55 protein-coding genes, 1 tRNA gene and 2 pseudogenes (1 of these 58 cut by a window edge) are annotated in these 54,979 nt (G+C 69.0%); 26 read left to right on the forward strand and 32 right to left on the reverse strand.

What is annotated here, in order from left to right; genetic code table 11:
- From GZ67_RS0115980 to GZ67_RS0115990, 3 genes are all read left to right on the forward strand, one after another.
- A partial coding sequence (locus tag GZ67_RS0115980) for an endo alpha-1,4 polygalactosaminidase (protein ID WP_029273942.1) occupies window positions 1-735 on the forward strand: 735 nt, incomplete at its 5' end.
- Between the two features lie 160 nt (window positions 736-895).
- Window positions 896-1,951 carry an iron-containing redox enzyme family protein gene (locus GZ67_RS0115985; RefSeq protein ID WP_029262218.1) on the forward strand — a complete coding sequence of 352 codons (1,056 nt, stop codon included), beginning with the start codon at window positions 896-898 and terminating at the stop codon, window positions 1,949-1,951.
- Window positions 1,948-2,154: a CDGSH iron-sulfur domain-containing protein gene (locus GZ67_RS0115990; protein WP_029262217.1), complete on the forward strand. Its 207-nt coding sequence runs from the start codon at window positions 1,948-1,950 to the stop codon at window positions 2,152-2,154. Before GZ67_RS0115985 ends, GZ67_RS0115990 begins: the two co-directional genes overlap by 4 nt.
- A gap of 22 nt (window positions 2,155-2,176) precedes the next feature.
- Here GZ67_RS0115990 and GZ67_RS0115995 read toward each other — a convergent pair whose 3' ends face one another.
- Complete coding sequence (locus GZ67_RS0115995) at window positions 2,177-2,956, reverse strand: YggS family pyridoxal phosphate-dependent enzyme (RefSeq protein ID WP_136025861.1); 780 nt, start codon at window positions 2,954-2,956, stop codon at window positions 2,177-2,179.
- Between the two features lie 77 nt (window positions 2,957-3,033).
- Between GZ67_RS0115995 and gabT the strand changes: the two genes are divergently transcribed.
- From gabT to GZ67_RS0116010, 3 genes are all read left to right on the forward strand, one after another.
- Complete coding sequence (gabT, locus tag GZ67_RS0116000; RefSeq protein WP_029262215.1) at window positions 3,034-4,371, forward strand: 4-aminobutyrate--2-oxoglutarate transaminase; 1,338 nt, start codon at window positions 3,034-3,036, stop codon at window positions 4,369-4,371.
- 63 nt (window positions 4,372-4,434) lie between these two features.
- Entirely contained in the window at window positions 4,435-5,445 is a 1,011-nt protein-coding gene (locus GZ67_RS0116005; RefSeq protein WP_029262214.1) for a type I glyceraldehyde-3-phosphate dehydrogenase, read from the forward strand.
- A complete protein-coding gene (locus GZ67_RS0116010) occupies window positions 5,442-6,182 on the forward strand; it encodes a glutamine amidotransferase (protein WP_029262213.1) in 741 nt (246 codons plus the stop codon). The genes GZ67_RS0116005 and GZ67_RS0116010 overlap by 4 nt, the downstream gene beginning before the upstream one ends.
- Window positions 6,183-6,237: 55 nt before the next feature.
- On the opposite strand, the gene GZ67_RS0116015 is transcribed toward GZ67_RS0116010, so the two are convergent.
- Window positions 6,238-6,783 (reverse strand): carboxymuconolactone decarboxylase family protein, encoded by a 546-nt coding sequence (locus tag GZ67_RS0116015; protein WP_029262212.1) that lies wholly within the window; start codon window positions 6,781-6,783, stop codon window positions 6,238-6,240.
- Between the two features lie 121 nt (window positions 6,784-6,904).
- Here GZ67_RS0116015 and GZ67_RS0116020 point away from each other — a divergent pair, with 121 nt between their 5' ends.
- Window positions 6,905-7,756: a helix-turn-helix transcriptional regulator gene (locus GZ67_RS0116020; RefSeq protein ID WP_029262211.1), complete on the forward strand. Its 852-nt coding sequence runs from the start codon at window positions 6,905-6,907 to the stop codon at window positions 7,754-7,756.
- Window positions 7,757-7,777: 21 nt separating this feature from the next.
- On the opposite strand, the gene GZ67_RS0116025 is transcribed toward GZ67_RS0116020, so the two are convergent.
- From GZ67_RS0116025 to GZ67_RS0116065, 9 genes are all read right to left on the reverse strand, one after another.
- Window positions 7,778-8,890: a DegT/DnrJ/EryC1/StrS family aminotransferase gene (locus GZ67_RS0116025; RefSeq protein WP_029262210.1), complete on the reverse strand. Its 1,113-nt coding sequence runs from the start codon at window positions 8,888-8,890 to the stop codon at window positions 7,778-7,780.
- Window positions 8,891-8,935: 45 nt separating this feature from the next.
- A tRNA-Cys gene (locus GZ67_RS0116030) sits at window positions 8,936-9,006 on the reverse strand.
- Between the two features lie 13 nt (window positions 9,007-9,019).
- The gene (locus GZ67_RS0116035; RefSeq protein ID WP_029262209.1) at window positions 9,020-10,255 is read right to left on the reverse strand and encodes an aminotransferase class I/II-fold pyridoxal phosphate-dependent enzyme; all 1,236 of its coding nucleotides are present in this window, start codon (window positions 10,253-10,255) and stop codon (window positions 9,020-9,022) included.
- An 11-nt stretch (window positions 10,256-10,266) separates the two neighbouring features.
- A complete protein-coding gene (locus GZ67_RS0116040; RefSeq protein WP_029262208.1) occupies window positions 10,267-11,628 on the reverse strand; it encodes an aminotransferase class I/II-fold pyridoxal phosphate-dependent enzyme in 1,362 nt (453 codons plus the stop codon).
- 104 nt (window positions 11,629-11,732) lie between these two features.
- A complete protein-coding gene (locus GZ67_RS0116045; protein WP_029262207.1) occupies window positions 11,733-13,112 on the reverse strand; it encodes a flavin monoamine oxidase family protein in 1,380 nt (459 codons plus the stop codon).
- A 124-nt stretch (window positions 13,113-13,236) separates the two neighbouring features.
- Complete coding sequence (locus GZ67_RS0116050) at window positions 13,237-14,049, reverse strand: ABC transporter permease (protein WP_029262206.1); 813 nt, start codon at window positions 14,047-14,049, stop codon at window positions 13,237-13,239.
- Between the two features lie 7 nt (window positions 14,050-14,056).
- A complete protein-coding gene (locus tag GZ67_RS0116055; protein WP_029262205.1) occupies window positions 14,057-14,884 on the reverse strand; it encodes an ABC transporter permease in 828 nt (275 codons plus the stop codon).
- A gap of 73 nt (window positions 14,885-14,957) precedes the next feature.
- Window positions 14,958-16,145, reverse strand: a complete 1,188-nt coding sequence (locus GZ67_RS0116060) for an extracellular solute-binding protein (RefSeq protein WP_029262204.1) — start codon at window positions 16,143-16,145, stop codon at window positions 14,958-14,960.
- Between the two features lie 73 nt (window positions 16,146-16,218).
- Window positions 16,219-17,286: an ABC transporter ATP-binding protein gene (locus GZ67_RS0116065; protein ID WP_029262203.1), complete on the reverse strand. Its 1,068-nt coding sequence runs from the start codon at window positions 17,284-17,286 to the stop codon at window positions 16,219-16,221.
- A gap of 117 nt (window positions 17,287-17,403) precedes the next feature.
- Between GZ67_RS0116065 and GZ67_RS0116070 the strand changes: the two genes are divergently transcribed.
- The 6 genes from GZ67_RS0116070 (at window position 17,404) to GZ67_RS0116095 (ending at window position 21,508) form a co-directional block, all read left to right on the forward strand.
- Entirely contained in the window at window positions 17,404-18,195 is a 792-nt protein-coding gene (locus GZ67_RS0116070) for a FadR/GntR family transcriptional regulator (protein ID WP_029273944.1), read from the forward strand.
- 37 nt (window positions 18,196-18,232) lie between these two features.
- Window positions 18,233-18,934 carry a cache domain-containing protein gene (locus GZ67_RS0116075; RefSeq protein ID WP_029262201.1) on the forward strand — a complete coding sequence of 234 codons (702 nt, stop codon included), beginning with the start codon at window positions 18,233-18,235 and terminating at the stop codon, window positions 18,932-18,934.
- A gap of 108 nt (window positions 18,935-19,042) precedes the next feature.
- Window positions 19,043-19,411, forward strand: a complete 369-nt coding sequence (locus GZ67_RS0116080) for an ArsR/SmtB family transcription factor (protein WP_029262200.1) — start codon at window positions 19,043-19,045, stop codon at window positions 19,409-19,411.
- A complete protein-coding gene (locus GZ67_RS0116085) occupies window positions 19,408-19,899 on the forward strand; it encodes an SRPBCC domain-containing protein (protein WP_029262199.1) in 492 nt (163 codons plus the stop codon). Before GZ67_RS0116080 ends, GZ67_RS0116085 begins: the two co-directional genes overlap by 4 nt.
- Window positions 19,900-19,960: 61 nt before the next feature.
- A complete protein-coding gene (locus GZ67_RS0116090; RefSeq protein WP_029262198.1) occupies window positions 19,961-20,746 on the forward strand; it encodes a DNA/RNA non-specific endonuclease in 786 nt (261 codons plus the stop codon).
- Between the two features lie 27 nt (window positions 20,747-20,773).
- Window positions 20,774-21,508, forward strand: a complete 735-nt coding sequence (locus GZ67_RS0116095; protein ID WP_051662589.1) for a hypothetical protein — start codon at window positions 20,774-20,776, stop codon at window positions 21,506-21,508.
- Here GZ67_RS0116095 and GZ67_RS0116100 read toward each other — a convergent pair.
- The 5 genes and pseudogenes from GZ67_RS0116100 to GZ67_RS20880 form a co-directional block, all read right to left on the reverse strand.
- Window positions 21,472-22,560: an alkene reductase gene (locus GZ67_RS0116100; protein ID WP_029262196.1), complete on the reverse strand. Its 1,089-nt coding sequence runs from the start codon at window positions 22,558-22,560 to the stop codon at window positions 21,472-21,474. The genes GZ67_RS0116095 and GZ67_RS0116100 overlap by 37 nt on opposite strands.
- A 38-nt stretch (window positions 22,561-22,598) precedes the next feature.
- Window positions 22,599-23,096, reverse strand: a complete 498-nt coding sequence (locus tag GZ67_RS0116105) for a MarR family winged helix-turn-helix transcriptional regulator (protein ID WP_029262195.1) — start codon at window positions 23,094-23,096, stop codon at window positions 22,599-22,601.
- Between the two features lie 53 nt (window positions 23,097-23,149).
- Entirely contained in the window at window positions 23,150-23,605 is a 456-nt protein-coding gene (locus tag GZ67_RS0116110) for a MarR family winged helix-turn-helix transcriptional regulator (RefSeq protein WP_029262194.1), read from the reverse strand.
- Window position 23,606: 1 nt separating this feature from the next.
- Window positions 23,607-25,520, reverse strand: a complete 1,914-nt coding sequence (locus GZ67_RS20875) for an MDR family MFS transporter (RefSeq protein WP_269319691.1) — start codon at window positions 25,518-25,520, stop codon at window positions 23,607-23,609.
- Window positions 25,518-26,417: pseudogene (locus tag GZ67_RS20880) on the reverse strand (DMT family transporter); the annotation flags it as partial. The gene GZ67_RS20875 and the pseudogene GZ67_RS20880, both read right to left, overlap by 3 nt.
- Between GZ67_RS20880 and GZ67_RS0116125 the strand changes: the two are divergent.
- Window positions 26,416-27,030, forward strand: coding sequence for a TetR/AcrR family transcriptional regulator (locus GZ67_RS0116125; protein WP_029262192.1), 615 nt, complete (start codon window positions 26,416-26,418; stop codon window positions 27,028-27,030). The pseudogene GZ67_RS20880 and the gene GZ67_RS0116125 sit on opposite strands and share 2 nt — an antisense overlap.
- A gap of 33 nt (window positions 27,031-27,063) precedes the next feature.
- Here the strand turns inward: GZ67_RS0116125 and GZ67_RS0116130 are convergent, their stop codons facing one another.
- On the reverse strand, window positions 27,064-27,852 hold the full coding sequence (locus GZ67_RS0116130; protein WP_029262191.1) for a hypothetical protein: 789 nt from the start codon (window positions 27,850-27,852) through the stop codon (window positions 27,064-27,066).
- A 146-nt stretch (window positions 27,853-27,998) separates the two neighbouring features.
- Here GZ67_RS0116130 and GZ67_RS0116135 point away from each other — a divergent pair, with 146 nt between their 5' ends.
- Entirely contained in the window at window positions 27,999-28,889 is an 891-nt protein-coding gene (locus tag GZ67_RS0116135) for an alpha/beta fold hydrolase (RefSeq protein ID WP_029262190.1), read from the forward strand.
- Window position 28,890: 1 nt separating this feature from the next.
- Here the strand turns inward: GZ67_RS0116135 and GZ67_RS0116140 are convergent, their stop codons facing one another.
- Entirely contained in the window at window positions 28,891-29,652 is a 762-nt protein-coding gene (locus tag GZ67_RS0116140) for a glycosyltransferase family A protein (protein WP_029262189.1), read from the reverse strand.
- A 115-nt stretch (window positions 29,653-29,767) separates the two neighbouring features.
- Between GZ67_RS0116140 and GZ67_RS0116145 the strand changes: the two genes are divergently transcribed.
- The 4 genes from GZ67_RS0116145 to GZ67_RS20255 all read left to right on the forward strand — a co-directional run bounded on the left by GZ67_RS0116145 (window position 29,768) and on the right by GZ67_RS20255 (window position 33,565).
- A complete protein-coding gene (locus GZ67_RS0116145) occupies window positions 29,768-30,505 on the forward strand; it encodes a GDSL-type esterase/lipase family protein (protein ID WP_029262188.1) in 738 nt (245 codons plus the stop codon).
- Window positions 30,506-30,541: 36 nt separating this feature from the next.
- Entirely contained in the window at window positions 30,542-31,714 is a 1,173-nt protein-coding gene (locus tag GZ67_RS0116150) for a sensor histidine kinase (RefSeq protein ID WP_051662590.1), read from the forward strand.
- Window positions 31,711-32,367, forward strand: a complete 657-nt coding sequence (locus GZ67_RS0116155; RefSeq protein WP_029262186.1) for a response regulator — start codon at window positions 31,711-31,713, stop codon at window positions 32,365-32,367. Before GZ67_RS0116150 ends, GZ67_RS0116155 begins: the two co-directional genes overlap by 4 nt.
- Window positions 32,368-32,458: 91 nt before the next feature.
- Window positions 32,459-33,565 carry a hypothetical protein gene (locus GZ67_RS20255; protein ID WP_029262185.1) on the forward strand — a complete coding sequence of 369 codons (1,107 nt, stop codon included), beginning with the start codon at window positions 32,459-32,461 and terminating at the stop codon, window positions 33,563-33,565.
- Between the two features lie 143 nt (window positions 33,566-33,708).
- Here GZ67_RS20255 and GZ67_RS20625 read toward each other — a convergent pair whose 3' ends face one another.
- The 3 genes from GZ67_RS20625 to GZ67_RS0116170 form a co-directional block, all read right to left on the reverse strand.
- Window positions 33,709-33,930 carry a hypothetical protein gene (locus GZ67_RS20625; RefSeq protein WP_136025562.1) on the reverse strand — a complete coding sequence of 74 codons (222 nt, stop codon included), beginning with the start codon at window positions 33,928-33,930 and terminating at the stop codon, window positions 33,709-33,711.
- Window positions 33,931-34,103: 173 nt separating this feature from the next.
- Complete coding sequence (locus GZ67_RS0116165; RefSeq protein WP_029262184.1) at window positions 34,104-34,292, reverse strand: hypothetical protein; 189 nt, start codon at window positions 34,290-34,292, stop codon at window positions 34,104-34,106.
- A gap of 136 nt (window positions 34,293-34,428) precedes the next feature.
- Window positions 34,429-34,800 carry a hypothetical protein gene (locus tag GZ67_RS0116170; protein ID WP_029262183.1) on the reverse strand — a complete coding sequence of 124 codons (372 nt, stop codon included), beginning with the start codon at window positions 34,798-34,800 and terminating at the stop codon, window positions 34,429-34,431.
- Window positions 34,801-34,925: 125 nt separating this feature from the next.
- Here GZ67_RS0116170 and GZ67_RS0116175 point away from each other — a divergent pair, with 125 nt between their 5' ends.
- Genes GZ67_RS0116175 through GZ67_RS0116185 form a run of 3 tightly spaced genes read left to right on the forward strand, consistent with a single transcriptional unit; the run spans window position 34,926 to window position 38,234 of the window.
- Complete coding sequence (locus tag GZ67_RS0116175; RefSeq protein ID WP_051662591.1) at window positions 34,926-35,591, forward strand: response regulator transcription factor; 666 nt, start codon at window positions 34,926-34,928, stop codon at window positions 35,589-35,591.
- On the forward strand, window positions 35,588-36,976 hold the full coding sequence (locus tag GZ67_RS20260) for a sensor histidine kinase (RefSeq protein WP_051662592.1): 1,389 nt from the start codon (window positions 35,588-35,590) through the stop codon (window positions 36,974-36,976). Before GZ67_RS0116175 ends, GZ67_RS20260 begins: the two co-directional genes overlap by 4 nt.
- 58 nt (window positions 36,977-37,034) lie before the next feature.
- Window positions 37,035-38,234 (forward strand): LCP family protein, encoded by a 1,200-nt coding sequence (locus tag GZ67_RS0116185; protein ID WP_051662593.1) that lies wholly within the window; start codon window positions 37,035-37,037, stop codon window positions 38,232-38,234.
- A 3-nt stretch (window positions 38,235-38,237) separates the two neighbouring features.
- Here the strand turns inward: GZ67_RS0116185 and GZ67_RS0116190 are convergent, their stop codons facing one another.
- Entirely contained in the window at window positions 38,238-38,549 is a 312-nt protein-coding gene (locus GZ67_RS0116190) for a hypothetical protein (protein ID WP_029262179.1), read from the reverse strand.
- A gap of 131 nt (window positions 38,550-38,680) precedes the next feature.
- Here GZ67_RS0116190 and GZ67_RS0116200 point away from each other — a divergent pair.
- Window positions 38,681-38,881: pseudogene (locus GZ67_RS0116200) on the forward strand (substrate-binding domain-containing protein); the annotation flags it as partial.
- A 33-nt stretch (window positions 38,882-38,914) separates the two neighbouring features.
- Here the strand turns inward: GZ67_RS0116200 and GZ67_RS19890 are convergent.
- The 7 genes from GZ67_RS19890 to GZ67_RS0116235 all read right to left on the reverse strand — a co-directional run bounded on the left by GZ67_RS19890 (window position 38,915) and on the right by GZ67_RS0116235 (window position 48,658).
- On the reverse strand, window positions 38,915-39,391 hold the full coding sequence (locus tag GZ67_RS19890; RefSeq protein ID WP_036303511.1) for a hypothetical protein: 477 nt from the start codon (window positions 39,389-39,391) through the stop codon (window positions 38,915-38,917).
- A 133-nt stretch (window positions 39,392-39,524) separates the two neighbouring features.
- Complete coding sequence (locus GZ67_RS0116210; protein WP_231481834.1) at window positions 39,525-43,643, reverse strand: PQQ-dependent sugar dehydrogenase; 4,119 nt, start codon at window positions 43,641-43,643, stop codon at window positions 39,525-39,527.
- A gap of 264 nt (window positions 43,644-43,907) precedes the next feature.
- Complete coding sequence (locus GZ67_RS0116215) at window positions 43,908-44,660, reverse strand: ABC transporter ATP-binding protein (RefSeq protein ID WP_029262176.1); 753 nt, start codon at window positions 44,658-44,660, stop codon at window positions 43,908-43,910.
- On the reverse strand, window positions 44,650-45,411 hold the full coding sequence (locus GZ67_RS0116220) for an ABC transporter ATP-binding protein (protein WP_029262175.1): 762 nt from the start codon (window positions 45,409-45,411) through the stop codon (window positions 44,650-44,652). Before GZ67_RS0116220 ends, GZ67_RS0116215 begins: the two co-directional genes overlap by 11 nt.
- Window positions 45,408-46,499: a branched-chain amino acid ABC transporter permease gene (locus GZ67_RS0116225; RefSeq protein WP_231481836.1), complete on the reverse strand. Its 1,092-nt coding sequence runs from the start codon at window positions 46,497-46,499 to the stop codon at window positions 45,408-45,410. Before GZ67_RS0116225 ends, GZ67_RS0116220 begins: the two co-directional genes overlap by 4 nt.
- 28 nt (window positions 46,500-46,527) lie before the next feature.
- Complete coding sequence (locus GZ67_RS0116230) at window positions 46,528-47,412, reverse strand: branched-chain amino acid ABC transporter permease (protein WP_029262173.1); 885 nt, start codon at window positions 47,410-47,412, stop codon at window positions 46,528-46,530.
- 10 nt (window positions 47,413-47,422) lie between these two features.
- Window positions 47,423-48,658: an amino acid ABC transporter substrate-binding protein gene (locus GZ67_RS0116235; protein ID WP_197021047.1), complete on the reverse strand. Its 1,236-nt coding sequence runs from the start codon at window positions 48,656-48,658 to the stop codon at window positions 47,423-47,425.
- Window positions 48,659-48,786: 128 nt separating this feature from the next.
- Between GZ67_RS0116235 and GZ67_RS0116240 the strand changes: the two genes are divergently transcribed.
- Window positions 48,787-49,800, forward strand: coding sequence for a LacI family DNA-binding transcriptional regulator (locus GZ67_RS0116240; RefSeq protein WP_029262171.1), 1,014 nt, complete (start codon window positions 48,787-48,789; stop codon window positions 49,798-49,800).
- Between the two features lie 9 nt (window positions 49,801-49,809).
- Complete coding sequence (locus tag GZ67_RS20885; RefSeq protein ID WP_168380834.1) at window positions 49,810-49,983, forward strand: antitoxin VbhA family protein; 174 nt, start codon at window positions 49,810-49,812, stop codon at window positions 49,981-49,983.
- 75 nt (window positions 49,984-50,058) lie between these two features.
- Here the strand turns inward: GZ67_RS20885 and GZ67_RS0116250 are convergent, their stop codons facing one another.
- The 3 genes from GZ67_RS0116250 to GZ67_RS0116260 all read right to left on the reverse strand — a co-directional run bounded on the left by GZ67_RS0116250 (window position 50,059) and on the right by GZ67_RS0116260 (window position 53,794).
- Window positions 50,059-51,558, reverse strand: a complete 1,500-nt coding sequence (locus GZ67_RS0116250; RefSeq protein ID WP_029262170.1) for an arylsulfatase — start codon at window positions 51,556-51,558, stop codon at window positions 50,059-50,061.
- 85 nt (window positions 51,559-51,643) lie between these two features.
- On the reverse strand, window positions 51,644-52,537 hold the full coding sequence (locus GZ67_RS0116255) for a formylglycine-generating enzyme family protein (RefSeq protein WP_029262169.1): 894 nt from the start codon (window positions 52,535-52,537) through the stop codon (window positions 51,644-51,646).
- Window positions 52,538-52,621: 84 nt separating this feature from the next.
- Window positions 52,622-53,794 (reverse strand): ROK family protein, encoded by a 1,173-nt coding sequence (locus GZ67_RS0116260; RefSeq protein ID WP_029273947.1) that lies wholly within the window; start codon window positions 53,792-53,794, stop codon window positions 52,622-52,624.
- Between the two features lie 108 nt (window positions 53,795-53,902).
- Between GZ67_RS0116260 and xylA the strand changes: the two genes are divergently transcribed.
- Window positions 53,903-54,979, forward strand: the 5' portion of a protein-coding gene (gene xylA / locus GZ67_RS0116265) for a xylose isomerase (RefSeq protein WP_029262167.1). Its footprint extends 111 nt past the window's final position; only the first 1,077 of its 1,188 coding nucleotides appear in the window; its start codon is at window positions 53,903-53,905; the stop codon falls past the right edge of the window.

Here is a 54,979-nt window from a genome sequence, read left to right on the forward strand (position 1 = left end):
CCCGCCGCGTCGTTCAGCCTTCCGCCGTCCGGCGCGACCCCCGACTACCAGCTCGGCGGTGCGTACGAACCGGCGTCCGAGGTCGGGATCGTCGGCCGGGACCGGAGCGCGGAGCCGGCTGAGGGCGTGTACTCGATCTGCTACGTCAACGGGTTCCAGACACAGCCCGACGAACTCGACTCCTGGCCCCGCGACCTGCTGCTCCAGCGCGACGGCGAGGTGGTCTTCGACCCGGACTGGCCCGACGAGGCGTTGCTCGACACCTCCATAGCCGAGCGCCGCGACCGGATCGCCGCCACCGTGATCCCGTGGATCGAGGGGTGCGCGGATGACGGTTTCGACGCCGTCGAGTTCGACAACCTCGACTCGCACACCCGGTCGGACGGCGCGCTCTCGTTCGACGACAACCTGGCGCTGGCCACGCTGTTCGTCGATGCGGCCCATACGGCCGGCCTCGCGGCTGGGCAGAAGAACACGGCCGAGGATGCGGCGGTGCTGCACGACCAGGCCGGGTTCGACTTCGCGGTCACCGAGGAGTGCGCTGTCTACGTCGAGTGCGGCGCCTACGCGGCGGTCTATGGCGATCACGTGATCGACATCGAGTACGCCGACGAGCTGCCCCACCCGTTCGCCGAGATGTGTGCGGACGACGGCTCCCCGGCATCGATGGTGCTCCGTGACCGCGACCTGGTCACCCCGACCGACGACGCCTACGTGTTCGAGACCTGTCGCTGACGGCGAGCCGGCCCCCAGCGCCGTCTGCGCGAGCTGTCGATAGCTGGTCCGTGGCCCGAGGCCCCGTGTATGCCCTGCACGCCCGTCTGCGTCAAGTCCCTGGAGCGGATGATCCACACGGGGCAGGATGCGAAGCATCGCACCGATGGGAGCCCTTTTCATGACCGTATCCGCCCCGGCATCCGCCCCGGCCGCAACCCTCCCCTTCGTCGACAGAGGGCCGCTGAGTCACGCCGTCATGTCGCACCTGACGGGCGACGACGACGCCGCTGCCGCCGACCACACGGGCCTCGCGACCGCTGCCGTGGCGGCGAGCGCTGACGTGGTGCGAGACGACGACATCCAGCTCGCGCTCTTCGTCCTCTACGCCTCGTCCTACGGATCGCTCCCGCAGCTCGATGCCGACCTGGAGTGGGACCCCGCCCTTCTCACCACCCGCCGGATCCTCGAGGAGGCGTTCGAGAGCGCGCTGCGCGCGAGGGTGCCGATGCCGGAGTCTCCCGAGCCGACCGTGGACGCCGTCGGCCGCGCGCTCTTCGCCCTGGCCGCCGCCGACACGGGACCGAGCCTCTCGCGGCACATCGCGAAGAAGGCCACCAGGGAGCAGGCGGAGGAGACCCTCATCCAGCGCTCGGTGTACACGCTGCGCGAGGCGGATCCGCACTCCTGGGCCATCCCCCGCCTGCAGGGACGCGCCAAGGCCGCCCTCGTCGAGATCCAGTCGGACGAGTACGGAGGCGGACGACCGCAGCGCGTGCATGCCGAGCTCTTCGCCCGCGCGATGCGTGCCGCGGGCCTCGATTCCACGTACGGGGCGTACGTCGACGATGTGCCGGCGATCACTCTCGCCTCGCACAACATGATGTCGATGTTCGGGCTCAACCGCCGCCTCGTCGGCGCGATCGTCGGGCACCTGGCCGCATTCGAGATGACCTCGTCCATCCCCTGCCGCCTGTATGCCGACGGCCTGCATCGTCTGGGGTTCGACCCGGATGTGGCGGCCTATTTCGAGGAGCACGTCGAGGCGGATGCGGTGCACGAGCAGATCGCCGCGCGAGACCTCGCAGGGAGCCTCGCCGAGGACCACCCCGAGCTGCTGCCCGACATCCTGTTCGGCGCGGCGGCGTGCCTGACGGTGGACGGTTGGGGCGGCGAACACATCCTGGAGTCCTGGCAGGCGGGCACCTCGTCGCTCCGGCCGCGGGTGGCGTCATGAGCGCCCGAACCGAGCCGCCGTCGATCACGCCGTATCCCGACGGACCGCTGCTCGTGCGCGGCGACGTCGAACTGCGCACCGCCGACGGTGAGCCGATCGAGCCGCATCGCCGCACCGTGGCCCTGTGCCGCTGCGGGCTCTCGACCCTCAAGCCGTTCTGCGACGGCACCCACAAGGCGGCGGGTTTCCGCACCGACGACTGATCGCCGCGCCGACGTCGTCGGGTCAGTCCTCCGGCCAGTAGTAGCTGTCGGGCAGGGCACGGGCGCCGAAGATCGCCTGTCCGACGCGCACGCAGGTCGCCCCCTCCTCGACGGCGATCTCGTAGTCCCCCGACATCCCCATCGAGAGCTCGCCGGTGCCGATCAGGTCGGGGGCGTCTTCTCTGGCCTGGTCTCGCAGTGTGCGCAGGAGGGAGAAGCATTCACGCACACGGTGCTCGTCGGGCGTCAGGATGGCGAGCGTCATGAGTCCACGCACGCGAAGGCTCTGATACGAGGGCAGCGCCTCGAGGAACGTGGGGAGTTCCTCCGGCGGCATCCCGAACTTGGAATCCTCGGCAGAGGTGTTCACCTGCACGAAGACGTCGAGGCTGCGTCCTGCCGCCTGCAGGCGCCGATCGAGCGCCTCGGCGACACGCAACCGGTCGAGGGCCTGGAATTCCGTGGCGAAGGTGGCGACGTCCCGTGCCTTGTTGGTCTGCAGATGTCCGATGATCGACCAGGACACGTCGAGGTCGGTCGTCTCGCCGTGCTTGCGCACCGCCTCTTGCACCTTGTTCTCTCCGAGCAGCCGCATGCCCGACTCGATCGCGACCCGGACGCGCTCGGTGGGGACGGTCTTGCTCACCGGAAGCAGCGTGATGTCGTGCGGGTGACGCCCCGCGCGACGGGCCGCCTCGTCGATGCGTGCGCGGACCGCTGCGATGTTGGAGCGGAAGTCTTCGACGGTGAACGCCGTGGGGTATCGATCGTCGGCCCCGTCCGGCCGTTCCATTTTTGACATAGGCCAAAGGCTAACATAGTCTTAGGTCGATCTGATGTGAGGCTGGATCGCCTCGCGCCACACCCGACAGGAGCCCCATGTCCCCGCTCGACGTGCTTTCCGGCCGCTCATCCGCCCCCTCCCTGCGCACCGAGGTGCCGGGGCCGCGGAGCCGTGCGATCCACGAGAGGCGTCAGAGATCCGTGGCCCGCGGGGTCGGCAGCGTGCTCCCGATCTACATCGACCATGCCGACGGCCCGTGGGTGACCGACGTCGACGGCAACCGCTTCCTCGACCTGGGGAGCGGTATCGGCGTGACCACGATCGGCCACGGGAATCCCGCCGCCATCGCCGCAGCGGCCGCGCAGCTCGAGCAGGTCACCCACACCCTCTTCACGGTGACCCCCTACGAGGGATACGTGCGGCTCGCGGAGCGCCTCGCCGAGAAGACTCCCGGCGAGCACGAGAAGCGCTCCTTCTTCGCCAACTCCGGAGCGGAGGCCGTGGAGAACGCGGTCAAGATCGCCCGCAGACACACCGGCCGCCGCGCGGTCGCCGCACTCGACCACGCCTTCCACGGGCGCACGAACCTCGCCCTCGCCATGAACCACAAGGCGGCGTACGGCACCGGTTTCGGTCCCTTCGCGCCAGACGTCCACCGCGTACCGAACTCGTACCCGTACCGGGACGGCCTCACCGGCGAGCAGGCGGCGCAGCGCACGATCGGCCACCTCGAGCAGCGCATCGGCGTCACCGACCTCGCGGCCCTGATCGCGGAGCCCATCCAGGGCGAGGGTGGCTTCGTCGTGCCCGCAGACGGTTATCTGCCCGCGCTGCAGGAGTGGTGCACCCGCAACGGCGTCGTGTTCATCGCGGATGAGATCCAGACCGGCCTCGGCCGCACGGGGACCTGGTTCGCGAGCGAGGGATTCGGCGTGGTGCCCGATCTCGTGCTCACCGCCAAGGGCATCGCAGCCGGTCTCCCGCTCGCCGGTGTCACCGGGCGCGCCGAGATCATGGATGCTGCCGACCCCGGCACCCTCGGCGGGACGTTCGGCGGCAACCCGGTGTCCATCGCCGCCGCCCTGGCCGTCTTCGATGAGCTCGAGCACGGAGACTTCTTCGCCGAGGCGTCGCGCATCGGCGAGAGGCTCGAGCAGCAGCTGAACGACCTCGCCACGCGTCATCCGCTGATCGGGGACGTGCGCGGTCGGGGTGCGATGTACGCGTTCGAGCTGACCGAACCCGGGACGTCGCGTCCGGCGGCCGGCGCGGCCTCGGCCATTGCGGCTTTCGCGGCACAGGAGGGGATCCTCCTCCTCACCGCGGGCAGCGACGCGAACGTGATCCGTTTCCTGCCGACCCTCACCACCACCGACCAGCAGCTCGACATCGCGATGGACGTGATCGATCGCGCATTGACGGCTCTCGCCTGATCCGTGTTCGACCGAACATCCTCACAGATCGCTCCGGATCCTCACCACCCCCGAAAGAACTCCATGCCCACGAAGATCGCCATCAACGGACTCGGGCGGATCGGGCGCAACCAGCTCCGCCTTCTCATGACGCGCAGGCCCGACCTGGAGCTGGTCGCGCTGAACGACCCGCGCGGCGCTCGCGGGATCGCCGACCTCCTCGAGAGCGACCGGGGAAGCGGCCGGCCGACAGCCGGGGCCCGACATGACGACAGGCATCTCTTCGTCAACGGTCACGCGATCCGCGTGTACTCCGCACACGACCGCCGATCCCTTCCCTGGGAAGAGCTCGGTGTCGACATCGTCATCGAGTCGACCGGCCAGGCCGCCCGCGCGGACGCCGCGAGGGAGCACCTCGCCGCCGGCGCCGAGAAGGTGATCATGACGTCGCCCGCTGCCGGCGACGACGGGACCTTCGTGCTCGGCGTGAACGACGGATCGTACGACCCCGACCGGCACCACGTGATCTCCAGCGGCTCGTGCACCACGCTCTGCCTGGCGCCGGTGCTGCAGGTGTTCGATGACGCCTTCGGGATCGACGCGGCGCTGATGACGACGGTCCACTCAGGCTCCGTGGACGACTGCGTCCAGGACATCCCCCACGCCGACCTGCTGCCCGCGGGAACCCGAGACGCGAGGATCACGGCGAGCAGCCTCGGCGCCGCCGAGGCCGTCACGCGCGTCCTCCCGCACCTCGACGGGCGACTCGAGGGCACGGCGCTGCGGGCTCCCACACTCAGGGGGTCGATCACCCATCTCACCGTCACGGCGAATCGGGCGGTCACCGCCGACGAGGTGCGGGCCGCGTACCAGGCAGGGGCGGACGATCGGCTCAAGGGGATCCTGCGCTGCGCCGACGACGAGATCGCCGTCTCGGACTCGGTCATCGACCCGCACTCGTCGATACTGGACACCACGCTGATCCGCGCGACCGGCTCGCAGGTGAAGATCTCGGCCTGGTACGACGACGAGTGGGGATACTCGCACCGTCTCACCGAACTCGTCGCACACGTCGCAGAAAGGCGGACTCCATGACGACCTCGTCCTCGCCGCCGCGCACCGCGCTCGCATTCCGGCACGTCCACTTCGAAGGCCTGGGCATCCTCGAGCCGCTCCTGATCGAGCGCGGGTATCACGTGGAGTATGTCGACATCGGCGTGCAGGCGATCGACATCGAGCGGGTCGACGACGCGGATCTGCTGATCGTGCTGGGCGGTCCCATCGGGGTGTACGAGACCGTGCACTATCCGCTCCTGCACGCGTCGAAGGAGGCGATCGCGCACCGGTTGCGCGACGGCCGGCCGATGTTGGGCATCTGTCTGGGCGCACAGCTCATCGCCGAGGAGATGGGAGCAGCGGTCGCTCCGACCGGCTCCGTGGAGATCGGCTATGCGCCGCTCGAACTCACACCCGAGGGCCTCGACTCTCCCCTGCGTCCCCTCGACGGCCTGCCCGTCCTGCACTGGCACGGCGATGCCTTCACCATCCCTGAGGGCGCCCGCCAGCTCGCCCGCACTCCGGACTTCCCGAACCAGGCGTTCGCCACCGACACCGTGCTCGCACTGCAGTTCCACCTGGAGGCCGACCATCGCACGATCGGGAACTGGCTCATCGGGCACGCGCACGAGCTGCACCACCACGGCATCGACCCGCGCACTATCCGCGAGCAGGCGAGGATCCACGGCCCGCGACTCGAGGCCGCCGCCCGTGCCGCGATCGCCACCTGGCTGGACGAGGTCGACAGCCCGGCGCACCACGCCGATGCGAACTGAGACGGCACGACGAAGGGCCGGGACCTGACGGACCCGGCCCTTCGTCTGCGGCAGATCAGCTCGCGCGGCGCAGTGCCACGCTCGGGAAGTCCACCGGCACATCGAGGGCGATGTTCACGTAGTTCGTGAACAGGTTCAGCGCCACCTGGCCGATGGTCTCGACGATCTGCTCGTCGTTCCACCCCTGCGCGCGGACCGCGTCGACATCGGCCGAGGACACCTGTCCGCGGGCGTCGACGAGTTTCAGCGCGAATGCGAGCAGCGCGGCGGTGCGCGGGTCGTCGGACTCGCCGACCTGTGCTGCAGCAAGCGTCTCGCGCGTCAGACCGGCCTTCTTGCCGAGTGCGGTGTGCGCCGCGAGGCAGTAGTTGCACGAGTTGCGGTCGGCGACCGCCACGGCGATCTGCTCACCGAGGGCCGCACCAAGGGTGCCGCCGCCGTACGCGCCGAATGCGCTCCACATGCTCGTGAGGGCAGCCGGGGAGTTCGCGACGGCGCGGAACATCGCCGGCACGGTCCCGAAGGCGCCGGCGATCTGGTCGAGCTGCTCCTTGACGGGTCCGGTGGCCGATTCGCGTTCGATGAGAGAGACGTTGGGCATGTGATGCTCCTTCGTTAGTCGGGCGAGGCCGATCGGCCTCCCCTCGAGTCTTCCGAGAATCATCGGACGATGCGCACCAGAACGTCTTGCATTCTTGACTGATCGTCCAGATACTGGAACCATGCCCTCTGTCGACCGCCTCACTCCGCTGCTCGAGCGCTTCCGCGTGCGCACGCGCCTGTTCCACTCCGGCCCCCTGTGCGGCACGACGGTCTTCCCGGCGAGCGGCGGCCACGGCTACCTGCATGTGCTGCGACGCGGCGAGATGGAGGTGACCCACCGTCGCCCCGACGGCAGCACCGAGCGCGAGCTCATCACGCGGCCGAGCCTGCTGTTCTTCCCGCGTCCGCTCGACCACACCTTCCTCAACGCGCCGACCGACGAGTCGGACTTCGCGTGCGCGACGTTGGACTTCGACGGCGGGGCCACACATCCGCTCGTGCGCACGCTTCCGTCGACGATCGTGCTGCCCCTCGATGAGGTCGCCGCGCTCGCCCCGGCGCTCGACCTGCTGTTCTCCGAGGTCGACAACGTCCGCTGCGGACGCCCTCTCGTCGCCGACCGCATGTTCGAAGTGGTCCTGATCCAGCTGCTGCGGTGGATGCTCGACAACAGCGAGCGCCTCGACCTCCCACCGGGCCTGCTTCCCGGGCTCGCGGACGAACGGCTCGCCCCGGCACTCGTCGCGATGCACGAGGCACCCGGCGATCCCTGGAACCTGGAGTCGCTGGCGCGCCGGTCGAACATGTCGCGGAGTGCGTTCGCCGCGCGGTTCAAGGACGTCCTCGGACGATCGCCCGGGGACCACCTCACCGAGTGGCGTCTCACCGTCGCACAGGAGCAGCTGCGCGCCGGGATGCCGGTAAGCACCGTCGCCGCGGAGCTCGGCTACGCCAGCGCCTCGGCCTTCTCTCGGGTGTTCGCCCAGCGCATCGGCCATTCGCCGAGAGCGTGGCTCGCCCTGGCCGCCTGACCCGCAGCGGAACCCCGGCGATCAGCCGCCGGCCGACATCACGGCCTCGAGACCGTTGACGACCCGGTCGAGGTCCTCGCGCGTGAGCGACGGGTGCACCGGGATCGAGAGCACCTCCTGCGCCGCCCGCTCGGTCTCGGGCAGGTCGGCCCCGGGGGCGTATCGCTGCAGCGAGGGCAGCCGATGGTTGGGGATCGGGTAGTAGACGCCCGCCCCGACCGCGTGCTCATCACGCAGAGCATCTCGCACCCGGTCGCGCTCGCCCCCGGCGATGCGCACCGTGTACTGGTGATACACGTGCTCGGCGCCGTCGGCGACCCGCGGGATCGTGAGCCCGTCGATGCCGGCGAGAGCCGCATCCAACAGCGCCGCATTCCGCTGACGCTGCCGGGTCCACTCCCCGACCTTCCGCAGCTGCACGCGTCCCACCGCGGCGTGCACCTCGCTCATGCGGTTGTTGTATCCGACGATCTCGTTCGCGTACTGCGTCTCCATCCCCTGGTTGCGCAGCAGCCGCACGGTGCGGGCGATGTCCTCGTCGGCGCACGCGACGATGCCGCCTTCGATGGCCGTCATGTTCTTGGTGGGATACAGGCTGAACATCCCGAATGCGCCGATGGTGCCGGCGGGACGACCGCGCCAGGCCGCGCCGTGCGCCTGCGCCGCATCCTCGTAGATCGCCAGACCGTGCTCGGCCGCCACCGCTTCGATCTCGTCGACGAGGAACGGATGCCCATAAAGATGCACCGGCATGATGCCCTTCGTCCGCGGCGTGATCGCCGCGCGTACCCGTGCCGGATCGAGGGTGAAGTGCACCGGCTCGATGTCGACGAAGACGGGGGTCGCGCCCGCGAGGACGACGGAGTTCGCGACCGCGGCGAACGTGAACGACGGCACGATCACCTCGTCTCCCGGTCCCACCCCCGATGCGATCAGGCCCAGCAGCTGCCCGCTCGTGCCGGAGTTGACGGCGACCGCCGTGCGCCCCTGGAGGAACTGGTCGGCGAACTCCGCCTCGAACGCGGCGACCTCCGGGCCCTGGGCGAGCATCCCGCTGCGCAGTACGCGCTCGACAGCTGCCACCTCCTCGTCGCCGATGAGCGGTTTGGCTGCGGGAATGAATGCGCTGTCCATGGCGGGATGCCCTTCGTCGGCGTCGGCTCTCTCGAGCCCGGTCTGAGGTGGAGGCAGGAATCGAACCTGCGTGCACGGTCTTGCGGACCGCGACCTGGCCACTCGGTCACTCCACCGGGTCGGAGGCACTCAGCCCCCTGGCGGTGAGTATCCGCTCAGGAAGGAGCCGAAGCGCCGGAGAGCATCGGTGAGCACATCGGTCTCGGGGAGGAAAGCGATCCGGAGATGATCGGGGGTGCGCAGGTTGAACGCCCTCCCGTGCACGAGGAGGATGCGCTCCGCGTCGAGGAGGTCGAGGACCAGCCGTTCGTCGTCGGCGATGCGGTGCAGCTCCGGATCGAGGCGCGGGAAGAGATACAGCCCACCACCCGCGACCTGGGTGCGGACACCCGGAATCGCGTCGAGCGCTGCGAGCGCTGCGTCCCGCTGCCGCGTGAGCCGGCCATCGGATGCGACCAGCACGTCGAGCGAGTCATCCTGCGTCAACGCGGCCGTGATCGCGTGCTGCGCGGGAACCGACGCGCACATCCGCATGGATGCCAGCAGTCGCACGCCGGAGAGGAACTGGTCATCGGCATGGAACCCGGTGGCCGTCATCCAGGCAGCGCGGTAGCCCGCGACGCGATGGGTCTTCGACAGCCCGGCGAACGTGACGCAGGGGACATCCGGCGCGATCTGGGCGGTGGAGAGGTGCTCGAACCCGGGATAGACGACCCGGTCGTAGATCTCATCGGAGAGCAGCAGCAGCCCGTGTCGTCGCGCGAGCTCGGCGATCTGCTCGAGCACCTCGCGCCCGTACACCGCCCCCGTCGGGTTGTTCGGGTTGATGACCACGATCGCCGCGGTGTGCGGGCCGATCAGCGCCTCCATAGCCGCGATATCCGGCATCCAGCCGTCGGACTCGACGCAGGGGTAATGCACCGGCTGCCCTCCGGAGAGCACGGTCGATGCGGTCCACAGCGGATAGTCCGGGCTCGGGATCAGCACCTCGTCGCCCGGTTCCAGCAGCGCCTGCAGCGTGAGCCCGACGAGCTCGGAGACGCCGTTGCCGACCGTGATGTCGTCGATCGAGAGAGCGGGGAAACCGCGGCGGTGGGCGTAGTGCGCGGCGATGGCCTCGCGGGTCTCGGGCAGACCCGCCGATTCCGAGTAGCCGTGCGCGTGCGGGAGCGCGGAGCGCAGTGCCTCGACGATGGCCGCCGGAGCCTCGAACCCGAAGGGGGCCGGGTTGCCGATGTCGAGCCGCAGGATGGACTCACCACTGCGCTCGAGTTCGGCTGCGCGTGCCGCGACGGGGCCGCGCAGGTCGTACAGCACGCCCTCCAGCCGGGAGGAACGCCCGATCCGGTACTCGGCGCCCGCCATACCGCCCGCCCTCACGCCCCCTCCCCCGTCGCACGGACACCGGCGATGGCCGTGGCGAGGTCGTCGACGAGGCGCTGCGTGTCGGCGTCGTCGAGGTCGTGCACGGTCAGGCGCAGGTGCGAGTCACCCGTCGAGCCGTCCGGATCGAGCGCGAACTCCGCACCGGAGCGGGCGAGCCAGCCCCGCAGGGCGAGACGACGGGACACCTCGGCGGTATCGCCCTGGACGTCGACCCAGACGTTGAGTCCGTCGTCACCCTGCGCGTGCACTCCCCGTTCGGCGAGCAGCGCGACGAACGCGCGGTTGCGTGCCGCATAGTGCGCGCCGGAGTCGGCGATCAGGTTCTGGGTCGCCGTATCGCGCAGCATCCCGGCGGCGAGCCGCTGCATCACATGGCTCACCCACATCGTGCCGGGGCTGAGTCGCAGGGCCAGCCGGTTCGCGGTGACCGGGTCGGATGCCGTAACCGCGAGGCGCATGTCGGGTCCGAGGAACTTGGACACCGAGCGCACCAGCGCCCATCGGTGATGGGTGGGAGCGATGATGCTGGAGTAGGGCGTCGTCGAGAGCAGCGAGAAGTGGTCGTCTTCGACGATCAGGACATGCGGGTGCTCGGCGAGCACCTCGCGAAGCGCCATCGCCCGCGCCGCACTGATGCCGACACCGGTCGGGTTGTGTGCGCGCGGCGTGCAGACGATCGCGCGGGCGCCGCTCTCCAGTGCGGTGCGCAGCCCCTCGACGGTCATCCCCTCGCGGTCGACGGGGATCGCGACGGGCGTGTACCCGGCGAGGCGTGCGGTGTGGATACTGGAGAGGAAGCACGGGTCTTCGAGGCCGACGCGGTCGCCCTGCACCAGGCTCTGGGCGAGCAGGCGTTCGACGGCGTCCACGGCCCCGGCGGTGATCGACAGACGGAAGGGTCGAGGGTGGTCGGCGGCGATCCACTCCGTGGCCCATTCGGCCAGGGCGGGGTCGATCACGGATTCGCCGTAGAGCACGTGGGCGGGCTCGATACCGGCGAAGGCGGCGACGAGGTCGGGAAGGTGCGCGGCATCGGGGTTGCCGCTGCCGATGTCGCGGAGCACGGTCCCCGCGGTGAAGCCCTCGTCGGGGTTCTGCGCGGGACCGAGCACCGTCGTGCCGGTGCGGCCGCCCGTGATCGCGATGCGCGCCGTGACCAGCGCGCGGTAGGCCGCGAGCACCGTGTTGCGGTTGACGCCGAGGCGGGCGGCGAGGGCCCGGACCGAGGGGAGGTGATCGCCCGGGGCGAGCTCTCCGCGATCGACGAGATCACGCACGCTCTCGGAGATCTCGGCGGCGGTGGAGCCCGCGATGCGGTCGGAGACGTCGTCGCGATCGCGTGCCTGTGCCATGGTTCGACGCTATTCGAGATTTTGACCTATGTCAAAGTCACGCCGGCTCGACAGAGGAGCGGGTCCGGCATCGCCGGCCCCGCTCCTCCCCTGCTCCCGCGCCGTTACGACGCGACCAGCACCGCCTGCGCCGCTTCGAGCCCGCTGGAGTGCGCGCTCGCGACCGAACTCTTGATCGCGCCGGCCCAGAACAGCGTGTCGTTCGCCGGCCGATAGATCGTGTCCTGGTCCCGCTCACCGGTCGCATACGCCCCGAGGGCGAACTCGTCGTCGCGCCAGTCGTAGTTCGACGCGTTCACGTAGTTCAGCCCCTGGTCGCCGGCGAGCTTGCGCACTCCGGCGAGCGCCGCGTCGAACCGCTCCTTCTCCGGAAGCGCGAGCAGCTCCCGCGCACGATCCCCGGTGTCCCAGGCCACGATGAGCTGGCCGTCGTAGCCGGGCATCCCGGTGGACTCGTCCCAGAACTGGCAGGGCCCCTCGTCGTGCTGGTTCACCATGTCGAAGCTCTCCGGGCGCACCGGGTGGTCGAACTCGAGGATGGTCTTGTACGCGACGGTCTGCTTCACCGCGTCGATGGCGGCCATCCGGTCGTCCTCCAGCGGCGGCGAGAAGGTGATCGACTTCTTCTGCAGCACCCCGATGGGCACCGTGACGACGCAGGCATCCGCCTCGAACGTCTCGGATCCCGCCTGCACGCTCACTCCGGATCCGGAGTAGTCGATCATCTCGATCGGCGTCTCCAACCGGACCTCCACGCCTTCCCCCACGGCGTTCAGGATGTCGACGTACGGGGCGAGCAGCTTGTAGTCACCGGCGTACCCGTCGGGCTCGATCACCCCGGTCTTCGACACCGTCAGGCAGGCGGTAAGCGTGTCGACGACACCGGAGGCCGGGTAGACGGCGAACTGCTCGGTGTCGACCTGGATGCCCAGCAGCGCGAGCGGGTAGTTCGTCGGCGCGATGCCGAGACGCTCCAGGTACTGCAGCGCCGACTCCTTCGCCGTCGGCTCCGGCAGCGGCACCGCGAGCGCGGGCGCGCCCTCGGGGAAGGCGTAGAAGTCGGGGGTGTCCCAGCCGACCCACGGCGTGCTCGGGCTGTAGCGGGAAAACTTGTTCTCGAACTTCCGCCCCTCAATCCCGAGCTTCTGCGCCCAGGCCCAGGTCTCGGTGTCCGGCCCGCCGTGACACAGCGATGCACCGCGCTCGTGCGGGATGCTCATCAGGGTGCGGTCGGTCCACAGGCGTCCGCCCACGCGGTCGCGCGCCTCGAGCACGATCACCTTCTTGCCGGCGTCCATCAGCTCCCGTGCGGCGGCCATACCGGCGGACCCCGCCCCGATGACGATGACGTCGTAGGACCCTCCTCCGCTCCCCGCGGACGGCGAGGGCGATGCCTCATCCGGGCCGCACCCGACGAGCATGATCGCGCCCGCTCCGAGCATCCCGCCCAGCACTGCACGCCGCGAGAAGACGACGTCACTCATGCGCTTTTCCATCAACGAACTCCTTTGATCGTGGAAGACCGAAAACTGCTGTGTGCCTGACTGCAGCCCCCTGCAGTCCCCCAGATCTGAGCGAGCGCCGCATCCGACGACGCCCGCGTCCGCGTCAGCCGCGCTCGTCGACCTCCTTCCCGAGCCGCTGTGAGATCCACACCGGGATGAAGGACGCGACGATGACGACCGTCGCGACGACGTTGACGACGTTGGCCTCATTGGGCCGCGCCATCTGGTTCATGATCCACAGCGGCAGGGTGTCGACGCCGGGAGGAGCCGTGAAGATCGTCACGTACACCTCGTCGAAGCTGAGGGCGAAGGCGAGGATGGCGCCGGCGATGAGCGCGCTGCGGAACTGCGGCAGCGTCACCAGCACGAATGTCTGCCACGGGCTCGCCCCGAGGTCCTTCGACGCCTCCTCGATGCCGGGGTTCATCCGTCGCAGCCGCGCGAGCACGTTGTTGAACACCATGACGATGCAGAAGGTGCCGTGCGCGATGATCATGCCGTAGAAGCCGACCTGGATGCCGATGGGCTCCAGGATCTGGTTGTACGTGTTGTTCAGAGCGACACCGGTGACGATGCCGGGCAGGGCGATCGGCAGCACCACGAGGAGGTTCACCGCACGCTGACCGAAGAACGAGTACCGCTGCAGCGCGAAGGCCACGAGCGTTCCGAGGATCACGGCGATCACGGTGGCACCGGAGGCGACGAGGACCGAGTTCAGCAGAGCCGCGCGCACCGGCTCGCTGGTGAACGCCTTGCCCCACCATTCGAGCGAGAACCCGGTGACCGGCCAGCTCACGATGCGCGCGGAGTTGAACGAGTTGAGCACGACGAGCGCGAGCGGGATGTACATGAACGCGAGCACGATCGCGACGATGATTCCGAGCACGACCTTGGAGGTGCGGGACAGTCTCAGCATGCGCGACTCACATCCTTTCCAGAGCACCGGTGCGCTGCACGCTCACCAGGTAGACGACGACGAAGGCGATCGGCACGAGCGAGTAGGCGGCCGCCAGCGGCGGGTTCAGGTTGATGTTCGACGCGATCACGCTGCCGATCATCTGCGTGTCGCCGCCGACGAACCGGGCGACGAGGTAGTCGCCGAGGCTCAGGGAGAACGTGAACACCGAACCCGCGATGAGGGCGGGCTTGATGAGCGGGAGCACGACCGAGACGATCGTGCGCCACGACCCCGCACCGAGGTCGGCGGAGGCGTCGAAGAGGTTGGGCGGCAGTTGTCGGATCGCGGTGTACACCGGGACCGCCATGTACGGCAGCCACAGGTACGTGAGGGTCAGCACGACGGTCAGGATGCTGAAGCCAGGGCCGGAGAGCCCGAGAGGTGCGAGCAGCCAGTTCGCGAAGCCCTGCTCGGTGAAGGTGATCCGCATCGCGAGCACCTTGACGAGGTAGCCGGCCCAGAGCGGCAGAGTGATCGAGACCGCGAGGAGTGCCCGCAACCAGGGCGAGGCGACTTTCGCCATGAAGATGCCGAGGGGGACGGAGATGAGCACGGCGAGCACGGTCACGGCGAGCGCGATCCCGAGGGTGCGCAGCGACGTCGACAGGTAGGCGGGGTTGACGAAGAGCTGCTCGAAGTTGCGCAGCGTGAAACCGGGCTTCACCTTCGAGGTGAAGGGGTCGGTGATCCAGAAGGCGGTCACGAGGAGCATGACCAGCGAGAAGATGTAGATCCCGATGAGCCAGCTCATCGGAAGAGCGAGGAGCCCGGCGATGCGGAGGCGGCGCTTCATGTCGATCCCGTTCGTGGTGCGGAAGATCTGCGGAGGTGAGGGGCGGGCCGGAAGACCCGCCCCTCGATGCGGCTCAGCCCTTGACCGAGAGCCAGGCGTCCGTCCACTGCTGGAAGTTCGTGCAGGTGACGTCGGTGCGGCCGTCGATGCACTGCTCGATCGGCGTCGTCCAGAACCAGACGTTCTTGAAGTACTCCTCGTCGGTGGCGTTGAAGTAGTCGCAGTGCGCCTTCGCCTCATCGCTGGTGTCGCAGAAGGCGGCGTTCGCGGGCGCCATGCCGAAGTTCATCGCGATCGCGCCGTTCACCTCCGGCGAAGACGAGTAGTCCATCCACGCGTAGGCGCAGTTCGGGTTCTTCGACTCGGTCGCCATCATCCAGGCGTCCGACCACCCGGTCGAGCCCTCTTCCGGGAGCACGCTCTTGAACTTGTCATCCTCGGTGAGCTTGCGCAGCACCTCCCACGACGTGCCGAGCACCGTGGTGCCGCCCGCAAACGAGGTGATCTGCGCGGCCGGGTCGGACCAGTACTCGGAGACGATGTCGTTCTGCTGCTTGAGCAGGTCGATCGCCGCATCCAGCTGCTTCTGGTCGAGCGCGTACGGGTTCGTGATGCCGAGGTCGGGCTCGTGCGCCATCAGGTACACCGCGGCGTCGGCGATGTAGATCGGGGCGTCGTAGGCGATGACCTTGCCCGCGTAGGGGCTGTCCTCCTCCCACGCGATGTCCCAGCTGGTGGGCTCCTCGGTCACGACATCGCTGTTGTACTGCAGGATGTTCGCGCCCCGGCCGATCGGGATGCCGTAGGACTTGCCGTTGATGGTGTCGTAGATCTGACCCTTCATGCCCTCGACGATGTCGTCGCCGAAGTTCGGGATGAGCTCGAGGTTCAGCGGCTGCACGTCGCCGCCCGCGATCAGGCGCAGGCTCGCGTCGCCCGAGGCGGAGACCAGGTCGTAGTCGCCGGTGCGCATGAGCTGGACCATCTCGTCGCTGGTGCCGGCGACGCGGCGGTTCACGACGCAGCCGGTCTCGGTGGTGAAGGCGTCGCTCCAGGCGGGCTCGACGAATCCACTCCAGGCGACGATGTTGACCTCGCCCTCGTAGTCGCCGAGCTCCTCCTGCATCGCGATGTCGGGAACGTCGATCTGGAGTCCGCCGCCCCCTTCGGCCGGCGTCTCCTCTCCGCCGGTGGAACAGCCGGACAGGGCCAGGGCGGCGACCGCGGTCATCGCCGCGGTGGCCAGGATCTTCTTACGCATGGATCGCTCCTTCGTGATCGGTGCTGCTGTCTTCTCAGGTGTTCGGGTGTTGCGGTGTTTCACGTGCGGTTCTTCAGGGAAGCCGGGCCGCGTGGTCGGGTGACCAGACGGCACGGACGTGGTGTCCGCGGGCGAGGTCGTCGTCGGCGGAGTGGCGTGCGTTCGGGCGTTCGGCGATGAGGTCGAGGCCCGCATCGGTCGTGACGAGGTAGCGGGTGGCGGGGCCCGTGTAGACGACCTCGCTGATGGTGCCGGTGAGCGAGACCTCGCCCGCGGCGAGCGCCGCATCCGGTCCGATCAGCCGCATCCGCTCCGGGCGCACACTCATGGTCCGCCGGTCGCCGGTCAGGCTCTCGGCCAGCTCTCCGCCGATGAGGTTCGAGAGCCCGAGGAAGCGTGCGACGAACTCGGTCTCCGGGCGCTCGTACACATCGCGTGCGGTGCCGACCTGCTCGATCCGGCCGCCGTTGAACACCGCGACGCGGTCGCTGAGCGTGAGGGCCTCCTCCTGGTCGTGGGTGACGAAGATGAAGGTGATGCCGACCTCGCGCTGGATCTGCTTGAGCTCGATCTGCATCTGCTCACGGAGCTGCTTGTCGAGCGCACCGAGCGGTTCGTCGAGCAGCAGCACCTGGGGGCGCAGGATGAGGGCGCGGGCCAGGGCGATCCGCTGCCGCTGCCCGCCGGAGAGCTGGTGCGGCAGACGGTCGGCGACGTGGTCGAGGCGCACCTGCTCCAGCGAGGTCTGCACCCGAGCGGCCCTGGCACTCTTGCCCTCGCCGCGGACGCGGAGACCGTACCCGACGTTGTCGGCGATGGTCAGGTGCGGGAACAGCGCGTAGTCCTGGAAGACGGTGTTGACCGGACGGGCGTGCGGAGGGGTCCTGGTCACGTCGACGCCGGAGAGGCGGATGCTGCCGGAGGTGGTGTCTTCGAACCCGGCGATCATGCGCAGCACCGTCGTCTTGCCCGAGCCCGACGGACCGAGCATCGACAGGAACTCGCCCGAGGCGACCTCGAGGTCGAGGTCGCGGACGGCGGTGAACTCGCCGAACGACTTCGTGACGCCGCTCAGGGTCACCGTCCCGTCGGGGCGGGCGGCCTCTGAGGCTGCGGGTGCTGCGGGTGCCGTGGCGATCATCTCGCGCTCCTCGGTCATCGTCGAACTCGGAAGATTCCCCAAAACATATAAACCCAGAGGTAATATGTCAACAGCGAGTTTCTTGGGTATGGTGAGCGCGGAAGGGAGAATCGCAGAATGGCATCGAGCTCGACGACGCATCCGACGCACGCCCCTGCCGACCCCTCCCCCGACGCGGAGCACGAACAGCCGCACCGCCTTCAGGGCGCACTGTTCCAGCCCATCGGCGACGAGGGCAGGGCCGAGCTCGTCGAGCGCCGCCTGGTCGACGCGATCACCCGCGGCCACCTCCGCGCCGGCGAGCGCCTCCCCTCCGAGGCCGACCTCAGCAAGAGCCTCGGCGTCGCTCCGGTGACCGTGCGCGAGGCACTGCTCGCGCTGCGCGGTCGCGGTCTCGTCGTCACCCGACGCGGGCGTAACGGCGGCAGCTTCGTCGCCGCACACGCCGATCCCCTGACGTTCGCGCGGGAAGCGGTGCGTCGCACCTCGCGCGTCGCCCTGCGCGATCTCGGCGCGCACTACGCCGCCATCACCGGTGCCTGCGTCCGCCTCGCAGCGAGGCGCGCCGACCCCAGCGAGACGCAGCGGGTGCGCCGTCGGATGGACCGGATCGACGAGCTCGACACCGAGGCGCAGCGCCGGCTGCTCGACGACGTGCAGATCGAGATCGTGGCCCTCAGCCAGTCCGCGCGACTGACCCGTGAGCAGATGAAGCTGCAGGCGGAGCTCTCGCCCTACCTGCGTCTCGTCGCGCACGAGACCGAGAATCTTCGACGGCAGGGCGCGCACCTCGCCGCCGTCATCGACGCCGTGGAGGCCGGAGACCCCGACGCCGCCGGGGCGAGGACCGAACTCATGGCCGCCGAGACCATCGACGCGCTGATCCGGCTCCAGGCCGCGAACGGTTAGTTCCGAAGACCCGCATCGACGTGCACAGGAGGACGCGATGAACACAGCAACCGACACCGCCACCCAGGCCGCGGCCGCGATCGTGGAGGACTACTTCGCAGCGCCCGTGCGGGCACTGGTCGACTGGGTGGGCCCGTTCGCCACCCAGGTCGCCGAGGCCAGGGCCAGCGGACCGCTCACCCGCTCGAAGATCGATGCCCTGGTGCGACCGCATGCCCTGAAGACACTCGACCTGCGCGGCGTGCCCGTGTACGGCGCCGGGTTCATCGCGGCGATCGATCTACTCGCCGACGCCCACAGCCACCTGGCGTGGTGGCAGGGCGACGACCGGCGGCAGCTCGTGCTCGCCTCGCAGTCGCTCAACAAGGAGAACATCGACTACAGCGCGCTCGAGTGGTACCGCGTGCCGATGACCACCGGGGAGCCGCATGTGGCCGGCCCCTACGTCGACTACCTCTGCAGCGACGAGTACACGATCACGATCGCCGTGCCCGCCGATGTGGACGGACAGCGGATCGGCGTCGCCGGACTCGATCTGCTCGTGTCGGCGGTCGAGCGGGACCTGACCCACCGGTTCGCCGCGCTGGGCAGCGAGGTCACGCTGACGAACGGCGTCGGACGTGTGGTGGTGTCGACCGACCCGCGATGGGCGACGGGCGACTCGGTGCGGGGCAGCGGTCTCGCCGACCTCCCGCGGGTCGCCTGCCCCACCGTCGCGCTCGATGTGATCGTCGGCTGAGGAGCGCTAGAGGGCGCCGGACCCCCGGGCGGCATCGCGGGTACCGTGCCGCGGATCGTCGCGGGCCGACCCTTGACCAATGGTAACCTCCTGGTTACCATTCTGAGCATGGACATCTTCGCGGCGATCGCCGATCCGATCCGTCGCGATCTGCTGCGTCGGCTGGCAGCGGGCCCCGCGCGCGTCGTGGACCTCGCCGACCGGCATGACATCTCACGACCGGCGATCAGCAAGCACCTGCGCATCCTGACCGACGCCGGGCTGACCCGCGGCGAACACCACGGTCGCGAGCGCCACTACTCGCTCGAGATCGAGCCGCTCGCCGTGGTCGGCGATTTCCTCGCGGAGCTGGTCGCCGGTCGCGCACCCGTGACGGCGCAGCACCTGGACGCGCTCGACACCGAGGTTCATCGCGCGGGCCGCGACCGTCGCCGCGCCGCATCCGCATCCCTGAGCACGGAGGAGAACATCGCATGAACCCGACCGGAGTCTTCGACGCCGAACGGCGCACCTTATCGCTGCAGCGGGTCTTTTCTGCACCCGTCACAGACGTCTGGGCGAGCATCACGGAATCCGACCGACTCGCACGCTGGTTCGGCACCTGGACGGGCGACCCGTCGACGGGGCGGGTCCTGGTCACGATGAATGCCGAGGCTGCACCCATCCCGCCCGCCCCCTACGACATCCACGTGTGTGAGCCGCCGCATCGCCTCGACGTCAGTGCCGTCGATGAGTACGGCGCCTGGCGGCTGGTCGCCGAGCTGGTCGAGGCAGACGGGCGCACCACCCTCACCCTTCGGCAGGAGGACGTCGACCCCGGCACGTTGGGCGAGACGGGCCCCGGCTGGGAGTGGTACCTGGACCGATTGGTCGCCGCGTCCACCGATCGACCGCTGCCCTCTCTCGACGACTTCGACACGGAATACATGCCGCTGGCCGCGGCCTACGCGGCGATGCCTGCCTGACCGCGGCGCGGCGAGCGGTCGGGGGCGTGCGTACGTCGGTGGCACCGGGCACGATGAGGGCATGACCGACGGCTACGATCCCGGCTTCCTCGAAACAGCGCTTCCCCTGCCGCGCCCCACACAGGCGGTCCGCCCGCTCCCCTACCCGCGCTTCACGGTGCTGCTGGATCCTGAGCGGCGTCTCGCGGCGGCGACCGCGGTGAACATCGACGGCGCGACTCTGCAGGATCTCCCGCGCACCGGCGAGTGGCGCCTCGACGAACGGGCGCCGTCCGCCGAGCAGACCGGCCCCGAGGTGTATGCGCGCAACGACCTCGACCGCGGGCACCTCGTGCGGCGGCGCGATCCGGGATGGGGGTCGGTCGAGACGGCCCGCGCTGCCACAGAGGCGACCTTCTTCTACCCGAACGCCGCTCCGCAGGCCGCCGGCTTCAACCAGTCGAAGGAGCTGTGGCTCGGCCTCGAAGACCACGTTCTCTCCTACGCCGAGGCGACCGATCAGCGGGTGTCAGTCTTCACCGCGCCGGTCCTCGCCCTGGACGACCCGGCGTACCGCGGCATCCGGATCCCGTTGCGCTTCTGGAAGATCGCCGCCTGGCAGGGCCCCGACGGACTCGCGGCCGCCGGCTTCGTGCTCGACCAGTCCGAGCTCGTCGACACCCGCGAGGGCGTGTTCGCCGTGCCGCCCCTGGGTGCCTTCCGCACGTTCCAGGTGCCGATCGCCGACATCGCCGCTCTGACCGGCATCGACCTCGGACCCTTGACCGGATCGGATGTGCTCGACAGGCCGCAGGCGCGGGAGTCCGGATGGCGGAGTCTGGACACTGCGGACGACATCCTGTTGTGACGCGGACCGGCGGGGCACACTGGATCGATGGAGTACAGCGGAGTGGTCCCGATGGACGCGCCAGACCCGAGCATCGCGGCGGAGGCCCGACTGCAGAGCCTTCCGTTCCCCGTCTTCGAACTGAGGCCGCAGCCCGCGCTCACGCGTCTGCCGATCGCCGGCTTCACGGAGATCGGCGGTGCGACCGGGCGCGAAGAGGTCTCCGCGGACTTCAGCTACACACTGTGGCGGTGCCCCGACGATCACGCCGATCCCCGCAATGAGATCGAGCTGGACGAGGCGACGAGGCGTTCCCTCGAAGACGAACCGCCGTGGGGGCGTCCGGCCTGGCTGATCGAGCAGGTGCAGGCGTTCCGATACCCGATGCTGTGGGAGGCGGCGCGCACCACCTGGCGCGCTTCCCCTGCTCGCGAAGGGAGTTCCCTCGACGAGCAGCTCGTCGCCCACACCAACCACATCCTGCGCAACCGGTTCCGCGAGGAGCTCGGCCTCTCGTGGGATCCGCGCACCGATGACGACGACGCGTGGGCCGCGACGACCACCGCGGTGTCGGACGCCTCACTCGACGTCGACGGAGAACACCGCCCCGCGCGGCAGATCGACACCGATCCGTTCGTCTACAGCATCGGATTCCGTGTCGACGAGCACGTCGTGTGCACGACGGTCGTCCCCCGAGATACCCTGCCCCTGGTCGACCTCGCTGTCACGCGCCTCGCAACAGGCCCTCAGACCCCGGCGCGCACGACCTCCAGCGACGGGTAGTCGGTGTACCCCTCTGCCGTGCGCCCGTAGAACAGCTGCGGGCGCGGGTCGTTGAGCTCAGCCCCCTCACGCCAGCGCTCGACCAGGTCGGGGTTGGCGATCACGGGGCGACCGGCGGCCACGGCATCCGCCCATCCGTCGGCGACGAGCGCCTCGGCATCCTCCCGCGTCGTGACGACGCCGAAGCCGGTATTGATGATCAGGGGCGCGCCCGCCGTGCGCCGGATGTGCTGCACGAGCTCGCTCGTCGGTGCGGCACTCAGCACATCGATGAAGGCGAGGCCGAGCGGGGCGAGCCCCTGGGCGACGGCGACGTAGGTCGCGTGGACATCCGCGTCATCCTCTTCGAGCACGCCCTGGATGTTGTGCTGCGGCGACAGCCGGATGCCGGTGCGGTCGGCTCCCACCGCCGCCGCGACGGCTGTCGTGACCTCGATCGCGAAGCGGGCGCGGTTCTCGGGCGAACTGCCGTACCGGTCGTCGCGGACATTCGAGACCGGTGAGAGGAACTCGTGCACCAGGTAGCCGTTGGCGCCGTGCACCTCGACGCCGTCGAAGCCCGCGGCGATCGCGTTGCGCGCGGCCTGCGCGAACTGCTCGACGACCTCGGGGATCTCATCGAGGGTGAGCGCGTGAGCCACCGGGAGATCGACCTTCCCCACGGGCGTGTGCGTCTGACCCGGTGCGGCGAGCGGGCTCGGGGCGACCACGCGCGGCTGCCCGGAGATCTCCGGGTGCCCCACTCGGCCACCGTGCATCAGCTGCATGACGATCGTGCCGCCCGCCTCGTGGACCGCCGCGGTGACGGGCCGCCACCCCTCGATCTGGGCGGGCGTGACGATGCCCGGCTGGCCCGCATAGGACTTGCCCTCGGCAGCCGGCCAGGTGCCCTCGGAGATGATGAGGCCCTGACCCGCGCGCTGCCGGTAGTACTCCGCCATCACCTCGGTGGGCACGCCGTCGTCATCCGCGCGGGTGCGGGTGAGCGGCGCCATGACGACGCGATTGGACAGCTGCAGGGCGCCGAAGACGGCCGGATCGAAGAGAGTCACAGTGGGAGGTAAGGCTCGGGGCGAGCCTCGTATTCCCCTCAGTTGCCACCGAGGGCGGAGAGAAGGTCGGCGAAGTGGTCGAGGTCGGCGGCCGTCCACTTGCGCAGCCGCTCGCCGATGCGGCCCTCGTAGCGGGAGCGGGCGACGGCGATCCGCTCCTGCGCCAGGTCGGTCGCGACGAGGACGCGTGCGCGGCGGTCCTCCGGATCGTGCACGCTCTCGACGAGTCCGAGCTGCTCGAGCTGACGCACCTGACGACTCACCGCCGACTTGTCGGTCTGCAGATGCTCGATGATCGCACCCGCCGAGGTCGCCTTGCCTGTCGCGATCGACGTGAGCACCTGGTATCCCAGCGGCTGCAGTTCGGGATGGACGGTCGCCGCGGCCTCACGCCAGCTGATGCGGATCCGCGCGAAGAGACGACCGAGTTCCTGCTCGACCCTGGTGACGGCCTGGTCGAGATCCGCCCCGCTCAGACGGCCCTCTTCCGAGGGGGATGCAGGGGCGTCGGCGGGGGCGTCGGACGAGGCGCTCATGCTCGCCAGTGTACGGCGAAGCCCCGCCGTCGAGCGCGACAGCGGGGCTTCACTCAGACCTCTGCGAGGAGTCGGAACACCTTGGATGCGGCCTGGATCTCGTCGGGGGTCAACTCGTCGACCACGGCCTGCAGACGGGTGCCGTATTCGCGGCGGACCTCGGCGAGCGCCGCGCAGGCCGACGGAGTCGCGCTCAGCACCCGGAGCCGCCCGTCCCGCTCGTCCGGCCGGGACTCGAGAAGCTCTGCCTCCTCCAGCATCCGCACCTGACGGCTGATGACCGACTTGTCCATCTCGAACCGCTCGGCCAGCTCATGCGCGTTCGCGGTGCCCGCCCGGGCGATGAATGTCAGCAGCTTGTACCCGGCCACCTGCAGCTCGGGGTGCACCCGAGCTGCAGACTCCTTCCAGAGCGACCTGGTCCTCGCGAAGATGAGGTTCAGGTGCGCCTGGAGGTCACCGAGCGCGCTGTCGACATCCGCCTGTCCGACCGCTTCGGGGGTGAGCATGTCAGCGCTCCTGGTCCCGATCTTCGCGTTCGAGGACGCGCACCGAACCGGTCGCGGGCGACTCGGACTCCGCACCTCCGAGCCGGATGGCCCCGGTGGAGAGCGACGCGCCGACCTCGGCCTCGGAGACCTCGATCACGGATTCCTCCGCCTGCTCGAGCATCTGCTCGGCGGCGTTCTTCGTCGACAGCGGCTTGTTCTTGATGAACGCGATCGCGATGATGGCGATCACCGCGAGCGGGATGGCGATGATGAACGAGTCGGCGATGCCGTGGCCGTAGGCACCCTCGACGATCGTGCGGATCGTGTCGGGAAGCTGTCCGACCTTCGGCACATCACCCGAGGCGAGGTGCTTGAGCGCATCGACCTCGGCGGGGGTCGTCGGCGTGAAGCCCTCGAGCGAGTCGGTGATGTACGACGCGACGCTGGTCGACAGCATCGCACCCATGACCGTGACGCCGATGGTGCCGGCGATCGTGCGGAAGAAGTTCACGTTCGACGACGCGGCGCCCAGCTGCTGCGGCGCGGTGTCGTTCTGCACGATGAGCGTGAGGTTCTGCATGACCATGCCGAGGCCCGCACCGAGGATGAACATGTAGACGGCGACCAGCGGGAACGGGGTGTCGTAGCGCAGGGTGGCCATCAGGCTGACGCCGATGGTGGCGAGGACCGAGCCCGTCAGCATCCAGCCCTTCCACTTGCCGAAGCGGCTCACGAGCTGGCCGATGATGATCGACGCACCCATCTGGCCGATGATCATCGGGATGGTCATCAGGCCGGACTCGGTGGGCGTGGCGCCACGAGCCAGCTGGAAGTACTGCGCGAGGAACACCGAGGTGGCGAACATCGAGACGCCGATGGCGATCGAGGCGATCACCGATAGCGTGAAGGTGCGGTTGCGGAACAGCGACATCGGCACGATCGGTTCCTTGACGAAGAACTCGACCGTGATGAAGGCGGCGATCGCGACTCCGGCGATCACGGCGAGCATGATGCTCGTCGAGGAGTCCCAGTCGAACTGGCTGCCGCCCATCGAGACCCAGATGAGCAGGGTCGAGACGCCGACCGCGAGGAGCACGATGCCGAAGTAGTCGATCGAGACCTTACTGTCGCGCTGCGGCTTGGGCAGGTGGAGCGTGAACTGCAGCAGGACGAGGGCGAGGATCGCGAACGGCACGCCGACGAAGAAGTTGGAGCGCCAGCCCCACACGTCGGTGAGCAGGCCGCCGAGCAGCGGGCCGCCGATGGTGCCGAGGGCCATGATGCCGCCGACGACGCCCATGTACTTGCCGCGCTCACGCGGGGAGATGATGAGGGCCACGGCGATCATGACGAGCGACATGAGGCCGCCGACGCCGATGCCCTGGATGACGCGAACCGCGATGAGCATGTTCGTGTCGGTCGAGAAGCCGGCGATCACGGTGCCGACGGTGAAGAGGATGAGCGAGATCTGGACGAGGACCTTGCGGTCGACGAGGTCGGCGAGCTTGCCCCAGATGGGGGTCGAGACGGCGGTGGCCAGAAGGCTCGCGGTGATGACCCAGGTGTACTGCGACTGGGTGCCGCCGAGGTCGGCGATGATGACCGGCATCGAGGTCGACACGACGGTGCCCGAGAGCACGGCGACGAACATGCCGACGACGAGTCCGGAGATCGCGGTGAAGACCTCGCGGGCCGAGCGGGTGGCTTCGGGTGCTGAGGATGGGGTGTGTGTCACGGGGGTAACGCTCCTGCGTAGAAAGTTGATCGAGGTCAACCATACTCCGATAGTTGCGAAAGCGCAACTATCGCGTGGGCGTTCACAACTCCTCAATGAACGCGCGCGAAACCGCCCCGGGGCCCCGGATCGGGAATATCCCTGTGATCTTGAGGAGTTATGCACGGCGCGCGTCTCGCTCACGAGCACCGCGGCCACACCGCCGGCGCACAGGGCGAAGCCGAGGACGGTGAGCGCCGTGAGCGGTTCACCCAGCAGCAGCGCTCCGGCCAGCGCGGTCGTCGGAGCGATCAGGAAGAGCAGCGCGTTCAGAGCCGTGATGCCCACCCGGCGCAGCAACCGCCAGTAGAGCCCGTACGCGGCGAGCGTCGGGAAGACAGCGGCGAACCCGGCGGCGATCCAGAACGATGCGGATGCCGGCGGCGCGAGGGCACCGAAGACTGCGGCGACCGGCACGAGGGCCACAGCGGTCACCGTGACGTGGATGGTCAGCGTCACCAGGGTGCTCGTCCGCGGCTCAGAGCGGCGCTGCAGGAACGTGGCGACGATCAGGGACGCCATCGCGAGGGCGGGCCACAGGTAGGCGACGGGGTGCGCCGCGGAACCTTCGAGCTGCGAGCGCACGACCAGCAGGACCCCCACGGCCCCGAGCAGGAGTCCAGCCCACTGCGCCGCGCGCACGCGAAGCCCGAGCAGCGGACCGACCAGCGCGGCGACAACGAGCGGCTGCACGGCATCGATCAGCGCCGTGGTGCCGGTGGCGACACCCGAGGCGATGGCCATGTACACCGCCGTGCAGTAGCCGAACTGGGCGAAGAGTCCGATGACCGCCTGTCGGCCCAGGTCGCGCCGCGTGACGCCGCGAGCAGCACCGGTGAAAAGCACGATCGCGAGCAGGATCACAGCGAGAGGAACGAAGCGCCAGACGAGCAGCGTCAGCGGCGGCACCTCGACGGCGGCGATCGCCGGCACGAGGAATCCGGAGCTCCACGTGACGACGAACGCCACGGATGCCGCGACCGTCACCCCGACACGAACTATACCAACCTGTATACCCATTCCCCCGACTATACAGGTTGGTATAGTTGGGGACATGGCCGTCCCCGTTCCCGACCTCGCCCCGCTCACCCCTGGCGCGTCCCGCGTGCTCGACGCGGCGTCGCTGCTCTTCTACGAGCGCGGCATCCACGCGGTGGGCGTCGACACGATCGCCGAGGCCGCTGGCGCCACCAAGAAGACCCTCTACGACCGCTTCGGCTCCAAGGAGGCGCTGGTCGTCTCCTACCTCCAGCACCGCGATGCGCGTTGGCGGACACACGTCGCCGAGCACCTCTCGCGCGTGCCCGAGCCCGGAATCGAGCGCGTGCTCGCCGTGTTCGACGCGGCGATCACCTGGTCGGACGAGAACAGCCCGAAGGGGTGCAGCGCCATCAACGCCCGCGCCGAGATCGGCGACGGCCACGACGGGCATCCCGTCTTCCCCGAGGTAGCGCGTCAGAAGGCCTGGCTGCTCGACCTCTTCGCCGAGCTCTGCCGTGAAGCCGGCGCCGCGGACCCCGACCTGATGTCGAAGGCCCTGATGCTGCTGTACGAGGGTGCCATCGTCACCGTCGGCATGGAGACGTTCGGCACGCCGTTCGAGGTGGCTCGCGGGCTGGCTCGCACGACGCTGGAGCAGGATCGGGGGTTCCGCTCACCGGAACGATGAGAGGAACCCCCGACGCATGGAGCGGAACCGCCGTCAGCTGGCGATCCAGTTGCCCTCCGAGTCACGGACGTAGCCGGAGATCTCCGCCTCGTGGACGAACATCGTGCCCGACGTCATCACGGCGAGGTTCATACCGGCAAACCGGGTGATGCCGCCGTCATCGGCGATCGCAGGGAGCCAGAACTCGGTGCTGTTGTCGTAATCCGATGCGGATGCCGCACAGTCCTGCACCAGCGTCAGGGTCGCGTAGTCATCGGAGTGGTAGAGCCCGGGCGCCGCATCGGCGTCATCGAGATCGGCGACCGGAACGGCGGCCATCAGCGGAGCCCACGCCGGCGTCGGCGTGAAGGGTGCGCCGATGCCGGCGACCTCCTTCAGCTCTTCGATGTGCGCGGGATCCGCGCCGTTCGCGAGCGCCTCCTCCTCGGTGCTCACGCCGAAGTCGCCGGTCAGCCGACGCTCGAACTCGTCCTCCGCCTGCGCCTCCCGCTCGGCCCGGGTCATCGACGGCTCCGTGAGCACGTCGGGCGCATCGCCCGCGTAGGTCATGGCGAGGTCGACGGCACAGTACTGCGCGCCGTCGAGCTCGCGGGGCGTGGCCCGCACCTCACGCACGAGCAGTGCGTCGGCATCGCTGCCCGCGGCCTCGATGAGAGCCTCCGGAACGCGGATGAGCAGCTCACCCGTGGTCGAATCGCCGTAGGCCGACTCGAACTCGAACACGCCCTGCTGCGGGCCCGCCGATTCCCCGGAGCATCCGGCGAGAGCGACCGCCGCGATCGCGGTGATCGTGAGGACAGGGACAAACTTCTTCGGCTTCATGGGCCGCCTTCCTTGTGCGCATGACCGGGCGCAGAGTCGCCCGGCGGCCCCGAGGGACTCTCTGCCCACTGTCGGCAGTGCAGGGAGATCCGACAGTGACGGCGCTCTTCCTTCTCGGCGGGCACCCCGAGCGGTACCGTGTCAGCGTGTCGACGGATTCGAGGAGTGAGCGGGCGCACATCGCCCCGGCAGACCTCGACGCGGCGATCGGCGACGTCGACTGGACGGTGCCGCCGCCCGGGTCGACGGCCTCGCGGTTCTCAGCGCCGAGCGGCGAGCTGGCCGTGGTGTCGCTGGGTGATCCCGCGCATCCGCGCGTGGTCCTGGTCCCCGGGGCGACCGGTTCCAAGGAGGACTTCGCACTGATGCTGCCGCTCCTGGCGGAGGCGGGCTTCTTCGTGCAGTCGTTCGACCTCGCCGGACAGTACGAGTCCCACGCCGCCGGGGCGCACACGAGCTACACGTACGAGCTGTTCATCGGCGACCTCATCGCCTTCCTCGAAGCCGGCACCCCCGCTCATCTGCTGGGCTATTCGTTCGCGGGTACGGTCGCGCAGCTGGTCGCCGTCCGTCGCCCCGACCTCGTGCTGTCCCTGGCGCTCCTGACCACTCCCCCCGGCGTCGGCAACGTGTTCGCGACGATGAAATGGCTGGGCCCGATCGCGCCGATCGCGAGCCCTCGTCGCGGAGCCGGTCTCATGATCTGGGGGATCGTGACGAACAAGAACCGGGTCCCGACCCGGAGGCTCGAGTTCGTCCGCTCCCGGTTCGCGCTCACGCGCAGGCGCAGCGTCGACGAGATCGTCGGGCTCATGATGGCCGCCCCGGATGTGCGTGACCGCGTGCGGGCGCTGCCGATCCCCAAGCTGGTCGTCGCCGGCTCGCACGACCTGTGGCCGCTGGCCGCCCACGAACGCTACGCCCACGACATCGGCGCCGACTTCCGCGCTTACGCGACCGGGCACAGCCCGAGCGAGACCACTCCGCATCAACTCACGGCCGACCTGCTCGATCTCTACGCGCGCGCCGACGGCTGACTCAGCCGCGGAGGGCGTCCGCATCAGCTTCACGCCGCGCCCGTCGCCGCACGCGCAGCGGCTCGTGCGACAGATGCAGCCGGACCGTGGGGAGCACATAGCTCAGCCGACGCCGGAGTGACGCCCAGTCCCGGAACGGGCGCGCCGACACCTCGACGACCAGACTCCGGTCCCGCAGCACGGTCATCTCGGGGCGCACATGGAACGACAGGTCGAAGTCGTCGTGGATGTTCTGCTCCTCGCGGTGCACCTCGCCGCTCAGCAACCGCCAGGTCTCGGCGCGCATCGCCATGTTCGAGCCGAACAGCGGTGCATGCCCGAGCAGCGGCGTGAGCACCGTGTACATGCCGCCGATGTAGAGGTGCTCCCCCATCCAGTGCACCAGCGGCGTGGAGCCGTAGAAGCTCGGGTCGCCGGTGAGGAAGTCGAGGCCGTCGCGGCTGCGGAAGATCCGCTCGATCCGCTCGATCCAGTCGGGCCTCGGGCGCGAGTCGGCATCCAGCCGCGCGATGATGTCGCCCGTCGCCGCGTCGTACCCCGCCGCGGACGCCCGGGGAATCCCCCGCACGGGCTCGGTCACGACGCGTGCGCCGAATCGCTCGGCGACCGCCACCGTGTCATCCGTGCTGCCGTTGTCGACGACGACGACCTCGTCGGCTCTGCGGGTCTGCCGCTCGAGAGCGCGCAGACACTGCTCGAGAAGGACGGCGTCGTTCCGCACCGGGATGACCACCGAGACGGAACGGAGGAAGACGGTCGTCATCGTTCTCCTCTCGTGCGTGCAGGCCTCGGAGACAGTCTCCCGCGTGCAGCCCCGTCAGACGGCGATTGAGAGAGGATGGATGGATGATCCGTGACGAGATCGGCAGATCGCTTCGATGACCGGCACGCGCCTGACCGGGAAACCCCTCGTCGCCATCGCGGCGGCGGTCGCTGCCTTCGCGGCCGTCGTCGGCGTCGTCTACAGACGCGTCATGTACCCGCCGCTGCCCCGCTCCCGGGAAGACCGGATCCGGATCGCCGCCGTCGGTGACAGCAACACCTATGGTGCAGGGATGCTGTTCCGAGGCCGGGGCCGCCGGTCCTACCCGGGCCGCCTCGAACAGCTCCTCGGCGACGGATACCAGGTGCTCAACTACGGCGTGAATCGGTGCACGCTGCAGCACGAAGGCGACTGGCCGTACGACGCGACTCCCCAGGCCACGGCGTCTCTGCACGCGGGGGCGGACATCGTGCTCGTCATGCTCGGCTCGAACGACGCCCGCGGCGATAACTGGAACGCGGAGCGCTACGAGACCCAGCTCGCCGCGTACGTCGAGCGCTACCGCACGCGCGGCGCGACCGTCTTCCTGCTGACTCCGCCCGTCGCGTTCCCGAATCGCCGCGGGGTCCACGAGCGGATCATCGCCGACGAGGTGGCCCCGATCGTGCGCGCCGTCGCGAGCAGGCTGGGGGTCGACCTGATCGATGTCTTCGACGTCACCAGCCGGTCCGTCACACGGCACCCCGACGGCATCCATCTCGATGCCCGCGCGAGCGCGATCGTCGCGGAGGCCGTCGCCGAAGCCCTCGTCCCGCCGACTGCGCCGCCGCTCGCCACTCACCCGGAGGGGTGATCCGCCGCCGCGAAGCCGCGTGAGAACATGAGGGCGATGCGGTCCGAGGCCTCTGTCGCGAGTCCCCGTCGGCACGCCTGGCTGCGTGTCGACGTCATCGTGGCGCTCATCGCCCTCGTGATCCTGCTGCCGTCGAGCATCGCGATCCTCACAGAGCCGGCCACGCGCCCCGAGCCCTGGATCCTCGCGCTCATGATCGCCCTGTACGTGGTGCTCCACCTCACGACACTGCTCGCCGTGCGGCACCCGGTCGCCGCGATCGTGATCGCGAACGCCGTCATGTGCGCACTCGTGCTCGTCCCGGGTATCCGCGCGGCATCCGGAGCCTTCCTCCCATCGGCCGCGGCCTACCTGCTCGTCATCGGCCAAGTCGCCGCGCAGACCCGCTCGAGCGTGCGGATCGCGGCGCTGGCGGGCGGCATCTTCGGCGCGGGCCTCATCGCCTTCACCGAGCTTCGACTCGACGATCCGGAGCTCCGCCTCGGGGCGTTCCTCGGACTCAGCGGCGCGATCGCGGCGGCCTGGGCGCTGGGGCTGGTCCTGCGGGTGCGGCGCGACCAGGCCGAGGAGCGGATGGCGGCGCGCGTCTCGCAGGCTATCGCGGATGAGCGCGGACGGATCAACCGCGACCTGCACGACATCGTCGCCCACTCGATGACGGTGATGATCGCGCAGGCCGAGGTCGCCCGCACGGTGCGCGCCGACGACCCCGACCGGAGCGACGCCGCTCTCGGCATCGTCGTGGACACCGGCCGCGAGGCTCTGCGCGGAATGCGTTCGGTCGTCGCCGACGATGCCCCGCGTCAGCCGTTGCCCACCATCGACTCGCTGGAGGAGCTCGTCGAGAGCGTGCGCACCCCCTCGACCGACGTGCGGCTGACGGAGTCGGGCACCAGAACTCCGCTTCGCGCCGATGCCGCGTTGGCCCTGCATCATGCGGTGCGCGAGGCGCTCACGAACGCGATCCGTCACAATGCGCCTCCGGTCGCCATCGAGGTGCGGATCGACTGGCGACCGGAAGGGGTGCATGCCACGGTGCGCGATGACGGCGGGTCGGGCCCGGTCGTGACCGATCTCGGCAGCGGCGTGGGCCTGGTAGGCATCACCGAGCGGGTGCGGCTCGCCGGCGGCACGCTCACCGCGCACGGACGGGATCCGCGGGGATGGATCGTCACGGTGGATCTTCCGACCGAGAGGAGCATCGGATGACCCTGCGCATTCTGATCGTCGACGACCAGGAGCTGTTCCGCACGGCCATCGCGCTGATGCTCTCGCGCGACCCGCGCCTGTCGGACGTGGCCACCGCGTCGTCCGGCGAAGCAGCGATCGAGCATGTGCGCGCTCATGCCGTCGACGTGGTCCTGATGGACATCCGGATGCCGGGGATGGACGGCCTCGCCGCCACCCGCGAGATGCGGCGCCTCCGCCCGGCCACCCGGGTCCTGATCCTCACCACCTTCGACCTGGACGAGTACGTGTACGCCGCGATCCGCGAGGGGGCGAGCGGCTTCCTCACCAAAGACGCCAGCCCGGCGGAACTCGCGGATGCCGCCGTCGCCGTGGCCGCCGGCGAGTCGGTGATGTCGTCGCGCGCCACCGAGGCACTGATCGGATTCGTTCGCGACGGCGCCCCCGGAGCAGACCCGGCGTCGGCGCTCGCCGCCCTCAGCCCTCGCGAGCAGGAGGTCGCCCGCGCTCTCGCCACCGGCGCCTCGAACGACGACATCGCTCGGACGCTGTTCCTCTCGGCGAACACGGTGAAGACGCATGTGAAGGCCGTCCTCGCGAAGCTCGGCGTTCCCGACCGGGTGCACGTCGTCATCTGGGCATACGAGAACGGTCTGCTGCGCCCGGGACGCTGACCGCTCTGCGCCGGCAGGTTCACTCCTGCGGGTGAGGAGGATGACCCCTGCGGTCGAAGTCGGCGGCGGAACGCGTTCCTAGCGTGGAAGCATGTCCATTCCCACACGCATCATCGTCCTTCTCGCCGCCGCTGTCGGCGCCCTGGCCGTGACCGTCACCAGCCTCGTGAGGATGCTCACCCCCGGCGCCGACGCACTGCCCTCGAGCCTCGTCGGCAACCTCGGTCACGGCGTCGAACTCGCACTCTCCCTCACGGGGGCGCTGGCCGCGCTCCTCGTATCCGTGTCCGCACTGGCGACTCGTGACCTCGTGAACCGCGCCGTGCCGCGGTGGCTCCTGCGCACGGTCGGTCTCGTGGCCGCGGGGATCCTCGCCGTCACGATGCCCGGAGGCGTGATCGCCGCGGCGGGCTACACCTTCGCGATGATGGTCATCGTCGGAGTTCTGGTCCTCATCGTGCTCACGGTGCTGCGCCGTCCGCTGCTCGGTCTCCTCCTCGCCGCCGGGGTCGTCGGCGCCCTCGCCTACGCCGCCATCGGACTCGGGGCCGGGCCGCTCGTCCCACAGATCCTGGGCAGTTACGGCATGATCCTCCCGCAGGCCGGTCTGGCACTCGCGCATGTCGCCGCGGCCGCCGGCCTGCTGATCTGGATGATCGCCGACCCGTCGTCCCGCCGAAGCCGATTCGCGCGCGAGGTGCTCCGTCACCGCCGCGCGATCACGATCGTGGCGGCCGCATGCGCTCTCCCCTACGCGTTCGCCCGCGCGAGCTGGCTGACGCCCTGGCCGCTGTTCGGCGGAAGCGCGGAGATGTTCGCCGCAGACCCGTCCGTCCGTGCGCTCGGTCTCGCGCTCGGCGCGGCCATGCTCACCGGAGGCGTGCTCACGCTGGGCCTGGTCCTGCCCTGGGGCGAGCGGTTCCCTCGCTTTCTCGCGGGGCTCAGCGGGCGGTCGGTGCCGCCCGGGCTGGCCATCGTCCCGGCGAGCCTCGTCAGCGTCCTGTTCACGGCCGCCGGCATCCAGTTCGCGTTGGAAGGGGTGGGTACCGCGGAGAACTCCGTGTACGTGCTTCTGATGTTCCCGTTCTGGCTCTGGGGTCCGCTCCTGGGTCTCGCCACCTGGGCCTATGCGATGCGGCGGGCGACGCCGGCCGCCGCGAAGCGATCGAACTCTCCCGCGGCGCAGGTCGCGGCCTAACCGGTCGGCGCCTCGGATCCGTCTTGGCGACGGCCCGGACTCGTCTCCCTCTAGCGGTCCTTGAGGGATCTGATGCCCGGGGCAAGAACAAGGGGACGACCAGTCCGGTCGTCCCCTCCTTCTGCGTGCTCGTCCGACTTGAATCAGTTCGGGGCTTTGCTGATCTTCGAATTCACGCGGTACCAGCGCGCGATGAGACAGATTCCGCCGACAACGAGGATTGCCCCAACGACGAGAAAGAAGACCCGAAATCCAACTTCGGTTGCGATCGTCGCGTTGAGAAACGCGAGAGCTCCGCAGAAGAGAACTGCCACCCAGCCAGTGATGACTGCGCCTGATGGACGCGTGGTGCGCGCTTCGGTCACGTTGAACTGCTCACAACCTCGGAAATCTCTTGATCCAATTCCCGAATGACCCCGAAGTATAATGTTAGCGACTGGACTCAGCGTCAGTTCGCGCATGCATGCGGGCGTTCAGCGGTGATCAAGCTCACCGTCCTGACCGAACGCCTCAACTGAGGCGTCGGCCAGGAGCGCGGTCAGCCGTCTTCGGGGTCTTCCGCGAGGACATCGGCGTCGTCGGCGTCGCCTCCGTCGCTCGGGACCACCGTGGGCGGGTTCCCCTTGCCGTCCTCGGCGCCGAGGTTGTCGTTCTCCTCTGCACCCGGGCCCGGCTCCGTGCTGATGTCGTTCCGGTCGGTGCGGATGTCGTCGCTTCCACCACTCATGTGCGTTCCTTCCCGTGGGCAGACGCCGCAGGCTCCGCGCATGCGGGGCGGCGTCCATGTCGGTCCGACGCTACGGCGGTGCAGGCGCAGTGGCACGCCCCTTGACACCGATGCGATCGGCGAGCACCTCTCGCGGTCAGCCGCAGAACGCGGAGGCGGAGTTCTTGAGCTGCTCGATCGCCTCAATGGTCTCGGGCGCCTGCAGATCGGTCATCCCGCCGATCTTCTCCGCACCCGAGCGGATGAGGTCGCCCAGCTGACCGTCGGTGTTCTCGGCCAGCCCGTTGAGCGAGGCGACCAGGTCGTCGCGCGCGGCATCCGCCTGCTCCGCCGACAGCTCCCCCTGGTCGAGCAGCGTCTGGTACTGCCCGTAGGCGTCGTCGATCGTCGTGCAGGCAGCCTGCACGTCGACGCCGAGAGCATCGCCCGCCATCTGCGTCACCTGCGAGCAGCCCGCCAGGATGAGGCCGGCGGCGAGCACGAGCGGGAGGACGAGGATTCGGCGCATGCCCCGAGGGTAGCGGCTCGACCTGGCGCCTTCCTGCGACCCATGCCGGTCGCCGTATGGAGCACTTCCACGGGCGCAGGCGTCTAACATCGCAAGCGCGCGATGGCCGAGGAGGTGGGCGCCTGATGAAGGTCATGCTCGTGGATGACGATGCGGAGATCCGCCTCGGCTTCACGACCGCCCTGCGGCGCCGCGGTCACACCGTCGACACCGCCGAGGACGTCGCCTCTGCCCGCCTGCTCGCCGAACGGATCGCTCCGGATGTCGCGATCATCGACGTCATGCTCCCCGACGGCGACGGGTTTTCGTTGTGCCGCGAGATCCGCACCCGATGGGGCTTCCCGACCGTCATGCTCACGGCGCGCGATGAGGATGCGGACATCGTCATCGGCCTCGACGCCGGAGCAGACGACTACATCACGAAGCCGGTCAGTGTGGCCGTGCTCGAAGCGCGCCTGCGGACGGTCCTGCGCCGCAGCTCCCGTCTCACCGCGGAGCCGCTCCGGGTCGGCACACTCGAACTGCATGAGGACTCCGCGGAGGCACTGGCCGACGGCGAAGCCCTGCCGCTGAGCCCCACCGAGTTCCGTCTGCTGCATGAGCTGGCGCTGAACGACGGTCATGCCCTGAGCCGCTCGCACCTGATCGACGCGGTCTGGGCGCAGTCGCCACCCGACACTCCGCGGGTGGTCGATACCGCCATCCAGCGGCTGCGTGCGAAGCTGACCGCGGCGAAGGTCGCGACGCCACAGCTGGAGACCATGCGGGGGATCGGATATCGGCTGCGATGACCGCACGCCGTCGTCGCCCCACCCTCCGCACGGCCATCGCCCTCGCCCTCGTCGGCAGCACGATCGCGGTCTCGGTGCTCGTCACCGGTGTCGTCGTGTTCACCGCGGGGCGCATCGTGTACGAGTCGCGGCAGGAGGGCCTGCTCGACGAGTTCTCCACGACCGCTGACGCCCTCTTCACCTCCATCTCCACCGCGTCCCCGAAGGACACGTGGAAGTACTACGCCGAGATCCTCCCCGGCGAGACCGTCATCATCGACCTCGACAGTGGCCGCAGCGCCGGAGAGCTCCGTCCGCGCCAGGTGCCGGATGCGCTGGGCATCGACGACAGCCGTCGCTCCGGCGATCTGACCTCGCTGATGACCACGCTCGACGATCGTGAAGTGTTCTTCGTCTCGACCGTCCGGGACGATCTCCCCCAGGATCCGAGCGCCCGCCTCGCCGTCGTCACGGCGTACTCGATGCAGCCGCAGCAGGATCAGGTGCGAGAGCTCATCGTCTCGGGCGCGCTCCTCAGCGGCGGCGTCGTGGTCCTCGTGGTCCTGCTCGAGCGTCTGCTCGGCGGTGCGTTGACGCGCCCGCTTCGACGCCTGGTCGACACCGCCCATGCGGTCGGATCCGGCGAAGGCCCGCCGGAATGGAAGCCGTCTTTCGACGACGTCGACCGCGTGGCCGACGCCCTCCACCTCTCCTCGGAGCGTCTGGGCGACACCATCGGGCAGCTGCAGCGCCGCGAGGCGGAGTCCCGGCAGCTGGTCAGCGACGTCGCCCACGAGCTGCGTACACCGCTCACCTCGATGATCGCGGTCGACGAGCTCCTCGACGACGACGAGCAGGCGACCGCAGAGGAGCGGGCGGTCGCCGCCGCGGTCGTGCGCGCCGGAACGCGCCGCCTGCACTCCCTGATCGAGCACCTGCTCGAACTCTCCCGCCTCGATGCCGGGGTCGCGCGCGTGCACCGCACGGCCGTCACGCTTCCCGACCTACTCGCCGACGTGATCGACGCGACCGGAGTCGACGTGGCCGAGCTGTCGGTCGCCCCGGACCTTCGGATCCGCACCGACTCGTCGCGGCTGCACACCGTGGTGGCGAATCTGCTCACCAACGCGTCCCGGCACGGTCGCCCGCCCGTCACGGTCCGCGTGCACGAAGACGGCGACATGCTGCACATCGACATCGGCGACCACGGTCCCGGCATCGCCGAGCCCGATGCCGGTCGGGTGTTCGACCGCTTCGTCACCACCGACCGTTCGCGCTCCGACGGTGTGGGCACCGGGCTCGGACTCGCGATCGCCCGCGACAACGCGCGGCTCCTCGGCGGGGAGCTCGCGCTGCTCCCCCGATCCCCCGGCGCGACGTTCCGCGTGACTCTCCCTCGCCTGTGACACTCGTGTGACATTCGTCCTCGACGATGGCTGCTCGCCCATGTCGAGAGGTCTTCCCATGAGTCTCCCCCCTCCCCCTTCTCCGAGCCGACGACGCCGGAGACGCCTGCGGCGCTTCCTCACACTGACTGCGGTCGGGATCCTGATCATCGCCGGCGGCACGGTCGCGATCGCGGCGATCCGGCTGTCCCAGAACGTGACCACGGTCGAGCTGCAGCCGGTACGCGACAGCGAGGAGCCTCCCGCCGTGGCCGACTTCGACGGGGAGTTCGACGTGCTGCTCGTCGGATCGGACGGCCGTGCCGGGCAGGGCGTCCAGTACGGGGAGGGCGGCGATGTCGAAGGCAGCCGGAACGACGTCACCCTCCTGCTGCACGTGAACGAGGCGCACGACGCCGCCACCGTCGTCTCCTTCCCGCGCGATCTGCTCGTCGACATCCCCGCGTGCACCGATCCCGAGACGGGAAGCACCTGGAACGCCGGCTGGCGGGTGCAGTTCAACGAATCGCTCGCCCGCGGCGGACTGGGCTGCGTCACCTCCACCGTCACCGCGCTGACCGGCATCGACCTCGCCTACGCGGCGGAGATCAGCTTCACCGGCGTCATCGAGGCCTCGAACGCCGTCGGCGGCGTCCCCATCTGCTTCGCCGGACCCATCCACGATCGGCACTCCGGACTGGATATCCCCGCCGCGGGGACGTACGACCTGAGCGGCGAGCAGGCCCTGGCGCTCCTGCGCTCGCGCTACGGCGTCGGTGACGGCAGCGACCTCGCTCGCATCTCCACCCAGCAGGTCTTCCTCTCCTCTCTCGTGCGCACGCTGCGCGACCAGTCGACCCTCACCGATCCGGTGAAGCTCTACAGCATCGCCGATGCGGCGACGCGGAACATGACCCTGTCGACGCAGCTCGCCGACCTGGGCACTCTGACGTCGATGGCGAAGGTGTTCAGCGACCTCCCCCTCGAGAACATCGCGTTCGTGTCGTACCCGCACCTGCCCGCGGGCGACCGCGTGGTCCCCGACGAGCACGCCGCTGCCGAGCTGATGGATCGGGTGAAGGCCGGCGAAACGGTGAACATCAGCGCCGACCGCACGGGCCGTGGCAGCGAGTTGTCCGACGACACCGCCCCGCCGAGCTCGGAACCCGACGACGGTGCGACCGAGGAGGAACCACCGGCCGACGCCGCCCCGCTCCCCGAGAACCTCGATGGCCAGAGCGCGGCGCAGGACACCTGCGTGCGCCCCTACGGCGGCTAGCGGTCAGCGGGCGCGGGGCGGCGCGCCGAGCGGCACCCGCGCGTTGAGCACGACCAGCGCGATGGCTCCCCCGGCGGCGATCGTCGCTCCACGGGACGAGTGACGTCCTTGATACGTTCGAGGCACGAACGTGTTCGGTGTGCTCCTCTCCCTGGCCGGCTCGATCCTCTTCCTGACCGCCCTGGCGATGACGCTGCGTGCGAATGCGACGAGCACGGTGCCGTTCTGGCGCAACCCGGCCGAGACCCCCGTCGGCTCGGTCGCGATGCGTTCGATCGGCGCGGGCCTCCTGGTCTTCGGAGCCGTGATGCTCACCGCTGAGGGCTGGCGGTGGCCGGGTGCTGATCGTGCTCGTCGTTCCGGGGATCGCCTTCGTGGCGCTCGCCCTGCACAACCGGCGCATCGCGGCCACCACGGGCGGCGACTGAGCGCGCTCAGGACGGCGTAGGCCGCGTCGCCTCGACGTGGCCGGTCATGCGCAGGACAGCTCGATCCCGATCACCAGCGTCGGCCAGCCCGGACACGAGATGGGCCGCACCGCCGCCCAGGTGCTCTACGAGGAGATCTCCGACCCCGCCGACCACACGCACCGCACGATCACGATGACGCCCACGCTCTTCGCCCGCGCGAGCTCGGCCGTCGTCTGACGCCGGCGGGAGCACTGTGTGCCGGGCGGAGGATCAGCTCGTGAACGTCCCGGTGTACTGCAGGTTCCCCCGGAACTCCACGGCGACCGTGTCCGGGGCGACCGAGATCGTGTACGGACTCCCTGGCGGGAACGGACCCGTGATCTCCACGTTGCCGATATCGCCCGACTCCGCTCCGGCGGCCAGCTCGTTCCGATTCATCAAGGTGACGACGTTGCGCTCCCGGAAGGCGGTCCAGTTGGGCGACGCGTTCAGCACCGTGTCTTCGATGCCGTCGATCTCCGGCAGGAAGATGGTGATCCGGAGAGAATTGATCGGATAAGCGATCGTCGACGTCGCGCCGTTGTAGTTCGTGCCCGACAGATAGATCCCGGCGTTCTCGTAAGCGTTGCCGATGAGGTAGAGCGTCCCGCCGTCTTGCTCCGATGCGGCGGCGAGCGGCGTCGCAGCCGCGACGGCGACGATCGGGACTCCCCACGCGGCACCGCGGAGAACGCCCCGTCGGCTCACGCCCTGTGGTTCAGCGGATTCGTGCATGTTTCCCCCCGGAACGAACGATCACTCTCGAGTTTATGTCGCCGACACGCAGCGCGGCCTCGGGAACTGTGATCCGTCCCCGAGGCCGCGCTGACTTCGCTTTCGCCTACCCGCCGGCGCCGGTCAGCGTGAACGGCACGGTCGTGGCGTTGCCCGCCACGTCGTACACGACCAGCGTGTTCGCCCCGACCTTGGCGCCGAACGCTCCCGGCTTCACGAAGTTGAGGTCGGACCAGACGTTGTCGGTCAGATCCTTCGCCACTCCGTTGACCGTCAGCCGATCGACCTTGCCGCCGTCGTTGAGCTTGTACGACACCAGGCTGTAGGAGCCGTTGGCGCCCACGGTGTACTGGCCACCCTCCTTGACCGTCACGGCGGGAGCCGTGACGTCGAGCGTGAACTTCAGGGTGGCGGCGTTGCCCGCCACGTCGTACACGACCAGCGTGTTCGCCCCGGCCACGGCACCGAACACTCCCGGCTTCACGTGGTTCAGGTCGGACCAGACGTTGTCGGTCAGATCCTTCTCGACGCCGTTGAGGGTCAGTCGATCGATCTTCCCCTCGTCGTGGAGCTTGAACGACACCTTGCTGTAGACGCCGTCACGACCGACCGTGAACTCCGCGCCGCTCTTGACCGTCGCCGCGGGAGCCGTGGTGTCCGTCGCCGCCGCCGTGACCGAGAGGTCGCGCAGACGCCCGAAATTGTCGAACGAGCCGAAGCCCACCCGACCCTCGGGGAACGTCTTGTCGTTCGCGGTCATCAGCGGGGCGTCGAGTCCGTCGACGTAGACGGCGATGTCGCCGCTGTCCACGCAGCGGACCACGCGCACGTCGTGCCACTCCTCGTCGGTGACCGCCGGCGGAGCACCGACCGCGCCGTCCCACTGGTCGTCGATCCGCTCGCGGTCGGCCTTGTTCACCTTGAAGATGCCGTTGTGCGGGTAGATCGAGTTGTCCTGCGAGAGGTGCGCGTAGTAGTACTCCGTGTCCGACTTCCAGCCGAAGACGATGATCACGTCGCGGTTGTTCACGGATGCCTTCTCGTCGAGACGCACCTGGCCGGTGAGGTCGAACGATCCGAGCTCCGGTCCTTCGGTGAGGACGGCGTACTCGAACGGTCGGCGGATGCCGTCGTTCGGGTTGGTGCCGGCCTCGGTGAGCACGACCTCGTCGCCGGGGAAGTCCCACTTGGCCGGGGTCCGCGGCGCCCAGTCGCCCTCCGCCATCACGTCGGTGATGACCTCGCCGTCCGGCGTGCAGGTGGGCGGCGTCGGCGGTTCGACCGGCGGCACGGCGTACAGCGCGTACTGTGCGGCGACCTGCTCGGCCGTCGGCACTGTGTCGAGCAGCATGATGTCGTCCATCCGCCCGTTGAACGGGTTGGCCTCCTTCGTGTTCTGCGGGAAGCTGCCGCCGATCTTGATGCCGGCCGGTGCGGTGTCGGACGTGGATCCCTCACCCCACGGGTTGGCCGCGGTGTACTTCCCCGCCAGCTCCTCGCCGTTCATGAACAGCTTCATCTCGCCCGCCGCGAAGTCGAAGGTCGCCGCGAGATGCACCCACTGCCCCTTCTTGAGGATCTCGTTCCACGGCAGGTCGGCCGCGAACGTCCAGGAGCCGGCACCGTCGACACGACGCCCGAGCGCCACGAGCTTGAGCTCGCCGTCGACCGTGATGACCTCGAGCAGCGCCCGCACCGCGTGTCCGTCGGAGGTGCCGGTGAGCACGCCCGCGAGACCGATCGCGTTGTACACGTCGTCCGGATTCGCGGTCCCCGAGTTCAGGGCGGGGTGATCGCCGGTCGGCTTGAACCAGCCCATGACCGAGGCCTTGTCCGTACCGGCGAACGCGTCCAGCGACTCGACCCCGTTCGCGTTGTAGATGCCCGCCTTCCAGTCGTCGTTCGACGCGGTCCGCGGACTCATCTGTTGGGTCTGCAGCGCCTCGCCCGCACCGGGGTAGGCGCGGTCGGCGACCCGCATCTCGACCCCGCCGTTGATCAGCGAGATGTCGGTGCCGGAACGACCCTGGTCGACCTCGATCGTCGGCTTCGCCGCATCCGGGTGATCGAAGTCGTGGTGCGTGACGAGGTTCGGCGCGAGTGCGGGAAGGACGAACGGGTTCGACGGCTCATCGACCGAACGCGCCCCCGTGACCTTCCAGATCTTGCCGTTCGCCTTGGAGACGAGGTAGAGCTCGCCGTCGGCGTCGGAGCCGAACCGCAGGTCGACGCGCTTGTCACCGACCAGCTCCTGGAACGTGGTCTCCTCGCCGTCGGCGAAGACCCGCAGCTCCTCGATCGTGGCGAGGTCGTCGATATCGCCGTCGTTGCGCACCATCTCCTCGGCATCGGTGGACAGCACCCAACCGCGCACCAGATCGGTGAAGAGGTAGCGGCCCTGGAGTTCGGGGATGTCGCCGCGGTAGACGAATCCGCCGTTCACGGCCACTCCCGCATCGCCGGTCTGACCGGGGTCGCGGTTGTGGTCGTAGGCGGCCACCGGGTAGGTGAAGCCGTTCTCGGCGTCGTCCTTCGGCAGCGGGAAGATCTGCCGGTTCTCGGCCAGGAACGAGCCCTCGCGCACCGACCAGCCGAAGTTGTCCCCCGGCTCGACGGCGTAGACCGACTCGACCTGCCACTCGCCGATGTGCGCGAGATACATGGTGTGGTCGCCCTCGGTGTCCCAGCTGATGCGGTGCGGATCGCGCATGCCGACGGCGTAGATCTCCGGCAGCGCATCGGCGTCTTCGACGAACGGGTTGTCGGCCGGAACGCCGTACTCGCCGTTCTCGCTGTCGTCGCCCGTGGGGTTCACGCGCAGGATCTTTCCCTGGGGTGTGGCCAGGTCCTGCGGGTTGCCGTTGCCGACGCCGTTGCCGCCGTCGCCGACGAGGATGTAGAGGTTGCCGTAGTCGGCATCACCCTCCGACACCGTCGGGTTGAACGCGATCTGCTGCACGGTGTGCACGCGGCCCGCGAACGGGATGCGCATGACCTCGCGGTGCGTGCCGGCGAAGGTCGCCGCCGAGGGGTCATCGGCCTTCCACTCGGTGATCACACTGTGGAACGCGGTGGTGCCGAAGGCCGGGAAGTCCGGACTGTCTTCGGTCAGCGCCGTGCCGCCCTCGGTGTGCACGGTGTAGAACAGCCCGTTCTCGGCGAAGTCCGGGTGGAACTCGGCGGACCCGAGACCCGTGCCGAGCCCTGCGCTGTTGTGGAAGTTGTCGATGAACTCGTTCCGGACGTTGAGGTACGGCACGTACTCGCCCGACTCCTTGTCGACCAGATAGAGGATGTCGTTGTTGTCGGGGACCATCAGCCGGCCGGAGTCGTCCGGCACCTCGTCGAGGTGCGTGATGCGGTTGTGGCGCACCAGACGCTGGTCCTGCGTAGCCGGGGTCGTCTGCGACTTCGGAAGTTGAGCGAGCTCGGTCACCTCGATGCCGAGGTCGGCCAGCGCGGGGTCGGGGAGCGGATTGAGCAACGGCTCGTTCGCCGTGCCGCCCGGTGCGCAGTCGCCGGGGTTGCCGGTGGCGATCGCGAGGTTCTCCCCCGTGTTGTCGACGGCGACGTCGTCGAGCAGTAGACGTCCGGTGCTGGTGGCGCCGTTCTTCCAGAAGAACCGGTCGAGCGCGCCGTTCACCGCCTGGCGGAAGCCGAACTGCTGCTCGGTGCCCTCCGGGAGACGGGTCTGCTCCTCGTACGCGCCGCCCTGGCTGTACACGGTGACCTTGTCGGTGGCGTTGTCGGCGACGATCCACACGCACTGCCAGGCGTCCTTCGACCACACGCCCGCGGGCTTGAAGGCGCCGCCGTCGCGCACGCGCAGCACGTCGTCGTTCTGGTTGTTCACGTAGGCGCGGCTGTTCACGTAGTCGTTCGGCGCATCCACGTCGGTGAGGCCGAACGAGGTGTCGACGCTGCCGGTGCGCAGGAAGCGGAAGAACAGCGTGCCGGTATCGCCATCGGCGATGGCCGGGATCGCGCGATACGACTGCTGCCCGCCACCCACGGACTCGACGACCTGGTTGTTGCCGTTGAGCGGGTCGGCGATCACACGCGGAGCTGCAGACGACGTCCATCCGTCCTGCCCGTTCAGCGCGACGCGCTCGTACGCCTCGAAGTCGACCAGCTCGGTGAAGGGTTCCGCCGCGGCAGCGGGGGTCGCGGTGAGCAGGGCTCCGACGACGGCCGCCGCGGCGACCAGCGCACCCGTTCGTCGCACCCCGAAGGATCGAGGAGGAGGTGCTGCCGATCGAGTGCTCGAGCTCGCGGGTCGCATGGATCGTTCGTGCATCAGAAACCTCTCAACGTCGTCGTCGTGTGGTGTCGTGCCGATGGGTCGTGCCGCCTTCTCCGGGGCGGCACTGCAGCGGAGAAGGTGTGGAACGGTACTGCGGGTCGGGGGCGGAAACGCTTTCGCAAGCGCTTTCGTCGGATGGACGAGAAAGGCGGGAGGAGGCAGTCGCTGCCTCCTCCCGCCGGAGGTTCATCCCGCGTCGGGGACGGTGGGCTTGCCGCCGAGATACAGCGCGGCGAGGGTCGGATCCGCGAGGAGCTCGGATGCCGGGCCCGAGATGTGCACGCGACCGAGGTCGAGCACACACCCGATATCAGCGGTCTCGAGCGCCCGCCGCGCGTTCTGCTCGACGAGCAGCACGGCGGTGCCCGCATCGCGCATCCGCACGATCTGCTCGAACACCTTCTCGGTCGTCTTGGGGTCGAGGCCCATCGACGGCTCGTCGAGGAGCACGACCTTCGGGCTCACCATGAGCGACCGCGCGAACTCGACCTGCTTCTGCTGACCGCCCGAGAGCAGGCCGGCGAGCTGCTTCCACCGCTCCCCCACGATCGGGAAGAGGTTCTGCACGAAATCGACGCGCTCCTGGATGACCTTCTGATCCTTGAGGGTGAAGGCGCCGAGCATCACGTTCTCGCCGACCGTCATCTCCCGGAACACGCTGTGCCCCTGCAGCACGTGCGCGAGCCCGTGGCGCAGCATCGACTGCGGTCCCTCGCCGGTGATGTCGCGACCATCGACGCGGATGCTGCCCGAGCGGGGCTTGAGCATGCCGGATGCCACCTTGAGCACGGTCGACTTGCCGGCACCGTTGGGCCCGACGAGACAGACCACCGATCCGGGCGGCACTTCGACGGTGAGCCCACGGAGCACGAGCGCCGCCCGACCGTAGCCGGCCTCGATGTCGCGCAGCTCGAGCAGGTTCTTCGCTTCAGACTCCAAGGTAGGCCTCCAGGACTCGCGGGTCTTGCTGGATGATCTCAGGCGTTCCCTCGGCGATCTGGCGCCCGCGGTCGAACACCACGACGTGGTCGCACAGGCTCATGACCATCTCCATGTTGTGCTCGACGATGATGAACGTCTTGCCCTCTTCGTTGAGTTCCCGCACCAGGGTGGCGATGCGTCCGATGAGAGCGGGGTTCACGCCACCGGCCGGCTCGTCGAGCATGATCGTGTCGGGCTCGCCCATGAGCACACCCGCCAGCTCCAGCAGCTTCTGCTGGCCGTAGCTGAGATTGCGTGCCTCGGCGTGCTCGAGGTGGTCGATGCCGACGCGCCGCAGCCAGCCGCGCGCCCGCTCCAGCTCCTCCGGATCGTGCGCCGAGCGCAGCTGCTGGCGGATGCTGGTGCTGCGCACCGCCACGAGCAGGTTCTCCATCACGGTCATGCGAGGGAAGACCCGGCACAGCTGGAAGCTGCGGCCGATGCCGGCACGGGCGATGCGGTCGGGCGACTTGCGGGTGATCGCCTGCCCCCGGTAACGCACCTCGCCCGAGTCGGGCTTGATCATGCCGGTCACGCAGTTGAAGAAGGTGGTCTTACCCGAGCCGTTCGGCCCGATCAGACCGTTGACCTTGCCCTCCTGGAAGGTGACCGTCGCACCGTCGACGGCGGTGACGCCGCCGAAGGACTTGGTCATCTCGATCGTGCTCAGGCTCTCGAGCGTCGTGGGCTGTGCCGTGGGGGCGTTCATGACGACGTCTCCTTCGTCGAGGCATCCGCTGTTCGGGCCGACGCATCCGCCGCCCGCTTCTCGTTCTGCTCGAGCAGCTGGCCGGCGGTCAACTCGCGGATCGATGCCGCGTTCGACGACCGCGTGAACAGTCCCTTCACGGCGGGGATGATGCCGTCGGGCATGAAGAGCACGACGATGCCGAGCAGGATGCCGGTGGCGATGAGGTGGAACTGCGTGTCGCCGAACTCGAGCTTGAAGTACTCGAGCGCAAGACCGACGACGACGGCGCCGAGCAGCGGACCGAAGAGGTTGCGCACCCCGCCGAGCAGCGCCATCAGCACCATGTACGAGCCGATGAGGATCGAGAACTGGAAGATGGGATCCAGGTCTCCGAACCACAGCGCGTAGAGTCCGCCGCCCAGCGACACGAAGAGTGCCGACAGCACGTAGGCGATCAGCTTGTACCGCGTGGTGGGCACGCCGAGGGCCTGCGCCTTGTCTTCATCCTCGCGGACCGACTTGAGCGCGGTGCCGAACTTGGACCGGTCGATGATCCACCACACCACGAGCGCGAAGGCCAGCAGGCCCGCGAACAGGTAGTAGAAGATGCGGTGGTGCTCGGGCCGCAGCACGTCGAACGGACGCGGGACGTTCAGTCCCTCGGAGCCGCCGGTGACGTCGCGCCAGCTCTGGAACACCAGCAGCATGATGAGCACGAAGGCGATCGAGACGATCACGAACGAGGCGCCGCGCACCCGGAGGGCGGCGATACCGATCGGGATCGCGATGATCGAGACGAGCACGGCCGCGAGGATCCAGGCGACGAAGCCGGGCAGCGCCAGGTACTTGATGAGGAGTCCGGTGCCGTAGGCGCCGAGCCCGAAGTAGGCGGCGTGTCCGAGGGAGATGTAGCCCGTGAACCCGCCCATGAAGTTCCACCCCGTCGACAGCACGGCGTAGTTGAGGATGACGACGCCCGCCGACAGGATGTACGGGTTCGGGGCGATGGTCGGGAACGACAGGACGAGGGCTGCGCCCACGACGAGGAGGACGATCCGCACCCACTTCGACGACGAGCGCCGCACGGGGGCGGGAGGAGCGATCACGACCGTTTCGGTGGGGATCGGCTCTCTGCTAGAAACGCTGGGCAAGACGACCTCCGAAGAATCCTTGCGGACGGAACATGAGCGTGGCGAACAGGGCGACGTAGAACACCGTCTGTGCCCAGGTCGGCCCCAGCGGGAGCTGGAGCAGGCTCTGTGCGACGCCGAGGACGAGAGCCGCGATGGCGGCACCCGGGATGCTGCCGAGTCCGCCGACGACGATGATCGCCATGAGCGGTCCGATCCAGTGCCAGTGCAGCGACGGGTAGATCGTGGCGTCGAGCGAGAGCGCGGTGCCGCCGATCGCCGCCGTGGCGAGCCCGAGTCCGAACCCGTAGCCGGCGACCCGGTCGGTGTTGATGCCGACCAGTCGCGCGGCCTCGGGATGCTGGATCGTCGCCCGCAGCGCCTGCCCGAACTTCGTGTACTTCAGCAGCACGAACAGGAGCGCGAGGGCCACCGCCGCCAGCCCGAAGGCGATGAGCTTGACCACCGGCACCTGCGCGCCGAAGAAGTCGAGGCTCGCACTCGCGTACGGCAGGGGGATGCGGCGCTGGGTGCCGGTGAAGAAGAACCCGAGCGCCCCCTCGATGATCAGTGCCACGGCGAAGGTGAGCAGCACCGACATCATGGTCAGGGTCAGGGGCTTGAGCCTCGAGACGAGCAGTCGCTGCATCACGACACCCGTCAGGAAGAACAGGGGCACCGTGACGACGAGCGACACGAGGGGGTCGATGCCGGTCTCCCGGTTGAACCACCACGCGAGGTACGCGGCCAGGATGAGGAAGGCGGAGTGCGCGATCATGACGACGCGCATGATTCCGAAGTACAGCGTGAGCCCGGCCGCCAGGAGGGCGTAGAGCCCTCCCAGCAGGATGCCGAGGATCAGGCTTTGCAGCAGCAGTGCTCCACTCACGATGTGCGGATCACCACGTCGGCTTCGGGAAGAGGAAGTCGGCTTCCTTGACGTCGTCCGGGAGGACGATCAGGATCTCGCCGTCGATCCACTGCTGGATGAGGTGCGCGCCGGTGGGCTTGCCCGTCTCGTCCCAGCTGAGCTCGCCGACGACGGTGTCGACGGAGTTGTCGCGCAGCCAGTCGATGAGCTCCTGCTGGCACTCGCCCTGCTCGGCGCAGCCCGCGGCCTCGACCGCAGCGGCGACGACCTGACCGGTCGTGTAGGCGTTGGCCTCGTCCTCGGACGGCGGGTTGCCGTGCATCTCGGTGTACTTCTCGACGAACTCGATGTTGCTGGGGAACTGCGATTTCGGCGAGTAGCCGGTGGGAGCGAGGATGCCCTCGGTCGCACCGCCGATGGCAGCCGCGAACTCCGGGTTGGTCGGCGCGGTCGAGAACGCCGCGAGCTCCGGCTGATAGTTCAGCTGCTGCAGCGCGATGATCAGGTTGACGGCATCCTGATACTGCGTGCCGCCGATCACCATGTCGGCATCCGACTGCGCGATCTTGGCCGCGATCGTGGAGAAGTCGGTCGTGTTCGGCGGGTAGACCTCGTTCACGACGACCTCGACCCCGCCTTCTTCGAGCTTGTCCCTGAGGCCGTAGGCGGTGCCCTGCGCGAAGGGGTCGTCCATCGCGGCGACGGCGACCGTCTCGGGCCGCTCCTCCTCCGGAAGCGCGAGCAGGTAGTCCGCGAGGTTGTTGTAGTGGTCGTTCGCGATCGCGGGGGCCGCGTAGAAGAGGTTGTCGAAGCCCTGCTCGAAGACCTCTTCCGCCGCGCCGGCCGGCTCGACGAAGAGCATGCCGTATTCCTGGGCGACGCGCGCCGAGGGAACGACGAGTCGCGTGGAGAACGGGCCGAACACGAGGTCGACGCCGTCCTGTGCGATCAGCGACTCGTAGTCCGAGACCACGCGGTCGGCGTTGGACTGGTCGTCGAGGATCTTGAGCTCGACCTGGCGTCCGAGGAGGCCGCCGTTCTCGTTGACGATGTCGCGCCAGGCCTCGTAGCCTCGCTCGACGCCCTTGCCGGGTTCGGAGAAGTCGCCGGTGAGCGGCAGAGAGATGCCGATGACGATCGGATCGTCGGATCCACCCCCCTCCGCCTGATCGCCGGGGGCCGAGCAGGCCGAAACCGTGAGCGCGGCGATCGACAGCGTTCCGATCGCTGCCGCGATCCGTCGACCGTGTCTGGGTGCAGTCATCCGAGTCTCCTACGTCATCGTAGCGAAAGCGCTTTCGTAAGCGCTTCCGCCACTATAGTGGGACCGAAGAACGAAGAGCAACCTACCTCGCAATCAGCGTTGATCTTGCTCCACAAGGGGGAGGTTTCGTGAAGCGTGAAGGCGCGCCACGACTCATCGATGTGGCCGAAACCGCAGGGGTCTCCCTGGCGAGCGCGTCGCGGGCGATGACCGGAGGCTCCGGCATCTCTCCCGAAGTGGCGGCGCACGTGCGCGTCATCGCGAAGCAGCTCGGTTACGAACCCAACATGCACGCGCGAGGACTCGCCGGCGGGCTCGTGCCGACGATCGGCCTCGTGGTGCACGAGATCGGCGACCCCTACTTCTCCGACATCGCCAGCGGCGTGATCCGCAGTGCGACGCTCGAGAACCGGTCCGTGCAGATCGCCCAGGCCGACCGCACCCCCGACAGCGAGCTCGCGCAGGTGAAGTCCCTGCTGCGCCAGCGCGTCGGCTCGATCATCATCGCCGGTTCCGGGTACGCCGATCCCGGACGCGAGCAGGGCATGACCGAGGCGCTGCTCGACTTCACGCTGTCCGGAGGCCGTGCCGCGGTCATCGGCCGCCACCACCTTCCGGTCGACGCGGTACTGCCCGACAACCACCGGGCGGGCATCTCGGTCGGACGCCACCTCGCCGAGCTGGGGCACCGCCGGATCGGCGTCGTCGCCGGCCCGCTCGACCTCAACACGGTCGCCGACCGCATCGCCGGGCTGCGAGAGGGGACGAGCGACCCGGACCTGGAGCTCGTCATCGTCTCGCACGAGTTCACCCGCGAGGGCGGCATCGCCGGGGCCCGCGAACTGCTCGACCGCGACGTCACCGCCATCGTGGGCCTCAACGACGCGATGGCCATCGGCATCCTCAGCGAACTGCGACAGCACGGCATCCGTGTGCCGGAGGAGATGTCGGTCGTCGGCTTCGACGACATCTCCGTCGCGCCGGATGTCGCGCCCGCCCTCACCACCGCGCGCATCCCGATGTTCGAGATGGGGCAGCACGCCGTCTCGCTCATCCTCCGCCCGGCGAGCGACGAGGCGCGGACGATCGAGACCGCGCACGAGCTCATCATCCGGCAGTCGTCCGGCCCGCCCCGCGGCTGAGCCAGTGCCATGACGACCGCTCGAACCCGATCGCGGCGGGTTGAAGACACGATCCGAAGCGCCGAGATCGAGGGCCTGGAGGTCACGCCCGAAACGCGCGCTGACGCCGACTCCTACGCGGACGGCACCATCGATTCGGACGAACTCGTAGACCGGGTACGAGCCCGGTATGGACTCTCCTGAGTTTCATCAGACGCGCCAATAGCGGCGGGACAAATATCCGTTTCGACGGACTTTCTGTCTAAAACGGATATTCGGTCAGGAGTTGCCGGCGGTGGTGTTCAGCTTCTTCATGACCTGGTTGATCGTGAACGACGCCGACTCCTGCCGTGCCGGGAACTCGGCGAGCGACTGCAGCATGCGCGCCACGTACGCCTGGGCCGGCACGAACAGGAAGATGCGGTCGATAACCCAGTCCCAGTAGGTGTTCGACGTGATGTCCGCCCGCTCGAACGGATCGGTGCGCAGGTTGAACAGCTTCGGGAACCGCAACTCGATGTACGGCTCCTGCCACACCAGCAACGTTCCCGCGGCGCGCTGCTCCAGGAACACGAGCTTCCAGTTCTCGAAGCGGAGCGCCGTGAGGTCGCCGTCGTCCGAGACATAGAAGAAGTGTCGACGCGGACTGTGCTCGACCGCACCCGTGATGTAGTCGAGCTGGTTGTGGCCGTCGAGATGCACCTTGTACTCGGTGCCGTGCAACTCGGTCCCGGACTTCAATCGCTCGGCCACGTCGTCGTCGCCGACGGCCGCGAGCAGCGTGACGAACCAGTCGTTGTGACTCACGATGCCGTTGAGCGTCGTCCCCGCGGGGATGTGCCCGGGCCAACGGACCATCGCGGGCACCCGGTAGGCACCCTCCCAGTTGGAGTTCTTCTCGTTGCGGAACGGGGTCATGCCCGCATCCGGCCAGCTGTTCATGTGCGGGCCGTTGTCGGTGGAGTACATGACGATCGTGTTCTCGGCCAGTCCGAGCTCGTCGAGCAGGTCGAGCAGACTGCCCACGACATCGTCATGGTCGAGCATCGTGTCGTGGTAGTTCGACTGCCAGCGTCCCGCACGCCCCTTGCTCTCTTCCTTGGTGTGCGTGCGGAAGTGCATGTGCGTCGAGTTGAACCAGACGAAGAACGGGGTGTCATCCTCGGCCTGCGTGCGGATGAAGTCGGCGGCCGCGTCGCGGAACTCCTCGTCGACCGTCTCCATGCGCTTCTTCGTCAGCGGACCGGTGTCTTCGATGCGCTGCGTGCCGTCACCGTTCGCCCAGGAGTGCAGCACCCCGCGCGGCCGGAACTTCTCACTGAACCCGGGGTACTCCTCATCCGTCGGGTAGTCCGGGTGCTCGGGTTCCTCCTCCGCATTGAGGTGATAGAGGTTGCCGAAGAACTCGTCGAAGCCGTGGGCGGTCGGCAGATGCTCGTCCCGGTCGCCGAGGTGGTTCTTGCCGAACTGTCCGGTGGCGTAACCGTGGTGCTTGAGCGCGTCGGCGATGGTCGGGTCCTCGGGCTGGAGGCCCAGCGGGGCCCCCGGCATCCCCACCTTCGTCAAACCGGTGCGGTACGGGTTCTGCCCCGTGATGAAGGCTGCCCGCCCCGCCGTGCAACTCTGCTCGCCGTAGTAGTCGGTGAACTTCACGCCCTCGTCGGCGATGCGGTCGATGTTCGGCGTCCGATAGCCCATGAGACCGTCGGAATAGGTGCTGAGGTTGCTGATGCCGATGTCATCGCCCCAGATGATGAGGATGTTGGGCTTCTCGGCCATGAGTGACTCCTAGCTTCGACCGGTGAGGCGGGCACGTGCCCTCGGTCGAAGCCAAGCAGTATTCCGGGCGTGCGCCCAGGGGCCCTCACACGGAGCGGGTGAGGCGGAATCCGATGTGCGACATCCCGGTGTCCTCGGCCTGCGGCGAGCGCGCGGCGGGCCTGAAGCGCAGGCAGTAGTCCGGGGAACAGAGGTGCGATCCGCCCTTGAGGACGCGCCGCGGGATGTCGGGGAAGCCCTCCTGCGCGCTGGCGGCGGCGAGCAGGTTCGTGCGCTTGCCGGCATCGACCGGGGTGTCCGAGAGGCGCAGGTGACGCGGGGTGTAGAAGTCGGTCGTCCACTCCCAGACGTTCGCGATCATGTCGTAGAGGCCGTAGCCGTTGGGCGGGTACGAGCCGACGGGCGCCGTGCCGCCGACGCCCTGATTGTCGTACGGGAAGCGTCCGAGCCACGAGTTCGCCTGTGCGACCCCGTCGGGGTACGCCTCGTCGCCCCAGGCGAAGGCCGCACCCTCGAGTCCTCCCCGCGCCGCGTATTCGTGTTCGGCCTCGGTGGGCAGCCGCATCCCCACCCAGTCGGCGTAGGCCACGGCATCCTCGAACGCGATGTGGACGACCGGATGCTGCAGCCGGTCATCGATCGACGAGTCAGGGCCGAACGGCTTGCGCCAGAACGCCCCGGGCTGCCAGCGCCACCAGTTGCGCCAGTCACCCAGATTCGTCGGACCGGCGGTCGGAGCGAAGACCATCGCCCCGGGAACGAGGTCGGCGGGATCGGCTCCGGGGAACGCGGCGGGATCGAGCTCTCGTTCGGCGACGGTCACGTATCCGGTGGCGTCGACGAACTCGGCGTACTGCGCGTTCGTCACCTGATAGCGGTCGATGAAGAACGACTCGACCTCGCGCTCGTGCGCCGGCCGTTCGTCGGGATAGAAGTCGTCCGAACCCATCAGGAACGTGCCGCCGGGGATGTGGACCATGTCGCGCGAGTTCGTCACGAGACTTAGCGTAGTGTTCGGCCGCGGCGGGAGGACCGGGAGTATTCCGGCCGGCGGATCCGGCGCTCAGCGGGTCGCGTCGAAGGCCCTGGTGCTCCCCCACAGCGGGCGGAACGCCAACTCCGCTGCGCCGACGAGCAGCCGGTCGGAGCCGAGTTCGGCGGCGCGGATCGCGACCGCGGCAGCACTCTCGGGCATCGCCAACCGCGAGACCTCGTCGACCAGCAGGTCGTGCGCCCCCTCGTCGACGAGCGCCAGGAAGCCACCGAGAACAACGAGAGCCGGATTGAGCACGTTGACCGCGTTCGCCAGAGCACTTCCGAGGATCTTGGCCTGCCGCACCAGTTCCGCGTGCACCTCGGGCGCCTCCGTGGCGGCGAGGGCTGCGGCGAGCTCGTCGTCGTCGGCGTCGTCGAGCCCGAGCAGGTCGAGGAGGTGCCGACGATTCACCTCGTCTTCGAGCACGCCGTCGTCGGTGCGGCGGTCGGCGCCGTCGATGCCGGGCCGGTTGTGCCCGAACTCGCCCGCGTAGCCGCTCGCGCCGGTGGCGGCCAGACCATGGATCACGAGGCCACCACCGATGCCGGAGGCGCCGCCGTTGAGGTAGACGAGTTCGTCGATACCCCGGCCGGCGCCGAAGAGGTGTTCGGCCAGCGCGCCGAGGGTCGCGTCGTTGTCCACTGCGGTGCGGATGCCGGTCGCCTCGTGGATCAGGGCGGCCAGCGGCTCGTCGGTCCAGCCGAGGTGCGGGGCGTTGCGCACCACGCCGTCGGCCGAGCGCACGAGCCCCGGCACGGCGACGCCGATACCGATCACGGCGCAGTCGGCGAGAGCATCCGCCCGCCAGCTTTCGAGGCGCTCGGCGACGAGAGCGGCGACATCGGCCGTCGTCGGCGGACCGGTGTTGACGATGCGCTCGCGGACGCGGATGCTGCGGTCGAGGGCGACGGCGGCGATCTCGACCGCGTCGACCTCGGGGTGCACGCTGATCGCGACGACGTCAGCCGAAGGCGCGACCACCGGAGAGGGGCGACCGGCTCGCGCCGAGGATTCCGGCGGCCGCTCGTCGACGAGTCCGGCGGCGACGAGCTCCGCCACCAGCGCGGCGATGGTCGAGCGGTTGAGGCCCGTGGCCTCGGTCAGGGCCGAGCGGGAACGGGGGCCGTCGTGGTGGACGATCGAGAGGATCCACGCCAGGTTCGCTTCGCGGGAGCGTGGGGCAGCGGATTCAGGGGGCACGTTCCCACTTTAGGGGTGCGGATGCCGCCTGTCATCGGTTATGTTGTGAAGCACAACTTATTGCGTCCGTGCATCCCGCACGCCCGCAGCATTCGCAGAGGAGCGATCATGCCCAACCCCACCCGCGACGACAAGTTCTCGTTCGGACTCTGGACCGTCGGCTACAACGGCACCGACCCGTTCGGCGGTCCGACCCGTCCGGCGCTCGACGTCGTGCACGCGGTCGAGAAGCTCGCCGAGCTCGGTGCCTACGGCCTTACCTTCCACGACGACGACCTCTTCGCCTTCGGATCGACGGATGCCGAGCGCCAGAACCAGATCGACCGCCTCAAGGGCGCGCTCGCCGACACGGGCCTGATCGTGCCGATGGTCACCACGAACCTCTTCAGCGCCCCGGTCTTCAAGGACGGCGGCTTCACCTCGAACGACCGCCAGGTGCGTCGCTTCGCGCTGCGCAAGGTGTTCCGCCAGCTCGACCTCGGTGCCGAGCTCGGCGCCAAGACCTTCGTCATGTGGGGCGGCCGCGAGGGCGCGGAGTACGACTCCGCCAAGGACGTGCGCGCGGCTCTCGAGCGCTACCGCGAGGCCGTGAACCTGCTCGGCGACTACGTGACCGACAAGGGCTACGACATCCGCTTCGCGATCGAGCCGAAGCCCAACGAGCCCCGCGGCGACATCCTGCTGCCGACGCTCGGCCACGCGATCGCGTTCATCGACTCGCTCGAGCGCCCCGAGCTCGTGGGCGTGAACCCCGAGGTCGGGCACGAGCAGATGGCCGGACTCAACTTCACCGCCGGCATCGCGCAGGCGCTGTTCCACGGCAAGCTCTTCCACATCGACCTCAACGGTCAGCGCGGCATCAAGTACGACCAGGACCTGGTGTTCGGCCACGGCGACCTGCACAACGCGTTCTCGCTCGTCGACCTGCTCGAGAACGGCGGCCCCGGCGGGGTTCCGGCCTACGACGGTCCGCGCCACTTCGACTACAAGCCCTCGCGCACCGAGGACGAGGCCGGCGTCTGGGCCTCGGCCGCGGCGAACATGCGCACGTACCTGCTACTGAAGGAGCGCGCCGCGGCCTTCCGCGCCGACCCCGAGGTGCAGGAGGCCCTGGCCGCCGCGAAGGTCGCCGAGCTCTCCACCCCGACGCTGAACGACGGTGAGTCGTACGACGACTTCCTCGCG

Origin of the sequence: Microbacterium sp. Cr-K20, from assembly GCF_000708325.1 — a bacterium.
In the GTDB taxonomy this organism is placed as follows: Bacteria; Actinomycetota; Actinomycetes; order Actinomycetales; family Microbacteriaceae; genus Microbacterium.

Excerpts from the sequence above, each read along its gene's own strand:
- GZ67_RS0115985 (WP_029262218.1), top strand. The coding sequence starts at position 896 with ATGACCGTATCCGCCCCGGCATCCGCCCCGGCCGCAACCCTCCCCTTC.
- GZ67_RS0115990 (WP_029262217.1), top strand. The coding sequence starts at position 1,948 with ATGAGCGCCCGAACCGAGCCGCCGTCGATCACGCCGTATCCCGACGGA.
- GZ67_RS0115995 (WP_136025861.1), bottom strand. The coding sequence starts at position 2,956 with ATGTCAAAAATGGAACGGCCGGACGGGGCCGACGATCGATACCCCACG.
- gabT (WP_029262215.1), top strand. The coding sequence starts at position 3,034 with ATGTCCCCGCTCGACGTGCTTTCCGGCCGCTCATCCGCCCCCTCCCTG.
- GZ67_RS0116005 (WP_029262214.1), top strand. The coding sequence starts at position 4,435 with ATGCCCACGAAGATCGCCATCAACGGACTCGGGCGGATCGGGCGCAAC.
- GZ67_RS0116010 (WP_029262213.1), top strand. The coding sequence starts at position 5,442 with ATGACGACCTCGTCCTCGCCGCCGCGCACCGCGCTCGCATTCCGGCAC.
- GZ67_RS0116015 (WP_029262212.1), bottom strand. The coding sequence starts at position 6,783 with ATGCCCAACGTCTCTCTCATCGAACGCGAATCGGCCACCGGACCCGTC.
- GZ67_RS0116020 (WP_029262211.1), top strand. The coding sequence starts at position 6,905 with ATGCCCTCTGTCGACCGCCTCACTCCGCTGCTCGAGCGCTTCCGCGTG.
- GZ67_RS0116025 (WP_029262210.1), bottom strand. The coding sequence starts at position 8,890 with ATGGACAGCGCATTCATTCCCGCAGCCAAACCGCTCATCGGCGACGAG.
- GZ67_RS0116035 (WP_029262209.1), bottom strand. The coding sequence starts at position 10,255 with ATGGCGGGCGCCGAGTACCGGATCGGGCGTTCCTCCCGGCTGGAGGGC.
- GZ67_RS0116040 (WP_029262208.1), bottom strand. The coding sequence starts at position 11,628 with ATGGCACAGGCACGCGATCGCGACGACGTCTCCGACCGCATCGCGGGC.
- GZ67_RS0116045 (WP_029262207.1), bottom strand. The coding sequence starts at position 13,112 with ATGAGTGACGTCGTCTTCTCGCGGCGTGCAGTGCTGGGCGGGATGCTC.
- GZ67_RS0116050 (WP_029262206.1), bottom strand. The coding sequence starts at position 14,049 with ATGCTGAGACTGTCCCGCACCTCCAAGGTCGTGCTCGGAATCATCGTC.
- GZ67_RS0116055 (WP_029262205.1), bottom strand. The coding sequence starts at position 14,884 with ATGAAGCGCCGCCTCCGCATCGCCGGGCTCCTCGCTCTTCCGATGAGC.
- GZ67_RS0116060 (WP_029262204.1), bottom strand. The coding sequence starts at position 16,145 with ATGCGTAAGAAGATCCTGGCCACCGCGGCGATGACCGCGGTCGCCGCC.
- GZ67_RS0116065 (WP_029262203.1), bottom strand. The coding sequence starts at position 17,286 with ATGATCGCCACGGCACCCGCAGCACCCGCAGCCTCAGAGGCCGCCCGC.
- GZ67_RS0116070 (WP_029273944.1), top strand. The coding sequence starts at position 17,404 with ATGGCATCGAGCTCGACGACGCATCCGACGCACGCCCCTGCCGACCCC.
- GZ67_RS0116075 (WP_029262201.1), top strand. The coding sequence starts at position 18,233 with ATGAACACAGCAACCGACACCGCCACCCAGGCCGCGGCCGCGATCGTG.
- GZ67_RS0116080 (WP_029262200.1), top strand. The coding sequence starts at position 19,043 with ATGGACATCTTCGCGGCGATCGCCGATCCGATCCGTCGCGATCTGCTG.
- GZ67_RS0116085 (WP_029262199.1), top strand. The coding sequence starts at position 19,408 with ATGAACCCGACCGGAGTCTTCGACGCCGAACGGCGCACCTTATCGCTG.
- GZ67_RS0116090 (WP_029262198.1), top strand. The coding sequence starts at position 19,961 with ATGACCGACGGCTACGATCCCGGCTTCCTCGAAACAGCGCTTCCCCTG.
- GZ67_RS0116095 (WP_051662589.1), top strand. The coding sequence starts at position 20,774 with ATGGAGTACAGCGGAGTGGTCCCGATGGACGCGCCAGACCCGAGCATC.
- GZ67_RS0116105 (WP_029262195.1), bottom strand. The coding sequence starts at position 23,096 with ATGAGCGCCTCGTCCGACGCCCCCGCCGACGCCCCTGCATCCCCCTCG.
- GZ67_RS0116110 (WP_029262194.1), bottom strand. The coding sequence starts at position 23,605 with ATGCTCACCCCCGAAGCGGTCGGACAGGCGGATGTCGACAGCGCGCTC.
- GZ67_RS0116125 (WP_029262192.1), top strand. The coding sequence starts at position 26,416 with ATGGCCGTCCCCGTTCCCGACCTCGCCCCGCTCACCCCTGGCGCGTCC.
- GZ67_RS0116130 (WP_029262191.1), bottom strand. The coding sequence starts at position 27,852 with ATGAAGCCGAAGAAGTTTGTCCCTGTCCTCACGATCACCGCGATCGCG.
- GZ67_RS0116140 (WP_029262189.1), bottom strand. The coding sequence starts at position 29,652 with ATGACGACCGTCTTCCTCCGTTCCGTCTCGGTGGTCATCCCGGTGCGG.
- GZ67_RS0116145 (WP_029262188.1), top strand. The coding sequence starts at position 29,768 with ATGACCGGCACGCGCCTGACCGGGAAACCCCTCGTCGCCATCGCGGCG.
- GZ67_RS0116150 (WP_051662590.1), top strand. The coding sequence starts at position 30,542 with ATGCGGTCCGAGGCCTCTGTCGCGAGTCCCCGTCGGCACGCCTGGCTG.
- GZ67_RS0116155 (WP_029262186.1), top strand. The coding sequence starts at position 31,711 with ATGACCCTGCGCATTCTGATCGTCGACGACCAGGAGCTGTTCCGCACG.
- GZ67_RS20255 (WP_029262185.1), top strand. The coding sequence starts at position 32,459 with ATGTCCATTCCCACACGCATCATCGTCCTTCTCGCCGCCGCTGTCGGC.
- GZ67_RS0116165 (WP_029262184.1), bottom strand. The coding sequence starts at position 34,292 with ATGAGTGGTGGAAGCGACGACATCCGCACCGACCGGAACGACATCAGC.
- GZ67_RS0116170 (WP_029262183.1), bottom strand. The coding sequence starts at position 34,800 with ATGCGCCGAATCCTCGTCCTCCCGCTCGTGCTCGCCGCCGGCCTCATC.
- GZ67_RS0116175 (WP_051662591.1), top strand. The coding sequence starts at position 34,926 with ATGAAGGTCATGCTCGTGGATGACGATGCGGAGATCCGCCTCGGCTTC.
- GZ67_RS20260 (WP_051662592.1), top strand. The coding sequence starts at position 35,588 with ATGACCGCACGCCGTCGTCGCCCCACCCTCCGCACGGCCATCGCCCTC.
- GZ67_RS0116185 (WP_051662593.1), top strand. The coding sequence starts at position 37,035 with ATGAGTCTCCCCCCTCCCCCTTCTCCGAGCCGACGACGCCGGAGACGC.
- GZ67_RS0116220 (WP_029262175.1), bottom strand. The coding sequence starts at position 45,411 with ATGAACGCCCCCACGGCACAGCCCACGACGCTCGAGAGCCTGAGCACG.
- GZ67_RS0116235 (WP_197021047.1), bottom strand. The coding sequence starts at position 48,658 with ATGACTGCACCCAGACACGGTCGACGGATCGCGGCAGCGATCGGAACG.
- GZ67_RS20885 (WP_168380834.1), top strand. The coding sequence starts at position 49,810 with ATGACGACCGCTCGAACCCGATCGCGGCGGGTTGAAGACACGATCCGA.
- GZ67_RS0116250 (WP_029262170.1), bottom strand. The coding sequence starts at position 51,558 with ATGGCCGAGAAGCCCAACATCCTCATCATCTGGGGCGATGACATCGGC.
- GZ67_RS0116255 (WP_029262169.1), bottom strand. The coding sequence starts at position 52,537 with ATGGTCCACATCCCCGGCGGCACGTTCCTGATGGGTTCGGACGACTTC.